This window comes from Pseudopedobacter beijingensis (genome assembly GCF_042678145.1).
In the GTDB taxonomy this organism is placed as follows: domain Bacteria; phylum Bacteroidota; class Bacteroidia; order Sphingobacteriales; family Sphingobacteriaceae; genus Pseudopedobacter; species Pseudopedobacter beijingensis.
This window is the reverse complement of record NZ_JBHUDG010000003.1, coordinates 634,387-692,057: the sequence shown is the minus strand read 5'-3', so window position 1 is coordinate 692,057 and position 57,671 is coordinate 634,387. Positions and strand designations below refer to the sequence as shown.

General features: G+C 36.7%; 54 protein-coding genes (2 of these 54 only partly in view). 15 read left to right on the top strand and 39 right to left on the bottom strand.

The genetic code is table 11. The annotated features are described in order from the left end of the window. Together ACFSAH_RS04730 and ACFSAH_RS04725 are read left to right on the top strand one after the other, a co-directional pair. Positions 1-2,955 carry the 3' portion of a hybrid sensor histidine kinase/response regulator transcription factor gene (locus ACFSAH_RS04730; protein ID WP_379661551.1) on the top strand. 1,305 nt of this gene lie to the left of the window's left edge, so the window shows 2,955 of its 4,260 coding nt (coding positions 1,306-4,260); its start codon lies beyond the left edge, outside the window; its stop codon occupies positions 2,953-2,955. A 94-nt stretch (positions 2,956-3,049) separates the two neighbouring features. Beyond that, positions 3,050-5,587 carry a family 20 glycosylhydrolase gene (locus ACFSAH_RS04725; RefSeq protein ID WP_379661550.1) on the top strand — a complete coding sequence of 846 codons (2,538 nt, stop codon included), beginning with the start codon at positions 3,050-3,052 and terminating at the stop codon, positions 5,585-5,587. Positions 5,588-6,696: 1,109 nt separating this feature from the next. On the opposite strand, the gene ACFSAH_RS04720 is transcribed toward ACFSAH_RS04725, so the two are convergent. The 25 genes from ACFSAH_RS04720 to ACFSAH_RS04600 form a co-directional block, all read right to left on the bottom strand. Then, a complete protein-coding gene (locus ACFSAH_RS04720) occupies positions 6,697-8,037 on the bottom strand; it encodes a hemolysin family protein (RefSeq protein WP_379661549.1) in 1,341 nt (446 codons plus the stop codon). An 11-nt stretch (positions 8,038-8,048) separates the two neighbouring features. Then, positions 8,049-8,585, bottom strand: a complete 537-nt coding sequence (locus ACFSAH_RS04715) for an inorganic diphosphatase (protein ID WP_379661548.1) — start codon at positions 8,583-8,585, stop codon at positions 8,049-8,051. A gap of 24 nt (positions 8,586-8,609) precedes the next feature. Next, positions 8,610-9,239: a DedA family protein gene (locus ACFSAH_RS04710; protein WP_379661547.1), complete on the bottom strand. Its 630-nt coding sequence runs from the start codon at positions 9,237-9,239 to the stop codon at positions 8,610-8,612. Positions 9,240-9,295: 56 nt separating this feature from the next. Next, complete coding sequence (locus ACFSAH_RS04705) at positions 9,296-10,678, bottom strand: NADH-quinone oxidoreductase subunit N (RefSeq protein WP_379661546.1); 1,383 nt, start codon at positions 10,676-10,678, stop codon at positions 9,296-9,298. Between the two features lie 6 nt (positions 10,679-10,684). Beyond that, positions 10,685-12,136, bottom strand: coding sequence for a complex I subunit 4 family protein (locus tag ACFSAH_RS04700; RefSeq protein ID WP_379661545.1), 1,452 nt, complete (start codon positions 12,134-12,136; stop codon positions 10,685-10,687). A gap of 20 nt (positions 12,137-12,156) precedes the next feature. Then, a complete protein-coding gene (nuoL, locus tag ACFSAH_RS04695) occupies positions 12,157-14,058 on the bottom strand; it encodes an NADH-quinone oxidoreductase subunit L (protein WP_379661544.1) in 1,902 nt (633 codons plus the stop codon). A gap of 15 nt (positions 14,059-14,073) precedes the next feature. Continuing rightward, positions 14,074-14,403 carry an NADH-quinone oxidoreductase subunit NuoK gene (nuoK, locus tag ACFSAH_RS04690; RefSeq protein ID WP_379661543.1) on the bottom strand — a complete coding sequence of 110 codons (330 nt, stop codon included), beginning with the start codon at positions 14,401-14,403 and terminating at the stop codon, positions 14,074-14,076. After that, complete coding sequence (locus ACFSAH_RS04685) at positions 14,403-14,900, bottom strand: NADH-quinone oxidoreductase subunit J family protein (RefSeq protein ID WP_379661542.1); 498 nt, start codon at positions 14,898-14,900, stop codon at positions 14,403-14,405. The genes nuoK and ACFSAH_RS04685 overlap by 1 nt, the downstream gene beginning before the upstream one ends. Before the next feature lie 60 nt (positions 14,901-14,960). Then, positions 14,961-15,485, bottom strand: coding sequence for a NuoI/complex I 23 kDa subunit family protein (locus ACFSAH_RS04680; RefSeq protein WP_379661541.1), 525 nt, complete (start codon positions 15,483-15,485; stop codon positions 14,961-14,963). A 42-nt stretch (positions 15,486-15,527) separates the two neighbouring features. Next, positions 15,528-16,565 carry an NADH-quinone oxidoreductase subunit NuoH gene (gene nuoH / locus ACFSAH_RS04675; protein WP_379661540.1) on the bottom strand — a complete coding sequence of 346 codons (1,038 nt, stop codon included), beginning with the start codon at positions 16,563-16,565 and terminating at the stop codon, positions 15,528-15,530. Next, positions 16,565-17,569: an NADH-quinone oxidoreductase subunit G gene (locus ACFSAH_RS04670; protein WP_379661539.1), complete on the bottom strand. Its 1,005-nt coding sequence runs from the start codon at positions 17,567-17,569 to the stop codon at positions 16,565-16,567. Before ACFSAH_RS04670 ends, nuoH begins: the two co-directional genes overlap by 1 nt. Positions 17,570-17,641: 72 nt before the next feature. Continuing rightward, complete coding sequence (nuoF, locus tag ACFSAH_RS04665; RefSeq protein WP_379661538.1) at positions 17,642-19,006, bottom strand: NADH-quinone oxidoreductase subunit NuoF; 1,365 nt, start codon at positions 19,004-19,006, stop codon at positions 17,642-17,644. Positions 19,007-19,010: 4 nt separating this feature from the next. After that, entirely contained in the window at positions 19,011-19,535 is a 525-nt protein-coding gene (locus ACFSAH_RS04660; RefSeq protein ID WP_379661537.1) for an NADH-quinone oxidoreductase subunit NuoE family protein, read from the bottom strand. Further along, positions 19,528-20,763: an NADH-quinone oxidoreductase subunit D gene (locus ACFSAH_RS04655; RefSeq protein ID WP_379661536.1), complete on the bottom strand. Its 1,236-nt coding sequence runs from the start codon at positions 20,761-20,763 to the stop codon at positions 19,528-19,530. Before ACFSAH_RS04655 ends, ACFSAH_RS04660 begins: the two co-directional genes overlap by 8 nt. 9 nt (positions 20,764-20,772) lie before the next feature. Beyond that, on the bottom strand, positions 20,773-21,273 hold the full coding sequence (locus tag ACFSAH_RS04650) for an NADH-quinone oxidoreductase subunit C (protein WP_379661535.1): 501 nt from the start codon (positions 21,271-21,273) through the stop codon (positions 20,773-20,775). Next, entirely contained in the window at positions 21,273-21,815 is a 543-nt protein-coding gene (locus ACFSAH_RS04645; protein ID WP_379661534.1) for an NADH-quinone oxidoreductase subunit B, read from the bottom strand. Before ACFSAH_RS04645 ends, ACFSAH_RS04650 begins: the two co-directional genes overlap by 1 nt. Before the next feature lie 111 nt (positions 21,816-21,926). Further along, positions 21,927-22,304 carry an NADH-quinone oxidoreductase subunit A gene (locus ACFSAH_RS04640; RefSeq protein ID WP_379661533.1) on the bottom strand — a complete coding sequence of 126 codons (378 nt, stop codon included), beginning with the start codon at positions 22,302-22,304 and terminating at the stop codon, positions 21,927-21,929. Positions 22,305-22,617: 313 nt separating this feature from the next. Beyond that, on the bottom strand, positions 22,618-24,288 hold the full coding sequence (locus ACFSAH_RS04635; protein WP_379661532.1) for a tetratricopeptide repeat protein: 1,671 nt from the start codon (positions 24,286-24,288) through the stop codon (positions 22,618-22,620). A gap of 33 nt (positions 24,289-24,321) precedes the next feature. Next, positions 24,322-25,206, bottom strand: a complete 885-nt coding sequence (locus tag ACFSAH_RS04630; protein WP_379661531.1) for a PstS family phosphate ABC transporter substrate-binding protein — start codon at positions 25,204-25,206, stop codon at positions 24,322-24,324. 225 nt (positions 25,207-25,431) lie between these two features. Continuing rightward, the gene (locus tag ACFSAH_RS04625) at positions 25,432-26,268 is read right to left on the bottom strand and encodes an energy transducer TonB (RefSeq protein WP_379661530.1); all 837 of its coding nucleotides are present in this window, start codon (positions 26,266-26,268) and stop codon (positions 25,432-25,434) included. A gap of 58 nt (positions 26,269-26,326) precedes the next feature. Continuing rightward, positions 26,327-26,878 carry an ExbD/TolR family protein gene (locus ACFSAH_RS04620; RefSeq protein ID WP_379661529.1) on the bottom strand — a complete coding sequence of 184 codons (552 nt, stop codon included), beginning with the start codon at positions 26,876-26,878 and terminating at the stop codon, positions 26,327-26,329. Positions 26,879-26,887: 9 nt separating this feature from the next. Further along, a complete protein-coding gene (locus ACFSAH_RS04615) occupies positions 26,888-27,499 on the bottom strand; it encodes an ExbD/TolR family protein (RefSeq protein ID WP_379661528.1) in 612 nt (203 codons plus the stop codon). 92 nt (positions 27,500-27,591) lie between these two features. Beyond that, entirely contained in the window at positions 27,592-28,419 is an 828-nt protein-coding gene (locus ACFSAH_RS04610) for a MotA/TolQ/ExbB proton channel family protein (protein WP_379661527.1), read from the bottom strand. Between the two features lie 376 nt (positions 28,420-28,795). Then, positions 28,796-29,155 carry a translation initiation factor gene (locus tag ACFSAH_RS04605; protein WP_379661526.1) on the bottom strand — a complete coding sequence of 120 codons (360 nt, stop codon included), beginning with the start codon at positions 29,153-29,155 and terminating at the stop codon, positions 28,796-28,798. 11 nt (positions 29,156-29,166) lie between these two features. Further along, positions 29,167-30,042 (bottom strand): diacylglycerol/lipid kinase family protein, encoded by an 876-nt coding sequence (locus tag ACFSAH_RS04600; RefSeq protein WP_379661525.1) that lies wholly within the window; start codon positions 30,040-30,042, stop codon positions 29,167-29,169. A 204-nt stretch (positions 30,043-30,246) separates the two neighbouring features. On the opposite strand from ACFSAH_RS04600, the gene metK reads away from it, so the two are divergent. Continuing rightward, the gene (gene metK / locus ACFSAH_RS04595) at positions 30,247-31,503 is read left to right on the top strand and encodes a methionine adenosyltransferase (RefSeq protein ID WP_379661524.1); all 1,257 of its coding nucleotides are present in this window, start codon (positions 30,247-30,249) and stop codon (positions 31,501-31,503) included. A 430-nt stretch (positions 31,504-31,933) separates the two neighbouring features. Here metK and ACFSAH_RS04590 read toward each other — a convergent pair whose 3' ends face one another. Beyond that, positions 31,934-33,064, bottom strand: a complete 1,131-nt coding sequence (locus ACFSAH_RS04590) for a CapA family protein (RefSeq protein ID WP_379661523.1) — start codon at positions 33,062-33,064, stop codon at positions 31,934-31,936. A gap of 123 nt (positions 33,065-33,187) precedes the next feature. Further along, positions 33,188-33,745, bottom strand: coding sequence for a C40 family peptidase (locus ACFSAH_RS04585; protein ID WP_379661522.1), 558 nt, complete (start codon positions 33,743-33,745; stop codon positions 33,188-33,190). Positions 33,746-33,974: 229 nt separating this feature from the next. On the opposite strand from ACFSAH_RS04585, the gene pdhA reads away from it, so the two are divergent. Both pdhA and ACFSAH_RS04575 read left to right on the top strand, forming a co-directional pair. Then, positions 33,975-34,970, top strand: a complete 996-nt coding sequence (gene pdhA / locus ACFSAH_RS04580; RefSeq protein ID WP_379661521.1) for a pyruvate dehydrogenase (acetyl-transferring) E1 component subunit alpha — start codon at positions 33,975-33,977, stop codon at positions 34,968-34,970. Positions 34,971-35,048: 78 nt separating this feature from the next. Continuing rightward, positions 35,049-36,656 carry a pyruvate dehydrogenase complex dihydrolipoamide acetyltransferase gene (locus ACFSAH_RS04575; RefSeq protein WP_379661520.1) on the top strand — a complete coding sequence of 536 codons (1,608 nt, stop codon included), beginning with the start codon at positions 35,049-35,051 and terminating at the stop codon, positions 36,654-36,656. Between the two features lie 184 nt (positions 36,657-36,840). On the opposite strand, the gene ACFSAH_RS04570 is transcribed toward ACFSAH_RS04575, so the two are convergent. From ACFSAH_RS04570 to ACFSAH_RS04555, 4 genes are all read right to left on the bottom strand, one after another. Beyond that, a complete protein-coding gene (locus ACFSAH_RS04570) occupies positions 36,841-37,206 on the bottom strand; it encodes a DUF2200 domain-containing protein (protein ID WP_379661519.1) in 366 nt (121 codons plus the stop codon). 118 nt (positions 37,207-37,324) lie between these two features. Next, positions 37,325-38,083 carry a succinate dehydrogenase/fumarate reductase iron-sulfur subunit gene (locus ACFSAH_RS04565; RefSeq protein WP_379661518.1) on the bottom strand — a complete coding sequence of 253 codons (759 nt, stop codon included), beginning with the start codon at positions 38,081-38,083 and terminating at the stop codon, positions 37,325-37,327. A gap of 72 nt (positions 38,084-38,155) precedes the next feature. Continuing rightward, positions 38,156-40,090 carry a fumarate reductase/succinate dehydrogenase flavoprotein subunit gene (locus ACFSAH_RS04560; protein WP_379661517.1) on the bottom strand — a complete coding sequence of 645 codons (1,935 nt, stop codon included), beginning with the start codon at positions 40,088-40,090 and terminating at the stop codon, positions 38,156-38,158. Positions 40,091-40,103: 13 nt separating this feature from the next. Further along, positions 40,104-40,877, bottom strand: a complete 774-nt coding sequence (locus ACFSAH_RS04555; RefSeq protein ID WP_379661516.1) for a succinate dehydrogenase cytochrome b subunit — start codon at positions 40,875-40,877, stop codon at positions 40,104-40,106. A 255-nt stretch (positions 40,878-41,132) separates the two neighbouring features. On the opposite strand from ACFSAH_RS04555, the gene ACFSAH_RS04550 reads away from it, so the two are divergent. The 5 genes from ACFSAH_RS04550 to ACFSAH_RS04530 all read left to right on the top strand — a co-directional run bounded on the left by ACFSAH_RS04550 (position 41,133) and on the right by ACFSAH_RS04530 (position 43,897). Then, positions 41,133-41,447 (top strand): rhodanese-like domain-containing protein, encoded by a 315-nt coding sequence (locus ACFSAH_RS04550; RefSeq protein WP_379661515.1) that lies wholly within the window; start codon positions 41,133-41,135, stop codon positions 41,445-41,447. Between the two features lies 1 nt (position 41,448). After that, a complete protein-coding gene (locus ACFSAH_RS04545; protein WP_379661514.1) occupies positions 41,449-41,673 on the top strand; it encodes a DUF6358 family protein in 225 nt (74 codons plus the stop codon). A gap of 74 nt (positions 41,674-41,747) precedes the next feature. After that, entirely contained in the window at positions 41,748-42,953 is a 1,206-nt protein-coding gene (locus tag ACFSAH_RS04540; protein ID WP_379661513.1) for a sensor histidine kinase, read from the top strand. After that, complete coding sequence (locus ACFSAH_RS04535) at positions 42,934-43,440, top strand: DinB family protein (RefSeq protein WP_379661512.1); 507 nt, start codon at positions 42,934-42,936, stop codon at positions 43,438-43,440. Before ACFSAH_RS04540 ends, ACFSAH_RS04535 begins: the two co-directional genes overlap by 20 nt. A gap of 28 nt (positions 43,441-43,468) precedes the next feature. After that, a complete protein-coding gene (locus tag ACFSAH_RS04530; protein WP_379661511.1) occupies positions 43,469-43,897 on the top strand; it encodes a hotdog fold thioesterase in 429 nt (142 codons plus the stop codon). A 125-nt stretch (positions 43,898-44,022) separates the two neighbouring features. Here ACFSAH_RS04530 and ACFSAH_RS04525 read toward each other — a convergent pair whose 3' ends face one another. The 3 genes from ACFSAH_RS04525 to pepT all read right to left on the bottom strand — a co-directional run bounded on the left by ACFSAH_RS04525 (position 44,023) and on the right by pepT (position 47,482). Then, the gene (locus ACFSAH_RS04525) at positions 44,023-44,451 is read right to left on the bottom strand and encodes a DUF3995 domain-containing protein (protein WP_379661510.1); all 429 of its coding nucleotides are present in this window, start codon (positions 44,449-44,451) and stop codon (positions 44,023-44,025) included. A 518-nt stretch (positions 44,452-44,969) separates the two neighbouring features. Beyond that, complete coding sequence (locus ACFSAH_RS04520; protein WP_379661509.1) at positions 44,970-45,842, bottom strand: aminoglycoside 6-adenylyltransferase; 873 nt, start codon at positions 45,840-45,842, stop codon at positions 44,970-44,972. A gap of 398 nt (positions 45,843-46,240) precedes the next feature. Beyond that, complete coding sequence (pepT, locus tag ACFSAH_RS04515; RefSeq protein ID WP_379661508.1) at positions 46,241-47,482, bottom strand: peptidase T; 1,242 nt, start codon at positions 47,480-47,482, stop codon at positions 46,241-46,243. Between the two features lie 119 nt (positions 47,483-47,601). Between pepT and ACFSAH_RS04510 the strand changes: the two genes are divergently transcribed. Then, the gene (locus ACFSAH_RS04510; protein WP_379661507.1) at positions 47,602-48,378 is read left to right on the top strand and encodes a hypothetical protein; all 777 of its coding nucleotides are present in this window, start codon (positions 47,602-47,604) and stop codon (positions 48,376-48,378) included. Beyond that, positions 48,378-48,725 carry an MmcQ/YjbR family DNA-binding protein gene (locus ACFSAH_RS04505; RefSeq protein ID WP_379661506.1) on the top strand — a complete coding sequence of 116 codons (348 nt, stop codon included), beginning with the start codon at positions 48,378-48,380 and terminating at the stop codon, positions 48,723-48,725. Before ACFSAH_RS04510 ends, ACFSAH_RS04505 begins: the two co-directional genes overlap by 1 nt. Here ACFSAH_RS04505 and ACFSAH_RS04500 read toward each other — a convergent pair. Further along, on the bottom strand, positions 48,720-48,935 hold the full coding sequence (locus tag ACFSAH_RS04500; protein ID WP_379661505.1) for a CsbD family protein: 216 nt from the start codon (positions 48,933-48,935) through the stop codon (positions 48,720-48,722). The two genes, ACFSAH_RS04505 and ACFSAH_RS04500, sit on opposite strands and share 6 nt — an antisense overlap. Before the next feature lie 123 nt (positions 48,936-49,058). Between ACFSAH_RS04500 and ACFSAH_RS04495 the strand changes: the two genes are divergently transcribed. After that, positions 49,059-49,640 carry a porin family protein gene (locus ACFSAH_RS04495; protein ID WP_379661504.1) on the top strand — a complete coding sequence of 194 codons (582 nt, stop codon included), beginning with the start codon at positions 49,059-49,061 and terminating at the stop codon, positions 49,638-49,640. A 141-nt stretch (positions 49,641-49,781) separates the two neighbouring features. On the opposite strand, the gene ACFSAH_RS04490 is transcribed toward ACFSAH_RS04495, so the two are convergent. From ACFSAH_RS04490 to ACFSAH_RS04475, 4 genes are all read right to left on the bottom strand, one after another. Beyond that, a complete protein-coding gene (locus ACFSAH_RS04490; RefSeq protein WP_379661503.1) occupies positions 49,782-50,963 on the bottom strand; it encodes an anhydro-N-acetylmuramic acid kinase in 1,182 nt (393 codons plus the stop codon). Between the two features lie 3 nt (positions 50,964-50,966). Continuing rightward, positions 50,967-52,127: an iron-containing alcohol dehydrogenase gene (locus tag ACFSAH_RS04485; protein ID WP_379661502.1), complete on the bottom strand. Its 1,161-nt coding sequence runs from the start codon at positions 52,125-52,127 to the stop codon at positions 50,967-50,969. Between the two features lie 369 nt (positions 52,128-52,496). Beyond that, positions 52,497-54,236, bottom strand: coding sequence for a tetratricopeptide repeat protein (locus ACFSAH_RS04480; RefSeq protein WP_379661501.1), 1,740 nt, complete (start codon positions 54,234-54,236; stop codon positions 52,497-52,499). A 712-nt stretch (positions 54,237-54,948) separates the two neighbouring features. Then, complete coding sequence (locus tag ACFSAH_RS04475) at positions 54,949-55,752, bottom strand: Rossmann-fold NAD(P)-binding domain-containing protein (RefSeq protein ID WP_379661500.1); 804 nt, start codon at positions 55,750-55,752, stop codon at positions 54,949-54,951. A 76-nt stretch (positions 55,753-55,828) separates the two neighbouring features. Between ACFSAH_RS04475 and ACFSAH_RS04470 the strand changes: the two genes are divergently transcribed. Next, positions 55,829-56,521, top strand: coding sequence for a YiaD family glycine zipper/OmpA-like lipoprotein (locus ACFSAH_RS04470; protein ID WP_379661499.1), 693 nt, complete (start codon positions 55,829-55,831; stop codon positions 56,519-56,521). A 149-nt stretch (positions 56,522-56,670) separates the two neighbouring features. Next, positions 56,671-57,671 carry the 5' portion of an FAD-dependent oxidoreductase gene (locus ACFSAH_RS04465; protein WP_379661498.1) on the top strand. The gene runs 265 nt beyond the window's last position, so 1,001 of the gene's 1,266 nt are visible here — the first part of the coding sequence; its start codon is at positions 56,671-56,673; its stop codon lies beyond the right edge, outside the window.

The following is a 57,671-nucleotide window of genomic DNA, read 5'->3' as shown; positions in this document are numbered from 1 at the left end:
GAGGGGATGACGGTATTTAACCCTCAAACAAATCAATATAAACAATATCGGTATAATCCTTCAGTCAGAGGAGGTTTAAGTCATGATTTTGTGTTTTACATTTTTAAAGATAGCCAAAACAGAATATGGGTAGGAACCTATGGCGGAGGGTTAAATCTTTACAATCCTAAAGATGAATCTTTTATATATTATCAGAATGAGATTAATAACCCAGAGAGTTTAAGCAGTAATTATATACTCACCATCAATGAAGATAAAAAGGGCAGATTGCTTATAGGAACAGATGGCGGAGGGTTAAGTATATTAGATCCGGTGACGGGCAGATTTGAAAACTATAGGCATAACGAAGGAAAAGGTTTTCTTAGTAACAATAGTGTTGGCTCTATTTGGGAAGATAAAAATGGATATTTATGGTTGGGAACCAACTATGGTTTAAATAAACTTAATCCGATAACGGGAGTAATAACCTCATATTTTGCACAAGATGGTCTTGCTAATGATATCGTAACTGCGATATTAGGTGATAAGTATGATAATTTATGGATTGGTACAGCAAGAGGTTTTTCAAAGTTTAATATCCGTACACAAACTTTTACCAATTTCACTATTGCTGACGGTCTTCAAGGAAATGAGTTTAAGGCGGCACGTTGCCTTAGCAAAAACGGCATGATGTATTTTGGAGGAACCAATGGCTTTAATGTATTTGATCCGTCAACTGTAAAGACATTTTCATACACCCCACCTCTTATATTTACAGGATTTGAGATTTTCAATAAAGAAGCTCCTATCAATGGAGAGATCTTAACCGAAAATATTAATACAGTCAAAGAAATTACAATCTCCTATAAAGAATCTGTAATCACATTTGAGTTTGCTGCCCTAAATTTTGTAGATAAGCAGAAAAAGCAATATGCCTATAAGCTTGTTGGATTTGATAAAGAATGGAACTATATAGGAGTTAAAAATAGTGTTTCATATACTAATCTTGATCCAGGCGAATACACCCTCAATATAAAAACCTTAAATAATGATGGTCACTGGTCAGATAAACTGGCTAAGATAAAGCTAATTATAACTCCCCCTGTTTGGAAAACATGGTGGTTCAGATTAATGCTTGTTATTGGAGGTTCAAGCTGCGTCCTTTTTGTGTTCTATCGGCGGCTTTCTGCGGTAAGACAAAGAAACAGACAACTGGAAAATGAGGTATTCAATAGAACGCAGGAATTGAAAAAAATTAATAGTGATTTATTACATAGTAGCCACAGGGTGAAACTTCAAAATGAAAAACTGGAGGAGTATAATAGAGAAATACTAGACAAATCCGAAGAGATATCCCGACAACAGGAACATATTGTCTATCAAAATCAAGAATTAGAAAAAACGGTTAAGGAATTGGAGAGTAGTAATCATACTAAAGATCGTTTTTTCTCTATTCTGGCACATGACCTTAAAAACCCCGTGGCTGCACTTTCCGGTATTTCCGATTTAGTCAGAAGCAAAATTACAAAGTTAAACCAGGAACAGCTGTCTAATTATATTAATGATATACATAAAAGTGCCCATTCCGTTTATAACTTATTAATTAATTTACTCGATTGGGCTCAAACCCAGAATCAAACTATTACATGTAACCCACAGAGGTTAAATGTTTATGAGCTTATAATTAAAGCAAATGACCTGCTGGAACAACAAATGAAAAGAAAACTCATTCGTTTTTCTGTACAAATAGATCCATCGCATACAATATATGCTGACGAACAAATGATAGATACCGTTATAAGAAATATTTTAGGTAATTGTATAAAGTTTACAGCGGCCCATGGCGAAATTTCCATTGAGTCAATTGATCGTCAGGACGAGATACTTATCCGTTTTAAGGATACAGGGATAGGGATGACAGAAGAACGAATGAAAAATCTGTTTGAGATAAAAAAACAGAATCTGATAGAAGGGACAGACGGAGAAAAAGGCACCGGTTTAGGACTTGTAGTAGCTAAAGAATTTATCGAAATAAATAATGGATCTATAAATGTTAAAAGTGTTTTGGGAGAAGGGTCTGTTTTTACGATTGGTCTCCCTAAAGCTTTTGTGAATATAAAGGCTTTAGTAAAAACAGGTTTAGGTAAAGTACCTGAAACTAATCTATTGTCCGACTTAGGAGAGTTAACGCATCTTGATGTTAAAGGGAGAACTATACTTGTTGTTGATGATAGTAGAGAGATTAGAAATTACCTCAAATTATTATTGTCCGATATGTTTTCTGTAGTGGAGGCTGAGAATGGCTCAGAGGGCTTTAAAGTGGCCACAGAAGTACAACCAGATGTCATTATATCAGATATGTTGATGCCGGTAATGAACGGGAGCGAGTTTTGTCAAAAAATTAAGAATAATGCCTCAACAAGTCATATTCCTATTGTCCTTTTAACCAGTCAAAACAATGAGGATAGTCAGCTTTCTGGTTATGAAGCCGGAGCAGATGCCTACCTTTCCAAACCTGTACACAAATATATCCTTATACAAGTAATTGTAAACTTCATACGGAGTCAGGAGAATATAAAAATGAAATTTTCCCAATCGGAAGATATTTACCCAAAAGATTTACCCTTTAGTACACTGGATAGAGAGTTTTTAGACAAGATAGTTAATTACGTAGAAGAGCACTTAGCCGAACCCGATTTAGACCATCGGAAGATATGTGAACTTACGGCAATGAGCAGGACAGTCCTCTATGCAAAATTTAAATCACTTACAGGGCAGGGAGTTCATGATTTTATTAAATCAATTCGTTTAAAAAAATCAATAAAGCTTTTGCAAGAAGGGCGACTCAATATAAATCAGGTTTCCTATGAAGTTGGATTTAATACCCCATCATATTTTTCAAAAAGTTTTGTTAAACAATATGGGATGACACCGACAGAATATGTAACAAGGTTAAAGCTTACAACAAAAATATAAACCAACTATAAACGTAGCGACGCAGACGGACGGGTTTACATACTTTCGGGATTATTGGAAGTGAAAAAACAGGGGTAGATACTAGTTTAGAGGTATGAACTACATTAAACCACTAAACAGAATTATATTGGTATTACTGCTATCAGCCATTGGTGGGTACAGTTTCTCCCAATCAGAGAGAACAGCAAGTTTCTCGTACAAGATGGAAATTAAATCTGTACAACCAGATAGCCCCATAAGTACATTCATATTAACTAATAACAGTAAAAATGTCTTGCCAAATCAGGGCTGGGATATCTACTTTAATTCTATAAAATATCCTGGTATTATGATTAATGATACAAACAAATACCAAATCAATCATGTCAATGGAGATTTATACCGCTTGTCACCAAGAAAAGAATTTGCTGAGCTAAAACCGGGGAAAACAATGAAAATTGATATTACATTAAGGTTTATGCGGAATATTTCTGATTTTCCATCAGGTTTTTATATCGTATGGAACAGTGATCCCGCAAAGGTCTATACTATTAAAAATATTGATCCGGACTACGCTTCACTTCTCATAGACGATTCTCAGGTTGCAGAAACCGTATATAATCAAAATCTGTCCCTTCTTAAAACACCGGTTCAACAATCGGTAAAAGTCTTTCCTACACCAAACACCTATCAAGAAAAAGGTTTTTCATTTAAATTAGATGCGAATGTTAAAATTATAGCTCCTGCTATTTTTAAAAATGAAGCCGAATTGCTTTCAAGTGATTTATACAAGCTATTGGGAGAAAAGCCTCAGGTAATAACATCTGGAAGCGGAAAAGCAATCGTACTTAAAAAAGTTAATCTGAAAGGAGAGGCCTATCAGATTGATATTAATAAAGATCAAATTGTTGTTTCAGCAGGTTCTGCTGCGGGTGTTTTTTACGGAATACAGTCTTTAAATACTTTATTTCCACCAAACGTATGGTCTCATAAACAATCAGTTATTAATATACCTGCGGTTAGTGTTCAGGATTCACCTCGGTTTGAGTATCGGGCATTTATGCTTGATATTGCTCGGAATTTTCAAACAAAAAAAGAACTATTCAAAGTATTGGATATCATGGCTCTTTATAAGCTGAATGTTCTTCATTTTCATTTTAATGATGATGAGGGGTGGAGAGTTGAAATTCCCGGATTACCCGAATTAACGGAAGTTGGTGGTCAAAGAGGACATTCATTAGATAACAATTCTCATTTACCCCCTTCTCATGGGTCAGGGCCAGATATAAATACATTACCAGGAAGTGGTTATTATAGTAGAAAAGAGTTTATAGAAATACTAAAATATGCTAAATCAAGGCATATCCGTATCATACCGGAAATAGAAACTCCCGGGCATGCAAGAGCCGCTATAAAAGCAATGGAAGTTCGTTATAACAGATTAATGAAAGAAGGTAAAAAAGAAGAAGCTAAAGAGTACTTGTTAAGTGATAAAGATGATCAATCCCAGTATAAGTCTGTACAAGGGTGGAATGATAATGTGATTAATGTAGCTATGCCTTCAGTATATCGTTTTGTGGAAAAAACTGTTGTTGAGTTAATAAAAATGTATAAAGAGGCCGAAGCACCATTGAGTACTGTACATATGGGAGGAGATGAGGTACCAATAGGTGTATGGGAAAAATCAGAAATAGTAAAACAATTTCTGGAACAGAATAATGAATTAAAAACTTCGGATGACCTGTGGAAGTATTTTTTTACAAAAGTAAATGAAATATTAAATAAACATCAACTGTACTTGTCTGGTTGGGAGGAAATAGGCATGAAGAAAGTGATTGTCGACGGAAAAAAACGTATGGTGGTGGATACCTCTATGGTAAAATATGGCTTTCAAACAGACGTATGGAATAACGTTTATGGAACAGGAGCGGAGGATTTAGCATATAAGCTTGCTAATGCCGGCTATAAAGTCGTTCTGTCCAATGTAACAAATATGTATTTGGATATGGCATATAATAAAAGTTTTACAGAACCCGGAATGTATTGGGGAGGATACATTGATATAGATAAACCTTTTTATTTTATACCGAACGATTATTTTAAAAATTTCAAGGAAGATGAGGATGGAAATCACATCCCTCCCTCAGCCCTTAAAGACAAGAACCGTTTAACCCCTTTTGGGCGGTCTAATATTATAGGACTTCAATCGGCATTATGGTCCGAAAATGTAGCCTCTTCACAACGATTGGAATATATGCTGCTTCCGAAACTTTTGAGTTTTGCAGAGAGAGCATGGTCTACAGATCCGAAATGGGTAATGGAGCAAGACTCTGTAAAAAGTGACCAATTGTATAATAAAGATTGGGCGGCATTTGTGTCTACACTTTGGAACAGAGAGTTACCTCGTTTAAATTATTATAAAGGAGGGTATAACTATCGGGTACCTGCTCCTGGTGTTATTATTAAAGAAGGTAAAGTTTTTGCCAACGCACAGTCTCAAAAGTTTATTATTCGATATACCACAGATAATATTGAACCAAATGTAAATAGCCTCGTTTATAAAGACGGATTGAGTACTAAAGGTAATCTCGCATTTAAAGTATTTACTCCAGATGGGCGGTTTAGTAAAACTGTAAGAATAGTTAATAAATAGGTATTCTATCATTTGACAACAAATACTTATTGTAAGAAGTAAGCATTGTCGGGTAATAAAAAATGTTTATAGAGATGTCTTCTATGTTTGTTCTGTAAAAGATAGAAGACATTTCCTTTATTCATCTCAATATTAACAAGGCCTAATATTATTTCTAACCTGAAAGGTTGATTGACATATCGATAATCAGTGATTGTTTGTCTTTTTTGTAGAGATTACCTTGTTTTAGTCGAAATGGAACCGGATTTTGTCGATAGCTCATCGTTTCTCGTACGTCGTTATTTGTCCTGTGGCAGTCGTGTCTGACTATTGACATATGGTAACTTGGTGATTGTTCAACGATCTTTTTCCTATCCATATATTTTATAGCTTCCCTAATCGCTATTGATTAATAATTATATCCTTTTTTTAAGAGATATATTAGTGATATAATAGAGGGTTTACAGAGGGTTCATAGAGATGAAACTCAATAAAACCACTACTTTAACACTCCTTTATTTAAAGAGAAATACTATTATTAATGTCTTTGTCGAAAACTTTTCAAGTTGTAAAATCCTACACTTTTAGAAATGTTGTTGACTCAGAGAAGACAATGTGTTCTATGTTCATCCTGCAATGGTATTTGTCCTGAAAAATGATTTGATTAAGCTTCCCCTCTTGGTAGTCATTCATGGAAAAAATAATATCCATATACAAAAGGAGACAGAATTCAGTAAAAGTGTAGGATAATATGTTATTGAAGTTGAGAAGGTTTGGTTTAATAAAGACGGAGCTAAAAATAAAACAATCTATCAAATAAATAACAGAGATTACCTCGTTTCCTGCAAGAAGACCGAGTATGGATAATGGCTAACAGAGGATATAATCCACCTATCACAGTTCCTCATTCATTATTAATTAGTTCATCTTTTATGTTTTGCCTGTTCCTGTTTATCAAAAAGGCTGTTATAAACTGATCTCATTCAACATAATGTGAATAATGAAATATTCAAGAATATGAAAGAAGATATATTTACTAACTATTTATAAAGTTATATTGGTAATAAAGGATTATTTCTCTTTGTCCAATATCGAACAACCTCTTTGTTTATTGATTGAAAAAAAACTACTTAATGCTCATTTACAGCTTCTTCCTGCGGTATGATAAGCTCTAGTTTTACAGATTCTATATTCTGTCCTATCTTTCTTAAGATGGTGAAGTTATAGCCGTTAAACACTTTTGTTTCGCCCACTTCCGGGATGTTTCCGAAAATCTCACTCACCAGGCCGGCTATAGTGTCGTAATCTTCATCTTCAGGCAAATCATGGGGTAAGAACTCATTAACATCATAAACTGTAGCAGAAGCTGTTACAATGTATTCAGAATCAGAAACTTTTTCAACAATTGGTTTTTCTTCATCATATTCGTCCTGTATCTCGCCAACCAATTCCTCCACAATATCTTCTAAAGTAACCATACCTGCGGTGCCACCAAATTCGTCCAACACGATGGCTATCTGCATCTTCTTCAGCTTCAACTCCGCCATCAGGTTGTTAATTTTTTTAGACTCGGGAACAAAGAAGGGTTTTCTGATAATATTTTCGAGTATAAACTCTCTTTTATTAGCCATTATACTCAGAATATCCTTGGCGTGTACAATACCTACGATTTTGTCGATGGTTTCTTCGTAAACCGGAATTCTTGAATATCCTTCTTCCACAATAAGTTCCAGTATTTCTTCAAGGGTGGTGGTGTCTTCAATAGCTACTATTTTAGTACGAGGGACCATGATGTTTTTTACCACACGTTCATTAAAATCGAATACATTTTTAATCAGCTGATGTTCTGCCGTATCCAATGCTCCGGTTTCTTTTCCCTGATCCAGAATATATTGTAACTCTTCCGAAGAGTGGATCGTTTCTCCGCTATTTACGGCATTTATACCAAAACCTCTTAAAATTACATTAGCAAAACCATTTAAAACATAAATAAATGGTCTGAAAAGAATGTAAAAGAACTGTAAAGGTAAAGCTACAGCCATAGTGGTATTTACAGGTCTTTGTATAGCTAATGATTTAGGAGCAAGTTCTCCAAATACGATATGTAGAAACGTAATAATCAAGAAAGCAAATACATGGCCAGCGCTGGTAGCTACAGATTCGCTTATAGGAAGGGAAATAAAAGAGAAAAAGTTAAATACGATGTTAGACATCACAGATTCCCCAACCCAACCCAAACCAAGAGAAGCTAAAGTAATACCTAACTGCGTGGCAGCCAGATATCCATCAAGATGGGAAATCATGTGTTTTGCTGTTTTGGCAACACGACTTCCCGTCTTTGCTTTTATTTCTATTTGAGACCCTCTGACTTTGACTATTGCAAATTCAGCTGCTACGAAGAATCCGTTAAGGATTACCAGGAATAGAGTTAAGAAAATCTGAAATCCACTAACTTCAAAGGAGGGGTCCATATATGTTTAAATTATTTAAAAGTTTTGTTATAAAGCTCTATACTTTCTTCAATAACTTTATAGGCATATCTTTTTCCTAAAAGGTGTTCAATAGTTACGTTTTTGCCTTCTAAAGCCTTGTAGTCCTGAAAAAATCGTACCACTTCTTTCATGGTGTGCGGAGGTAGATCTGCTAAATCTTCTATATAGTTTACAGACATATCATGAGCAGCAACAGCGATGATTTTATCGTCTTGCTCACCGTTGTCAACCATGTGCATAACACCAACCACTTTTGCTTCTATCATAGACATAGGGTATACATCTACAGAACATAATACCAATATATCTAAAGGATCTTTATCATCACAATAAGTTTGAGGGATGAAACCATAGTTAGCAGGGTACATTACTGAAGAGAACAAAACCCTGTCTAATTTTATCAATCCTGTTTCTTTGTCTATTTCGTATTTGGCTTTAGAGCCTTTTGGAATTTCAATAATTGCATTTACTACATTTGGTGCATCTTCTCCCGGTGAGATAGAGTGCCATGGATGATTATCGGCCATTAATTTAGATTATTCGTGTTTATATTATTTTTTAAATTTTTTCTTTAAAACCGTTACCACTAGAGGAATGGTTGTTACAACAATAAAACCAATGATAATATATAAAAGATATTCATTGATTTCATGTTCAAACTTTTTCCCTAAAAAATATCCTAATAACGTAAGGGATGTAATCCAGAAAAAAGCACCTAAGATATTATAAAGAGCAAATTTTCTGACATCCAATTTTACTACTCCTGCAAATATAGGAGCAAACGTTCTAACTATGGGAACAAATCTTCCAATAATTAAAGTAAAAGCACCTTGTTTTTTGTAGTATTCCTCGGCAGCAAGAAGATACTTCTTCTTAAAAAAGAAAGATTCCTTTCGATTGTACAGCACAGGGCCCGTTCGGTAACCAAACCAATACCCTATAAAATTACCTGCAATAGCTGCTAAAATGAGACTGGCTACCATAGTAGTAATACCTACGTCTAGTTTTCCGGTAGCTACAAACATCCCTGCGAGAAACAAAAGGTAATCTCCGGGAAGGAAAAAGCCAAAAAACAACCCGGTTTCTGCAAAAATCACAAATAAAATAAGGTAAAATCCTCCTTTATGTATGATGTGTTGGGCGTCAGCCAGGTTAATTATATTTTGCCAGATTTCTTCCATAGCATAGTTTCGCCATAAAACTACAAATATTATTGTTATGAATTATGGCTAAATTGCTAAAATAATGTGGTCAAGCAAGCAGGGTATATTCCCAATAAGATTGTAAGTATTGCGCTCACTGCCAAAACTACTTTATAGGTAGCCGGTGTTTGAATCACAATCTGACTTTCCGAAGTTTGGAAATACATAGCCACAATTACTTTAAAGTAGTAAAATATAGCTATAATAGCATTTAATACCGCAATAAGTACTAACCAAATATGGTTTTGTGAAAGTGCCGCATTAAACATATAAAACTTACCTATAAAACCTGCTGTTAGTGGTATACCTGCAAATGACAACATAGCCACAGTTACTGCAAATGCTAAAAACGGATTGCTTTTTCCCAAGCCGTTAAAGCTTTCTATAGAATCACTTCCTGTTTTAGCCTTAACCAATATTAATGTTCCAAAAGCAACAGTAGAGGCCAGTACATACGCAACCGCATATAAAAATATAGCGTTTGTTGATGCTGCTCCCAAAGCAACAATAGCAAATAACATATAGCCGGCATGCGAAATGCTGGAGTAAGCAAGTAACCTTTTGAAGCTGTTTTGATACACTGCTGTGATATTCCCTATAAATAGCGTCAGAATGGTAATGGCTGTTAACGTAGGTGTCCAGAATTGACTTAAACTGGAGAATGATACCTGAAATATTCTTAGGAAGGCAGCAAACCCGGCTATTTTTACTACTGTAGACATAAACAGCGTAATCAATGTTGGTGCACCCTCGTATACGTCTGGTGTCCAGAAATGGAAAGGAGCAGCCCCAACTTTAAAAGCCAGTCCTACAATCATTAATACAATACCCACATAAAAAATAGGATCTATAATGTTCTGTGGATTCTTTACATAGTTGCCAATCTCTATCAGATTGAATGATCCGGATGCGCCATAAATAAGCGCAACACCAAATAATAAGAAACCCGTAGAGAAAGCTCCCATTAAAAAGTATTTTAATGAAGCCTCATTAGAAGCAAAATCTTTCTTCTTGATACCTGCTAATATGTACAAGCTCACAGACATTATCTCTAAGCCCACAAATAGCATAGCAAGGTTGTTATAAGAAACCATCATGATGGTACCTGCTAAGGCAAACAAAATAATGGTATAGTATTCTGCTACATTTTCGCTTATTTTCTCGAAATAACCTTTGGATAACAAGAAAATAAGGATGGTAGTTCCAATACAAAGAGAGGAGAAACCTACAGCAAAATTATCAAATAGCATCATGCCACTGAAAATTGGAGATGCATCGGAATTCCATTCAGCTATAGATAATCCCAATGCTGCTAATAATCCCAAAATACTTACAGGCAATAAACCTGCTTTAACTTTAAATAAGCCTAAATAAAGAATTATTATTGCTAATACTGATATAACTATTAATGAATTCATTCCTTTTTAAAATGACAATTTATTATTAACCTTAGAAATCAGGCCCTCTACTGTAGCTTCCGAAATATGCAATAAAGCATTCGGGTAAACACCTACAATAATAATTATGGCACAAATTATTCCTAATACCAACACCTCTGTTCCTGATATATCTTTAAAAGTTTTTGTCAACTCGTTAAGTTCACCCTGCATCACCGCTTTATATGTTCTCAGCATATAAACCGCACCTAATATAATGGTTGATCCGCCGGCAACGGCATACCAGAAGTTGAATTTGAAAACTCCATTGATTAATAAGAACTCTCCAATAAAACCATTGGTTAACGGTAAGCCAACAGAGCCTAACAATATAGTCAGGAAAGCGATGGCAAATTTGGGAGCAACTTTAGCAATACCGCCCATTTCTGCTAGTTCTCTGGTGTTTAGCCTGTTTATTAAAATATCTACGATAAAGAACAAGCCTATTACGTTTACCCCGTGATTAAGCATCTGAATCATAGCTCCCTGTAATCCCTGAGTATTCCATGCAAATACGCCTGCTGCTATTAAGCCTACGTGGGCTATAGAAGAATAGGCAATCAATCTTTTGATGTCTTTTTGGGTAAAAGCTATAATAGAAGCATAAACTACCCCGATAACAGAAAGTGTTAATGCCAGTTTGCCCCAGGCCATAAAACCAAATGGAAGTACCGGTATTAACCACACGACAACACCATATATACCCATTTTTAACATAATACCACCTAAAAGCATTGTTCCTGCGGTAGGGGCAGTAGTATAGGTGTCTGGCTGCCATGAATGGAAAGGGAAAATAGGGATCTTAATTGCAAAAGCAAGAAAGAAGCACCAAAATAACCAAGTTTGGGTATCCTTTGCCAGATTCAGAGCATAAAAAGCATCTATAGAAAATGTTCCGCTGGGTGTTTGCAGATATAAATAGATAATTGCAAATAGCATGAACAAAGAACCGGCAATAGTGTAAATGAAAAACTTCATGTTAACCCTGATTCTATCTTCGCCGCCCCATAAAGCACAAATAAAATAGATAGGAATTAAGGCGGCTTCCCATCCTACGTAGAAAAGGAAAGCATCCATTGCTGTGAAAACCAATACCAGACCAAATTGCATAAAAAGCATTAAGGAATAGAATACAGGTTTTTCTATTTGTCTCTTGAAAGTTGAAAGTATAATTAACGGAAATAAAGCATTGGTTAATATTAGCATTAACATGCTGATACCATCTATCCCTGCAGTAAAATAAATACCAAATTTGGTAATCCATGGATAGTTAACTGTAAACTGTCTGCCGGCTTCAGGATTAAAGTCGCATAAAACAACAGCAGTAACAGCCAAAGATATAAGCGAGCTCAATAAAGCAATCTGCTTCGCATATTTTCCCGATAGGAGGGTAATAATACCAGCTATAACGGGAAAGAATATCAATATTAATAAATTCATCTGTTTTGTATTCCGCTAACTTAAATATTAATAAAACTGTAAATCAGGACTGCAACTATTCCTATTACCATAGCGAAAATATAGAAACCTACATTTCCTGTTTGTAATAGCCTTAATGTTTTAGATACTTCTACAGCACCTTTTCCTAATCCATTAACAATACCGTCTACTATTTTTAGATCAAATACCTTATATAAGAATCTGGATAAAGAATCTAGTGGTTTCTGCACCAGAGCAGTATAAATCTCATCTAAATAGAACTTATTGTAAGAGATTTTTGCCAATGCTAGCCTTTCTGTCTCGTCAGATACCGGAACATGTCCTTTGCTGATATATTTAACATAAGCAAATATGATAGCAACAATTACCCCTAATACAGAAACACCCATAAGCATAAACTCAGTAGAATGATCCAGGCTTAAAGCAGGAATAAGATCCTTAGATAAACCGTATATTGGTGTCAGGTATTCGTTTAACCAATGATGACCTCCCAAGGCATGAGGTATACCTATAAAACCGCCCACCATTGACAAAATAGCCAATACAATAAGAGGCATTGTCATAGAAGCAGGTGACTCATGAAGATGGCTTTTTTGTTCTTCTGTACCTCTGAAAGAACCCCAGAAAGTTAGGAACATCATTCTGAACATGTAAAAAGCAGTAAATAAAGCACCTATTACACCTATAACCCACATCAGTTTGTTATGTTGGAATACATGGGCCAGTATTTCGTCTTTGGAGAAGAAACCGGCAAACGGAGGTAGCCCCGCAATAGCAATAGTTCCAATTAACATGGTCAGGAAAGTAACCGGAAGTTTTTTCTTCAAACCTCCCATATTACGCATATCCTGTTCATTACTCATGGCATGGATTACAGAACCGGCACCCAAGAATAATAACGCTTTAAAAAATGCATGGGTAATAACGTGAAAAAATGCTCCGGTAAAAGCTCCCACACCAAGTCCCAGGAACATATATCCTAGCTGAGAAACGGTTGAGTAAGCCAATACTTTCTTAATATCTGTTTGGGTTAATGCTATAATTGCCGCAATAATTGCTGTTAATAAACCAACTATAGCAATAATATCCATAGTTAGAGGTGCAAGGGCAAACAGGATATTAGATCTTACAATCATATAAATACCCGCAGTTACCATCGTCGCTGCGTGTATTAATGCCGAAACTGGAGTTGGACCAGCCATGGCATCAGGCAACCAGGTAAATAAAGGTAGCTGAGCCGATTTTCCGGTAGCGGCAAAAAATAACAATAAGGTAATTAAAGTGATAACCGTACCGTTAGATTCTATACCTAATGTTTTAGGGAATATATCAATGAAAGTTACCGAACCAAAGTTGCTGATGATAAGGAAAACGGCTAATAAAAAAGCCAAATCCCCAATACGGTTCATAATAAATGCTTTCTTAGCAGCGTCAGCATAAGCCCCATTGGTATACCAGAAGCCGATAAGCAGGTACGAGCATAAACCCACGCCTTCCCAACCGATAAACATGATAACATAGTTAGAGCCTAATACTAAAAGCAACATGAAAAACACAAAGAGGTTGAGGTAAGCAAAGAACTTTCCAAAACCGGCATCATGGCTCATGTAACCTGCCGAATAAATATGTATCAAAGAACCTATTCCGGTAATAATCAATAGCATTAATATGCTTAGCTGATCTACCTGAAAAGAAAATGGTATTTTCAGAGAACCAACATTTATCCAATCAAAAAGATTAACAATTACAGGCTGATCTGAGTTGAAGTTGAAAAAAATGGACAAGCTTATTGCAAACGATGCAATAACTGCAAGGCTGGCGATACCAGCTATTAAAGATTTTGGTAAAATATTTCTACCAAGGCCGTTTATTAAAAAACCAATAAACGGTAATAAAGGAATTAACCAAACTAAATCTATCATCCTCTTATATAAAAGTTACCACTTTAACCTGTTAAGTATATTGATGTCTATAGAGCTTGTATTTCTATAAACCATCACAATAATTGCCAGACCCACCGCAACCTCTGCTGCTGCCAGGGCCATAATGAAAAACACAAATACCTGTCCTGATGCATCGCCACGGTAAGCGGAGAATGCTGTAAGCAGCAGGTTTACTGAGTTTAACATCAACTCTACGCACATAAAGATGATGATGGCGTTTCTTCTTACTAATACCCCAATTACACCTATAGTGAAAATGATTGCACTAAACAGGATATAGTGGTTTAGCGGTACTGATTGAATGGTTGCTGTTATATTATCCATTATGCGCTCTTTTTATCTTGTTTTGCCAATAATACTGCACCTACCATTGCTGATAAAAGCAGTAAAGAACTTAACTCAAACGGAAGAAGGAACTCACTGAAAAGAACTTTTCCCAGATTTTGAACCAGACCTATGCCAGAGTTATCAATTGTTGAAGGGCTTTCTGTGTGCAGTGTTTTCATGGCACCTATTAAAGTTACCAGAAAACTTCCTCCTGCAATTACACCAGCTATTTTCAACAGATTGGATTTCATAGGTTCGGTTTCTTTGTTCAGGTTCATTAACATCAACACGAACAGGAACAAAACCATGATGGCACCCATGTACACTATAAAGTTAACAACAGCCAAAAACTGTGCGTTCAAAATAATGTAATGTACGGTGAAAGTGAAAAATGTTGCAATTAGGTATAGAACGCTATGTACTGGATTTTTTGTAAAAACCACCAGTAGCGAAAAACATATCGATAAAAATGCAACAAAGTAAAATAAACTCATTTGTTTAAATCTATAATGGGAAATTCCCTTTTGTTATCTGTCTGCTATTATTCGAATTTATTATTTGGTTGAGTTTTTTAAAGCCTCTAATTCAGCCAGAGGTTTCTCTACCAGTTTATCTTTTCCATAAATGAAATCTTTTCTCAGATATTCTGAAGGAACAATAGGACCGTCCAGGTAAATTGCTTCTTTAGGACAGGCTTCTTCACATAAACCGCAGAATATACAACGTAACATGTTGATTTCGTATACAGCAGCATATTTTTCTTCGCGGTATAAATTTGCTTCCTCCTTCTTTCTTTCAGCAGAAATCATGGTGATAGCTTCTGCCGGACAAGATAAAGCACAAAGACCACAAGCTGTACAGCGCTCTCTTCCCTGTTCGTCCCTTTTTAAAGAGTGCATCCCTCTATAGTTTTTAGAGAACTCTCTTTCTTCAAAAGGATACTGTATAGTCGCTTTTTTCTTGAAAAGGTGTTTAAGCGTAATGCCCAAACCCTGAGCAATTGCTGGAAGATACATCCTCTCCCAAAAATTCATTGGCTTTTGCTCTAAAACCTTTTTTCTTCCGCTTAATGATTCCATTTAAATTTCTTATATAAATCTCTTTTAAAGATTTGTTATCTATTATAACTTATCAAATACGGTGATTACTATAGCCGTAATAACAATATTAGCAATTGCCAAAGGAATTAAAATTTTCCATCCTAAGTGCATTAGCTGATCGTAACGGAAACGAGGTACTGTCCACCTCACCCACATGAAGAAGAATATAAAAGCAATAATCTTCAGGAACATGACCGCAACGCCTACCAGAGGTCCCCATGTAGGTCCTAATAATTCGTTCACCGTATCCATGCCCGGGTAATTGTAACCGCCAAAATAGAGCGCGGCCATAACTACAGAAGAAACAAACATGTTAATATACTCTGCAAACATGTAAGCACCCATTTTAAAGGCAGAATATTCGGTTTGGTACCCACCAATCAGCTCTGTTTCACATTCAGGTAAATCGAATGGAACACGATTGGTCTCCGCAAAAGCACAAACCAAAAAGATTAAAAAGCCTAAAGGCTGATAGATAACGTTCCAATGCCATCCATGTTGGTCGGCTACTATTTCTTTAAAGCTTAAAGAGTTGGTTACCAGTAAAAGCCCTATGATAGATAATCCCATTGCAATCTCATAACTGATGTTCTGAGATGCACCACGAATGGCCCCCATCAAAGAGTATTTATTATTTGATGCCCATCCACCAATCATAATACCATAAACACCCAATGCAACAACGCCAAAGATGTAAAGAATACCTATATTAACATCAGTAACCTGTAAAGGAACCAATCGATCTCCGATAAGGATCTGATCTCCAAAAGGTATAACGGCTGTTCCTAAGAAAGATACCAATAATGCCAAAGATGGGCCTGCAACAAATAAGTACTTATTTGCACCGCTAGGAATGATTTCTTCTTTGAAAAACATTTTTCCACCATCAGCAAGGGGTTGGAACAAACCAAAAGGTCCTGCTCTGTTAGGTCCTATCCTGTCCTGAATCCAAGCAGCAACTTTTCTTTCGGCCCAGGTAGAATAAGCTGCTATAGTTAGGGTAATTACGAAAAGGATCGTAATTAATATCAATTTCTCTATAAAAAAACTTACTTCCATTATAGTTTAGTTGCTCTTTCGAATTGCTTTTTATTTGCTTCCATCAGCTCCGGACTTTTCGTAATAACCGGAAGCGGATGCATAGTCTCGTAATGATTTGCGTTAATTACAGATTGTCTGCTTATTTGACGAGGACCTTCTATAATCCAGTCTTCTGTGTTTTTCTTATCAAAACGGCAGGTATTACAGATAAACTCTTCTACTTCTCCGTATTGATCTTTGCGGGCTGTAACTCTTAAAACATCCTGTCCTTTGTACCATAGGGTAACTTTTCCGGAACAGGTAGGGCAGTCTCTGTGTGCTTCTACAGGTTTAGTAAACCAAACCCTGTTTTTAAAACGGAAAGTTTTATCAGTAAGTGCTCCTACGGGACATACATCTATCACATTTCCTGAAAAATCGTTATCTATTACATTAGAGATGTAAGTAGATATTTCTGCATGATCTCCTCTTCCCAATATACCATGTACACGTTGGTTTGTGATTTGATCTGCAGTGAAAACGCAACGATAACACAAAATACAACGATTCATGTGTAACTGTATTTTATCGCCAATGTCTTCCCTTTCAAACGTACGACGGTCAAACTCGTAACGGGTACCAGCAGCACCATGTTCAAAACTTAAGTCCTGAAGATGACATTCTCCTGCCTGATCACATACAGGACAGTCTAAAGGATGGTTTATCAAAAGCATTTCTACCACACCTTTTCTGGCTTCTATAACTTCCGGAGAGGTAATATTCTGAACCTCCATACCGTCCATTACCGTTGTTCTGCAAGAAGCAACCAGTTTAGGCATAGGTCTGGGATCTTTTTCAGAACCTTTAGTCACTTTTACAATACAAGTACGACATTTTCCTCCGCTACCTTCTAGTTTAGAGTAATAACACATTGCAGGAGGAACAATATCTCCACCTATTTGCCTCGCAGCATTTAGGATGGTGGTTCCTGGAGCCACTTCTACAGGAATTCCGTCTATCGTTACTTTAATTTTATCTGACACTTGTTGTTAATTAAAAAATCAAAATTAAAAGTTTTTCATGATTAGCCTTTAAAAGGCTTCATGAGACTTTATTTATGCCTCAACTTTTTCTACAGGAGGAAGTGGGTCTGCGTAATGTGCCAAACCGTAATTTCTTTCCTGAGATAGTTTTGGTTCTTTTATATGCCATTCAAACTCATCCCTGAAGTGACGTACTGCACTGGCTACCGGCCATGCTGCTGCATCTCCTAATGGACAAATTGTATTTCCTTCGATCTGTTTAGATACATCAACCAATAAATCTATATCAGCAGATGTTCCGTGGCCAGACTCAATCTTACGTAAGATTTTTTCCATCCAACCTGTTCCCTCTCTACAAGGTGAACATTGGCCACAGGATTCATGATTATAAAAACGGCTAAAGTTCCAAGTGTTTCTAACCACACATTGGTCTTCGTCCATTACAATAAAACCTCCCGAGCCTAACATTGTTCCTGTAGCGAAACCTCCCTCAGATAAAGACTCGTAGCTCATTAACCTTTTGTCTCCGTTAACCAGGTTAATAATTAAGTTTGCAGGTAAAATAGGAACAGATGAACCACCCGCAACTACTGCTTTTAATTTTTTACCATTAGCAATTCCGCCACAGTATTCATCCGAATAAATGAAATCTTCTACAGAAAGACCTAATTCTATTTCGTAAACACCCGGTTTATTAATATTTCCTGATGCTGAGATTAACTTCGTTCCTGTTGAGCGGCCAATACCTATCTTCGCATATTCTTCCCCTCCATCATTAATAATAGGAACGGTAGCTGCTATCGACTCAACATTGTTTACCACAGTAGGGCAACCATATAGTCCTGCAATAGCAGGGAAAGGAGGTTTTATTCTTGGGTTTCCTCTTTTTCCTTCTAATGATTCCAGTAAAGCAGTCTCTTCTCCACAGATATAAGCCCCACCTCCTGGTTGAACATATAGTTCAAGATCGTAGCCTGACCCCAGAATGTTTTTTCCAAGATAACCGGCAGCTTTTGCTTCTTCAATAGCTTTTTCCAGAATCCTGATCTGTGGCATCATTTCGCCACGAACGTATATGTAACTTGTTTTTGCCCCTAAGGCATAACTGGACACAATCATTCCTTCAATTAAAGCATGAGGAATATGTGTCATTAAAAATCTGTCTTTGAAAGTGCCTGGCTCAGACTCGTCACCGTTACAAACCAAATAACGAGGAACACCTTCTGGCTTGGCAAGAAAACTCCATTTCATCCCTGTAGGGAAACCAGCCCCACCACGACCACGTAATCCGGATTTTTTAACCTCCTCAACTACATCATCAGGAGACATGGTTTTTAAAGCCTTCTCTACAGCTCTGTACCCACCTTTTTCTTTGTAAACAGCTAAGGTGTTTATACCAGGTACATTGATATGTTCTAATAATAATTTACGTCCCATAGCCCTAAGATTTACCTGCCTTTTCTGTTAGTTCAGCTATTAGTTTGTCTACCGATTGCGGAGTAAGGTTTTCGTAGTAAGTATACTCTGGACCTACTTGTAATACCGGCCCATAGCCACAAGCAGCAGAGCACTCAACCCCTCTGTAGCTGAAAAGACCATCCGCAGTTACCTCATTTTCTTTAACCCCTAATTTCTCTCCTATATAATCCATTATTTTTTCTGCACCTACAAGGCAACAAGGTCCTGTACGGCAAATCTCTAAGACATATTTGCCCTGTGGTTTTAGAAAATACATCGTATAAAAAGTAGCCACTTCGTATACCTCAATTGGTTTTATATGCAGATACTCAGCAACTTTATCCATAGCCGAAGGACTTACCCAACCTAATTCTGCCTGTACTTCATGCAAAATGGGTAATAAGGCTGACTTTTGTTTTCCTTCAGGATAACGTCCTACTATCTCTCCAAATTTGGCAACCAATTCATTAGAGAATTCTGTTGGTTGTACTTCTTCAACTTTAAGCATCTAATTCTCCTGCTATAATGTTTAAGCTAGACATATTTATAATAGCGTCTGCAAGCTGCATTCCGCGGCTCATTGGCGCATACATCTGATAATTTATAAAGCTTGGTCTTCTGAAGTGTAAACGGTAAGGCGTTCTTCCACCGTCATTAATCAGATAAAAACCCAGCTCGCCGTTACCGCCTTCAACGGAGTGGTAAACTTCTGTTTTGGGTGTTTCGATTTCTCCCATCACAATTTTGAAATGGTAAATCAAAGCTTCCATATTGTTATAAACCTGCTCTTTTGGAGGTAAATAGAAATCAGGAACATTAGCATGGAACACATCTTTTGGTTCTTTAGCAATTTTGTCCAAAGCTTGTTCAATGATGCGTATACTTTGCTTCATCTCCTCATTTCTTACCAAAAAGCGATCATAAACATCTCCGGTAGTACCTACCGGGATTTCGAAATCAAAATCTTCGTAAGAAGAATAAGGTTCGTTTACCCTAACATCGTAATCTACACCTGTTGCCCTTAAAATAGGGCCGCTCCAACTGTAGCTTAATGCTGTTTCCGGGTCTACTGCTGCTACCCCTGATGTTCTTTCTATAAAAATTCTGTTTCTGTTAAACAGGTTCTCAAATTCAGCTAAAACCAAAGGAAAAGATTTTACAAATTTCCTGATCTTGTCAAAAGTAATCTGATTGAAATTTCTTTCGAAACCACCTATTCTACCAATATTAGTAGTTAACCTTGCGCCACAGATCTCTTCAAATATTTCGTAAATGTCCTCTCTCTTTTCCATCACATACAGGAAACCTGAGAAAGCTCCGGTATCAACCCCCAAAATACCGTTACAGATGATGTGGTCAGCAATACGGCTTAACTCCATCACTATAACCCGCATATAATCTACGCGTTTTGGTGTTTTGATATCTAAAAGTTTTTCCACTGTCATGTGCCACCCCATATTATTGATAGGCGAAGAACAGTAGTTTAACCTGTCTGTTAGTGGAGTAATTTGATAGAATGGACGATGTTCTGCTATTTTTTCAAAAGCGCGATGAATATATCCAATAGTAGATACACCGCTAACAATCCTTTCCCCATCCATTTGCAACACATTCTGGAAAACACCGTGTGTAGCAGGGTGGGTAGGACCTAAGTTTAAGGTCTGTAGCTCCCCTTGCGGATCGTTATCTGTAAATACAGGACTGTTTGGTGTGATTTCTGTAATAAACTTTCCCATGAATATAACTTATCGTCCGAAAAAATAATCTTTTTTGTCTACCCTGTTTGGATCTTCTAATGGGTATTCTTTCCGCATAGGAAATACACTCATATCATCCACATTAAGAATCCTCCTTAAGTCAGGATGTCCTATAAATTGAATACCAAAAAAATCAAACGTTTCTCTTTCCATCCAGTTCGCTCCATTCCATAGCATAGTTGCCGTTGGAATAGATGGGTCTGAAGTTGGCAGAGATACTTTTATTCTGATTCTGGCATTTGTTTTAAAACTATGCAAATGGTACACTACGGATAATGCTCTCTCTCTTTCTGGATAGTGTACAGCGGTAATATCAGTAAGATAGTTGAAACTTAAAGTAGCATCGTTCTTTAGGAATGCTAATAAGTCCGATATTATTTCTCTTGTTGTTTCGAAAGTTAATAAACCAAAAGGTTGTTCTACGTTCGATATAGTCGATTCAAAGCCTTTAAGCTCTTCTAATATCTGTTCGTTTGTTATTCTGGCCATTATTGTATTCCGTAACTTTCTAATAATGCTTGATATTCAGGAGAGTTTCTTCTTCTTGCAGGCTCATTCTTTACCAACTCCTGTATTTTATTGAAACCATCTATAATTCCTTCTGGTCTTGGCGGACATCCAGGAACGTAAACGTCTACCGGAATAATTTCATCAATACCTTGTAACACAGAGTAAGTATCAAAAATACCACCACTAGATGCACATGCACCAACAGCAATAACCCATCTGGGTTCGGCCATTTGAGTATATACCTGTTTCAGAACCGGAGCCATCTTTTTCGCAATAGTTCCCATTACCATGAGTAGGTCTGCCTGACGGGGAGAAAACGAAGGTCTTTCTGAACCGAACCTGGAAAAATCATAATGTGCCCCCATGGTTGCCATAAATTCGATACCACAGCATGAAGTTGCAAAAGGGAGTGGCCACAAAGAATGTGAACGGGCCATTCCTATAACTTGATCAAGCGTAGTAGCGAAAAAGCCAGAGCCTTCGACCCCTGCTGGTGCACTACTCATTTTAATATCGCTCATAAATTTAAATCTCTTTTAAAAAGCTAAAAGGCCTACCAATTAAAGTAAGCCACAAATTTATTAAGTTTTATGCGTAAATAAGCGTATTACACTTATTTAGAACAATTCTAACTAGTTGTTCCAGTCCAATACTTTCTTTTTCAGGATATAAATAAAACCTAATAACAACGTTCCCATGAAAATGAACATTTCAATAAGGCCATTTATACCAAACTCTCTGAAATTTACTGCCCAGGGATACATGAATATAACTTCGATATCGAAAATAACAAACAAGATCGCTACAATAAAATACTTGACAGAGAAGGGTTGACGGGCATTTCCCACAACTTCTATACCTGACTCAAAAGCAGTTAGCTTTATGTCTGTTGTTTTTCTTTTAGGACCAATAAGGTGAGTAATGGTCATGGTTAATACAACAAACCCTAATGCTATGGCCAGTTGAATTACAATTGGAAGATAATCTACAGGAGTACTTAAATTTTCCATGAAACAATAAATTTAGTGCAAAGATATAAAAACAGCTCTAATAAGAAAGAAACTGGGGCAATTACAGTTTTAAGTATAGCCCCACTCTATAATAAATGTTGGGAATAAAAATGAATACAGCAAAATAGAATTAAAAAAGACACAGTGTAATTCCATTTTTAGCGCTAATGTGCTGCATATATAGTTGTCAGGTTACGGTGCTGCTATGCTTAATGAAGAGAAAACAGGAGAATTCAATCACTGAAGAATATAAAAATCAAAAAAGGGACAAATCATTTTCTGACTGTCCCTTTTTTGATTTTTTATCCTGTACTTATCCTTTTATGGCTCTTAATGCATCTTTAATTTGAGCATTGTTTGGGTCCAGTTCTAAGGCTTTGTCAAAATATTCTTTTGCTTTTGCTTTGTCTCTGGTAATAAAATATCCACCATTGTAAGAATATGCTTCCACCAGATTGGTTTTATCACGAGCGTTTATCTCCGGTTTAGCTGTGGTAATTTCGATGAATTTATCATAAGCTTTAACGCCTTTTTCCTCGGTGTCTTTTTCATCCAAATAATATTCTACACGGGCTAAATAAAGGTAAGCATCCGCATTATTAGCTTTTTCGCCAACATACGTAAATGCTGTATCTGCTTTGATAAGCGTTTCTTTAATTAAGGTGTCATTTTTAGGCTCCTGGTTAGCTAGTTCCATTGCAAAATAGAAATAGTTTGAATAGCCCCAGTAAAACCAGTCCGTAAATGAAGCTTTAGGCAGTTTAGTCAGCTTTTCATAATATTCAGCCGCTTTGCCATATTTTTTAGAACTGAAGTAGGCTTTTGCTATGTTTCCTAACAGTTCAACATTACTTGTGTCTAACTCATAGCCTTTGATGTAGCTTTCTATAGCTAGAGAATCTTGTTTTTGATCTTGGTATGCTTTTGCAAGATTAATATAATCTTTAGCTATCAAACGCTTTTTGTCTACAGAAGATATAAACTTTTGCAAAGCCTGTGCGCCCACTTCGGTGTTACCATTTTCTATAGCACCATAAGCCAGAAAACGTTCTGCTAATTTGTACTCGGGATTAGACCCATGTTTAGATACAAAGTTTTTCGCCTCTGTTTCTAAAGTAGCATAGTCTTCAGCGTTTAATAAGAAAATAAGGTATCTGTATCTTGAATTTGCAGAACGATCTGTTAAATCAAGATATTTAGAGTATTGCTCTTTTGCTTTTGGCAATAACTCAGGTCTTTTTGCAGGTATTTGCGAAGCCCAACGGTAGTAGTTTTCTGCCATGGCGCGGTAAGCAGGGCCAAAGCTAGGGTGTTTAGAAATTACTTCCTTAAGCGTTGTTTCTGCCAGTTCAAAGTTATACGCACCAGTCCAGATTTCACCAATGGCAACATCTACATTTGGAAGGTCTGCTTTGTAGTTACTAGCCCTTTGGTATTCTGCAACGGCCTCACTATTTTTCTTCTGCATTTTATAGGCATTCCCCAAAGCAATATACAATTCCGGGTCTTTAGAGCCGTAAGCTTTTGCTTTTTCGTACCATTCAAATGCTTTGTCTAAATCTCTCGATTTTTCGTATACATAAGCATTCCCTATGTGAATATATTCCTGGTAATCTTTCTTTTTCATACCAGACAAAGCTTTATCAAAATTTGCTTGTGCAGCAGTTTCATTTTTGCTGAACAAGTCAACGGTACCTAAGCCAATATAGTTTAATCTATAGCCTGGATCTGCTCCAATACCTTTTTGAAATAACACTTTTGCTGAGTCTGCATTTTCCAATCTCAAATATAGATCTCCAAAATAGAAATAATTTGAAGCTACATTAGGTTGGGTAGTGATCAAATTATTAAACATGGATTTTGCTTTCTGATACTGCTCGGCAGTCACAGCGTTTCTGGCATCTTCTAAGCTCTGTGCCCAGGATGCTGTTCCCATGGAAACAATACCTATTGCTGTTATCGCTATTTTCTTTGTTATATTCATAATTTCAATTTTAAACAAAAAAATACAAAATATCTATTTCTTAATGATTATTTGTCGGGAAGGAAGGGAATCTGGTGCTAAACCAGACTTTAAAATGACCCTTTGACCAATGTCGCTAGCTAAAAAAGCAGCAAAGCCAGTTCCAAGCCCGGCCTTTCCCTGACAGTCTATTAAATATAAATCTCGTGTTAAGGGATACTCCTTGGTTTTTAAGGACGATTGCGTAGGTAATACGTAATTACCCACATTGTTTTTTACGGCAACAAATTTAATCCCTTTCACATCTTCTTCAATTTCTTTTGTTGGGCGTTTTATCCAGCTTACACTGATAATACCCACTGCATTTTTGTTGTTTTTTATATACCTGATAACTTCTTCGCTGGTGTTTAAGGCATAAATATTTTTTGCAGTTAATTCCTTAACGTCAAAGTGGTCCATTAAGTATTCTACCGTACTGGATTTTACATTATCAAATACAATAACAGGGGAATGATCTGCTTTGCCCGATAAAAAGTCTTTTAACTCTTGCAGAGTTATGTTTTGCAGCGGATTATCGTTGGATGTGATAATTCCTATTCCATCCGTTGCAAACTTAATAGGTCTAACCCGTACTTTCTTTTTTTCAAAAGTACTAGCCTCTTCTTCAGTCAGCATTCTGGGCAGGACTGCTATACTCGCACTATCATTTAAAAGCATATTCAATACTTCTTGCTGCGGCTTGTACACCATGTCAATATGAGCTCTTTTGTATCGACTGTTGAAAACAACGGCTTCATCATCTACCACAGGAAATAAAGACTCATCTGCCAAAACTTTGGCATCCCCGTAGGTATAGCTTTCTCCTCTCTCCCCAGAGGTGTTACAAGAGTGTAAGAAGAAAGGCAGTAAGCATATTAAAATGGATAGTGTTTTATTCATCGCGTTTATCCTGTAAAACCCTAACTAATCTAAATAGAGAGTATACTATTAAAAAAGCAGCAAATACATTCCTCCACATAGGCTCTACACCAACCAGAAGAGGGAATTTTTTCCAAAAAATAATAACCATTCCCAGTGTGAAGTAGATAATGAAAACGGCTAGCCCTAAAATGAGCAGAAATCGCTTTTGGGGCGATTTCTGTCTCCTTCTTGTTTTATATTCCATTAATTTTGTAAAGCAAACATTACTGGAACCGAGTAAGAAACCCTAACAGGTCTACCATTTTGTAATCCTGGTTTCCATTTAGGTGATCTCTTTAATACTCTGATCGCTTCTTGTCCAAGGTCATCTCCACCCGGAACACCCCTAAGTACTTTAATATCTGTTAAAGAACCATCTTTTTCAACAACGAAGTTTACGGTTACCCTTCCCTGGATGTTGTTTTCTTTTGACATTGGCGGATAAACCAAGGTCTTGTTTAGAAACTTATAAAAAGCCTCTATACCTCCCGGGAATTCTGGGAAATTTTCAACGTTGGTGAAAATCTCATTGGAATCCGCAGTTACTTCCTGATTAACAGGGCCATCCCCAAATACAGGATTCTCTATTTGGATGTGTGAATTTGGATCTCCTTTAATGGTTTTTGCTCCAGGATCTGCTTTTTCCAAATCTTTAATTGTAGGAGGTTCTTCTTCTACAACTTTATCATCCGGTTTTACTACCGGAGGTGGAAACTTTACCTGATCCACTCTTGGTGGCGGTGGTTCTACCGCTGGCGGAGGTGGAGGTAACTCCTTATCTACTGGAGGTGGAGTTGCCAAAACAACTTCTGTCTCCTTAGTTCTAGGGTTTAAAATTGCATCATCCTCGTCTGTACTCTTCAATAATTGGGAGATCATAGGAGCAGAAAACGCAAATATAAACAGTAACCCTCCAATCAGAACTGCTTTGTTGGTGTTCTTAGCACTGTTCTTACGTAAATCGTAAGCACCGTAATCTTTGTTCCTACCTTCAAAGACAATATCTATCCAATTGCGAGTTAAAATATCCAGCTTTGGCATATTTCTTTAAATTTTCTTGTTTATTAACTAAATAACGCTAGTAAAATACTAGTTAGTATTAATTGTAAACTCCTTGATCTTTTAATAGAGAAATCTCAACAGGTTCTATTTTATTAACTATACCGTATGATGGTACGCCTGCAATTTTAATTTCATCTAAAATATCAACAAAGTTTTTGTAGTTAGATTTATCTGTGGGTTTTACAATTACCATTAATCCTTTTTCAGGATTTCCAGTCGTTGCTACAATTCTTTCATTATTTTCAAGGAAAGCCTTGCGTATACCACTTTTATTATAACTATCTACAGTAGGCGGGTTATCTCCAGCCACACCCATATACCAAACCAGTTTATTGTCTGAGCCTAAAAGAACTGTCATGGTTCTGGAGGCTTTAACATCTATTTCAGCATCTGGGTTTTTATCATCTTTATCGGGCATGAACATGTCCATCGCTTGCGGTTTTGCAAGTGTGGTAGTTAACATGAAGAAAGTAATTAACAAGAACATCAAGTCAACCATTGCCGTTAAGTCAACATTGGTTGATTGTTTCTTGGACCTTACTTTACCTCCCTTTTTTTTGCCACCACCCGAGGTATCTAATTGTGCCATTGTCTAATATTATTTATCTAAGCCTTCTAACGAAGTGATTAAACTAAATTTGTTGATTTTTTGCCCTTGCAATATGTCAATGACATCTCTGATAACCGGATATTGCTCTTTAGAGTCACCTTTTATGGAGAATCTTAAATCCTGGTTATGGAGCTCTTTAGTGGCGTATCTTGCTTGAAGAATCCACTGGTTAAGCTCGTTGTTAGATGAATCTCTTGGTATGCCCGGTTGTTGAAGTTTGTTTCTATCAGCCCCTGACATAGCTATAAACTCTTTCATATTAGCAATAGGAACTCCGAAAGACTCTATCAGAGAAAAACGAAGCTTTTCTTCTTGAGAAAACTCAATACCATATCTCTCGCCAATCCTGTTTAACATATTAATCCTTACATCCTGACCTACCACTCCAAAGAAAACCTTTCCCTCACCAATGGTCAGCGTAGAAATGTCTGTATCTGGTAATTTAATAGTAACAGTTGAAGAAGGTATGTCCACAGGCAGCGGTTCTGGCTGTCTGGCTGTCGCCGTTAAGATAAAGAAAGTAAGCAACAATGAAGCCACGTCGCACATGGCGGTCATGTCTATCAGGGTGCTTTTTCTTTTTATTTTTACTTTTGGCATCTTCTTATTTTTTTAATTATTAGTGTCCTGTTAATTTACTTTTAAAAAGTATCCTGGTATAAACCAGAATACCCAAAAACTATTCACTAATATTATCTATGCGTAGCCGCGTACGTTTGTACAATTGAGAAACCCGCCTCATCAATAGAGTAGGTTAAAGAGTCAATTTTAGACGTAAAAAAGTTATAAGAAATAATGGCAAGTGTTGAAGTACCAATACCTGTAGCTGTGTTGATTAGGGCCTCAGAAATACCGTTTGCTAATGCTGCCTGGTCTGGTGCACCTGCTGTTGCTAATGCCGCAAACGCTTTAATCATACCCACAACCGTACCTAATAGACCTACAAGAGTACCAATAGATACTAAAGTTGAAATTACTGTTAGGTTTTGCTCTAACATAGGCATTTCTAAAGCTGTAGCTTCTTCGATATCTTTTTGGATAGCCAAACATTTTTGTTCGGTATTCATTACAGTATCAGACTCTACGTCTTTATATTTTAATAAACCTGATTTTATAACTGCAGCAACAGATCCTTTTTGTTTGTCACAAGCAGAGATAGCGCTGTCAATACTTCCAGAGCTTAAAAATTGTTGTACTTTTTTTACGAATGCATCAACGTTTCCTGTACCTGCAGCTTTGCTGATAACAAAAAAACGCTCAATTGAGAATACGATTACCATTAAGAACATACCCATCAAGAAAGGTACTACGATACCCCCTTTGTAGATCATACCGAAATAGTTGCCTTCTAATGGGTGGTTGGCGTTATCGCCACCTTCAAAGTTAGCTGGATTACCCATTACGAATAAGAAAACAGCCCATGCAATTGCTATACAGATTACAATCGCTAATCCTGCAAAAATACTAGAACCCCCAGAGGTTTCTTTCTTAGCTGTAGTTGGTTTTGGTGCGTTTGACATTGCTTTTTTTTAATTTAATTTTTAGTTTTTGATTAATTTATGTTTTTGTTTGTAGTTTCTTAATTATAAAACCTTGTTAAAACTATACCTATTAACAAATTTATGATTTAATGTTTAAAATCAAATTTTTTATCCTTTTTATACAAAATTTAGCTGAAACCTGTTTTAATCTTCGACAGCAGTTCCTTTCTGTTCTTTGCTTAATTCTGTAGGATGTGCTCCCTGTGAAAATAAGCTTTTACAATAAAAACCAATTTTATTGTAAAAAACAAATACCAGGGGTGTTTTTTCTGCTTTTTTTTGAAAAAAACATAATCATAATACCAGATCCTGTTTTTATAAATGTGAAAAACACATTAATTAAAGAGGTTTTTTCCTATCCCCCAATCTGTTTTACTTTGTATCCTTCTTTTTGCAACAATTCAATTACTTTTTTTCTGAAGTCGCCTTGTATCAGTATTTCCCCATCCTTAACGCTTCCGCCGACTCCACATTTTGTTTTTAACATTTTACCAAGAGCAATAAGGTCTTCCTCTGTACCCATAAAATTGGTGATTAAGGTAACGGCTTTGCCCGCTCTCTGTTTCTTGTCCAATTGTACTCTTAAGTTTTGCTGGTTGTTAGCAGGCGTAGTTTCTGCTGTGACCTCTTCTGTTTGAAAAACAAAGTTGTTATCTGTAGAGAATACTATCCCGTCAAAGCTGTTGAATTTTTTAGATTTTTTATCCTTGCTCATTTGTTAGTAATTTAAACCATTATTTTTAATGAAAGGTGCTGTACGTTTATATTTATTTCACGTGAAACAAATATAGGTTCGCCATCTACATGTGCAGGTTCTTCATTATTTCTGGTTATCTTAATATGTTTTCCCTGGATGATTTCTACATATTTTGATCGGTCTACCGTTTTTGAAATCATTTTTAAAAACAATCCTGGGAATAAATATAAGGGGAACGATTTAATGATACACACATCCAGTAAGCCATCGTCAACTTTTGCTTTGGGAGAGATATGTGCATTGTTTCCGTATTGCGATGAATTAGCTATGCTTAACATAAAAGCTTTTCGTTGGTAAGCAATGCCATCAATTACAATATTATAGGATTGCTCTTTATAATCTCTAATCTCTTGAAGTACGCTTTTGGCATAACCCTTAAATCCACGTTTATGGTTCTCGGCAAATAATGTGCTTATTCTTGCATCAAATCCCAGTCCGGCCATGTTGAAGAAAAACTTATGACCAAAGGAACCCGAATCAATATCCCGGGTTCTGTTTCTGTTTAATAACTTAATGGCTTTGGCATTATTTAAAGGTATACGAAGTGTACGGGCTAAACCATTTCCCGAACCGCAAGGGATAATACCCATTTTTTTACCAGTGTTCATCATTTTACTGGCTACCTCATTAATCGTTCCATCTCCACCCACAGCAACCACACAGTCATAGCCATTGCTAATAGCATCTTCGGCAAGTTCACAAGCATGACCGCCATATTCACTAAATGTAATAAAGGCTTCAAAAAGGGAATGATCCAGGTATTTGTCTATTAACGAGGGGAAATATAATTTAGATTTTCCTCCCGATATGGGGTTAACTATAAAAAGTATTTTTTCTCTGTTCAAACTTGTGACGTTAAAATGAGCAACAAAGTAATTCTATTTTTAGTCAAAAATAAAATTTGTTATACCTTTGTGTATATAATTCAGTGGAATGATTTGAGTGCTTTCATAAAAGCCAGGATTGCAACCACATAAAAAAGTGCTAAAGCCAGATTTGCTTTTCCTGCATTCAAAGGGTTCCATCTAAAAATATTTAAAAGAATTACTATGTCTTATTTATTTACATCGGAATCTGTGTCTGAAGGACACCCAGATAAAGTAGCAGATCAAATCTCGGATGCGTTAATTGATAATTTCTTAGCATTTGATAAAGAGTCTAAGGTAGCCTGTGAAACTTTAGTGACTACCGGTCAGGTGGTATTGGCAGGAGAGGTAAAATCAAAAACCTATCTTGACGTTCAGAAAATAGCCAGAGATGTTATCCGTAAAATCGGATATACAAAATCAGAATATATGTTTGAGGCCAACTCTTGTGGTATTCTTTCTGCTATACATGAGCAGTCTCAGGATATTAATCAGGGGGTTGACAGAACGAACCCGGAAGAGCAGGGGGCAGGAGACCAGGGTATGATGTTTGGTTATGCAACCAATGAAACAGAAAACTATATGCCCCTGGCTTTAGATTTATCGCACAAGTTGTTGATAGAGCTGGCTGCTATCAGGAGAGAAAATAAAGAAATAACTTATTTAAGACCAGACGCTAAATCTCAGGTTACTATTGAGTATAGCGATGATCATCAACCCATCAGAATAGACAGTATTGTTATTTCTACACAGCATGATGATTTTGATGCCAATGATGATGTAATGCTGGCTAAGATTAAGAGCGATATTATTGAAACCCTTATTCCCAGAGTTAAAGCTTTATTGAAACCAGAGTTGCAGCAATTGTTTAATAACGATATCAAATATCATATTAACCCTACCGGTAAATTTGTGATTGGTGGTCCGCATGGAGATACTGGTTTAACAGGAAGAAAAATTATTGTAGATACTTACGGAGGTAAAGGAGCTCACGGAGGAGGAGCTTTTTCTGGTAAAGATCCTTCTAAAGTAGACAGATCTGCAGCCTATGCAACAAGACATATAGCCAAAAACCTTGTAGCGGCAGGTGTGGCAGATGAGGTTTTAGTACAGGTTTCCTATGCAATTGGTGTTGCAGAGCCATGTGGCTTGTTTATAGATACTAAAGGTACCGCTAAAGTAAACTTAACAGATGGCGAAATAGCGAAGAAAGTTCAACAAATATTTGACCTGCGACCTTATTTTATAGAACAACGGTTGAAACTGAGAAACCCTATTTACTCAGAAACCGCTGCCTATGGACACATGGGACGTAAGAACGAAATAGTAAAGAAAACTTTTAACGGAGCTAACGGCGAAGAAAAAGTAGTAGAAGTAGAGCTGTTTACATGGGAAAAGTTGGATTATGTAGAGCAGATTAAAGTGGCATTCGGCATTTAAGCTTCTGCTGAAAATACAAAAAAAGGGCATTAGAAACTTCTAATGCCCTTTTTTTGTAGACACTTAGCTGCTTTTTTCAACGATCTATTTTAACTGTTTTGTGAAAGTGGAGCACCATGCTGTTCTCCCACCTTGCTGGGAGACAGACGGGAGCCAAAGTCGGGACGGCTTCCATGGTTCTTCGAGATTTGTTGCAGTGAGCTTCGCTTTTTGTCGAAGAAATCTGTCTTTTGCCGAAGACTTGTCGAAGAGCAGTCGAAGAAAACCCCTGTTTTGTCGAAGAACTATCGAAGCAGTGTCGAAGGAATCTCTACTCTGTCTCCTGTCTGTCTCGAAGAAAACCCGAAGAATTAGAAAAATACATTAATCTGTAGATGAAGGACAAATTTTGAAACTTTTACAGCCTTTCTTGCTAGTTTGGTCGTAAAAGCTATCTTGACTCCTTCAAGGTTATGCTGTTGTCTTTAAACAGAAGATTATGATCAGGAAAGTCCAGGTCTGTCAGATACTGCATTCTGTTAAAAGCAGCGTAGGTCTCGTCTAATTGCAAGCCATTGACTTTATCTTGCTTTATGGATATGATGTCTGCTTTAATGAAATCTCCTTCTTTGTTGATTTTTAGCTGAACCAAAGGAGCAAAACCATTAGGCCCTTTTAAGTTAAACATTCCATAAGTACAGAAATTTCCCAGACTGTAGGCAATGAACTTATTTTTATATACTTCTACGGCTCTGGTAACATGAGGTCCATGACCTAAAACAACATCAGCACCAGCGTCTATTACGCCGTGGGCAAAGGCATACACATTCCCCCGGTTTTCATTAAAAAATATTTCATTTCTCTTAGGTACACGCTCGTGGGTGGTACCTTCGGCTCCGCCATGAAAGGAGACGATAACAATATCGGCCTTGCTTTTCAGTTCTTTAACTAAAATTTTCGCACTATCTATTTTGTTGATAGAAAGCGTATTCTCATTAGGGGCAAAAGCACAGAACGCATATTTGATTCCGTTTTCTTCAAAGAGAGCGTATGGGCAATTGGTTTGGCCTGCATAATTGATCTGAAGGGCATCCAGAACTTCCATGGTTTTTTTGCGGCCTTTATTGTCAAAATCACCCACATGGTTGTTGGCAATACTCAGCACATTAAAACCAGCATCTTTAATGATATTTCCATAAGATTCGGGCATTCTAAATGCGTAGCAGCTTCCGGGTTTGGAGTATTTGCATTTGGACGATTCTCCTGAGTTTAGAAAACATCCTTCCAGATTCCCGAATACAATATCTCCATTCAAATAATTAGCAACGGCATCAAAACTGTTTTTACCATCATTAGGGGGGAGGTTGGTTACAGATGGATATCCTGAGCCAAGCATAATATCGCCCACAGCAGTGATGGATATTTCCCGGAGAGTTGATTCCGCAAGCTGTTCTGTTGAATCTAAAGCAATAGCGAGATTGTTGATTGTTTCGTTTTCCTGGCCTAAGTCTTTTGCATTATTGTTACCGCAAGCTGTTAATATGGGGAATAAGGCGACAAGAAAGGTATAAACAGTTTTCATGATTAAAAGTAAACTGCAAAATTAAGAAAAGGATTTATATTGCAATATAGGATCGGTTTCTTACTAAAAAAGCCTTGATGGCTTTAACTATCAGGGCTTTTTTAATTTGAAATATATGAAAACTTATTCTTCTTTTAGGGATTCTGTAATACGGCCGCCCTTATAAAAATATCTGCTATAATAGGGCTCATTCAAATCGCTAATTACTACACCTCTACTGCTGGAAGCATGAGCAAATCTGTTATCTCCCAAATAAACCCCTACGTGAGTAATGCTTTTACTTTTTATCTTAAAAAAGACCAAATCACCCACTTTAAGCTCGTCTTTAGAAAGAGGATTGGTCATGCTAAAGATGTCTCTGGAGTTTCTTAATAGTGTGGTGTTAAAAACCTTGTCGTACATTGCTTTGGTGAAACCAGAACAATCAATTCCCTTTTTAGTATTTCCTCCAAAACGGTACGGAGTCCCTAACCAGTCATAAATAAACTGGTACATTTTGGTGTTAGATGTAGCAGATATCGCTACTCCCATTACTTGAGAGAAAAACTGGCTTGCTAAATTATCAGGGTCTGAGGTTTCGGTTTTAGAGGAAGTGCTGGGTGAAGATGTCGTCTTTGAGCTTTGGGCTTTGCCCGCCAATGTCAGGCTGACCAAAAGAGTAAAAATTATAACTTTCTTCATTAATAATAGTTTTAGGGTTTTACGTTTGTCTCTAACGGACCTTTATAAGTATTATTTTACAACGGCACAAAACTAGGCCTTAAATGTTTGCTAAACAACAATGATAAGATTTTTTTAACAAAATTTAACAACAAAAGAGTAAAATAGTTAAAATAACCGGGTTAGGGTTTTAAAATTGTCGATATATTAATAGATTTGCTGTCCCATTTAATTAGAATTAGAAAAAGAAATGAGTTCAGTTGCAATAACAAAAGAGACATATCTGTACTGGTATGAATTAATGCTTCATTTAAGAAGGTTTGAGGAAAAAACTGGCCAACTATACGGACAGCAAAAAATTAGAGGTTTCTGTCACTTATATATAGGACAGGAAGCTATTATTGCAGGAACAATGTCTGCTACCGAAAAAGGTGATAGCTTAATAACTACCTATAGAGATCATGCTCATGCGATTGCAAAGGGAATGCCAAGTAAAGTAGCTATGGCTGAGTTATATGGTAAAATAACAGGATGCTCTAAAGGAAAAGGAGGCTCTATGCACTTTTTTGATAAGGAGAACGATTTTTATGGAGGACATGGTATTGTTGGAGGTCAGATACCTTTAGGTGCCGGGGTAGCTTTTGCAGAGAAATATCTTGGAACTAACAGGGTAAACCTTTGCTATATGGGCGATGGTGCTGTTAGACAAGGTGCATTGAACGAAACTTTCAATATGGCTATGAACTGGCAGTTGCCCGTAATATTTATTGTTGAAAATAACGGTTATGCAATGGGAACGTCAGTTGCCAGAACTGCAAACACTTTAGATATATACAAATTAGGTTTAGGATACGAGATGCCTTCAATGCCTGTTGACGGAATGGATCCTGTGGCTGTACATAATGCCATAGACGAAGCTGTACAAAGAGCAAGGAGAGGAGAGGGGCCTACTTTCTTAGAAATAAGAACTTATAGATACAAAGGGCACTCCATGTCGGACCCTCAAAAATACCGTACTAAAGAAGAGGTAGAGGAATACAAAGCAAAAGACCCTATTGAAGTAGTTAAAGCTAAAATTGTTGCAGAAGGATGGGCAGACGAGGCCTGGTTTGATGAAGTTGCTGCGAAAATAAAAGCGGATATAGAAGAAGCGGTTAAATTTGCTGAAGAATCTCCATTCCCGGATCCATCTGAGTTATACAAAGATGTTTACGCACAGGAAGATTACGATTTTATAAAAGAATAAAAATTATGAACCGGAATTTATACAAACATAAATTCCGGTTTTCATGTTATTTTAAACACAGTTAAAAAGAAATATATAATGGCTGAAGCAATAAAAATGCCTAAGATGAGCGACACCATGACAGAAGGTGTTTTAGCTAAATGGCATAAAAAAGTTGGAGATCAAATTAAAGCTGGAGACGTAGTTGCCGAAGTAGAGACAGATAAAGCAACAATGGACTTCGAATCTTTTCAGGAAGGAACATTATTATATATAGGTGTTGAAGAAGGTCAGGCAGTGCCGGTAGATGCAGTGATTGCTGTTATTGGTGAAAAAGGTGAAGACTATAAATCCGTTTTGGATTCATCATCAGCAAGTGCGGAGGAACCTGTTACAGAAGAAGCTCTGGCACAGGAAGCTGCAACGGAAGAAGATGTAGATGTTTCTAATATCCCGGCTGCAGTTATACGTATGCCTCTGTTAAGTGATACCATGACAGAAGGTGTTATCAATAAGTGGAACTTTAAAGTTGGTGATAAGATAAAGTCTGATGACTCTTTAGCTGATGTTGAAACTGATAAAGCAACAATGGAAGTTGTTGGTTACGAAGAGGGAACGTTACTGTATATAGGCGTTGAAGAAGGTAAAGCGGCTCAAGTAAATGATATTATTGCTATTGTAGGTAAAGAAGGTACTGATATTACTCCTTTGTTAAAAGCAGGTAATTCTTCTCCAAAGAAAGAAAACAAAGCGGAAGAAAAGGCTGTATCATCAGAAAATAAACCTGCAGAAACGGCATCATCTGTAAGTGCAGATAGTGACAGCAGAATAAAAGCATCTCCGTTAGCTAAAAAATTAGCAGCAGAAAAAGGAATTGACCTTAACGAGGTTAAAGGTAGTGCAGAAGGTGGAAGAATAGTGAAGAAAGATGTGGAAGGATTTGTACCTGCTGCCAAAGAAACTGCTTCTGTAGCAGCATCTTCTAAAGAAGAAAAAGCTTTTGCTATTCCTCAATATATCGGAGAAGAGAAATTTACAGAGCAGCCGGTTTCGCAAATGCGTAAAACTATTGCCCGTCGTTTATCCGAAAGTTTGTTTACAGCACCACATTTCTATCTAACTATTTCTATAGATATGGATAATGCAATGGCTGCCCGTACTCAAATTAATGCAGTAGCTCCGGTTAAAGTATCTTTTAACGATATTGTTATAAAAGCGGTAGCCGTAGCATTAAAACAACACCCTGCTGTAAACTCTTCATGGGGAGGCGATAAAATTCGTTTTAATGAGCATACTAACGTTGGTGTAGCAATGGCGGTAGAAGATGGCTTGTTAGTGCCTGTAGTGCGTTTTGCTGACGGGAAATCTTTGTCACATATCTCTGCGGAAGTAAAAGATTTTGCACAAAAAGCGAAAGCTAAAAAACTACAACCAAAAGATTGGGAAGGTTCGACCTTTACGGTTTCTAATTTAGGTATGTTTGGTATAGATGAATTTACCTCTATTATTAACTCTCCGGATGGAGCAATTTTGTCTGTAGGAGCTATAAATCAGGTTCCGGTAGTTAAAAACGGAGCGGTAGTACCTGGAAATATCATGAAGCTTACTTTAGGTTGTGACCATAGAGTAGTTGATGGTGCTACAGGAGCGGCATTCTTACAAACACTAAAAGGTTTGTTAGAAGCACCAATCAGATTACTAGCGTAAGATTTTAATATTTATAGAGAGTTGTATCAAGAGTTTTGAGATTCGTCATTCTGAAATAAGTTCAGGTGACGACTAACTGTTGATATAGCTCTTTTTTTATACCCTTTATTACACGAAATAGTGAGGTGATAAGAAACCCTGAATACAGGGCTGGTTAGAGCAGCGAAAAAAAGTAATTCTTCCTTTATCCTTTTCTTAAAATTTTATCCATTTTTCTTCCTTTAGCTAATTCATCTACCAGTTTGTCAAGATACCTGGCTTGTTTGGTAGTGGGATTATCGATTTCTTCAATCCGATAGCCGCAAATAACACCCGTAATTAGGTGAGCGTTGGGGTTTAATTTTGCTTTTTGAAAGAAAGTTTCATAGGTAGCTTTCTCTTCTATAAGTTGTTGCAGGTGCTTATTATTAAATCCAGTTAACCACTGTATAACTTGGTGAAGTTCATCTTTTGTTCTGCCCTTTTTTTCTACTTTGGCCAGAAGGTGAGGATATACCGATGCAAACGTCATTTTTGCTATCCGGTCATGATGTTCTTGTGTCGTTTTCATTTGATCTGAGTTTATATAGCTAACAGAATTTGTTTCTTTAAATTAAACAGAAATATGAAAATCTACTACACAAAAAAAGCGGTTATAAACCGCTTTTTTTGTTCTTTATAATAACACACTAGCCTTTAATAAACGAAGAATTGAAGAACTCTCTGTTCATACGGGCAATATTAGTAACCTTGATTCCTTTCGGACATTCGGCTTCACAAGCGTAAGTATTAGTACATCCGCCGAAACCTTCTTCGTCCATTTGGTTTACCATAGCTGTAGCTCTTTCATAACGCTCTGTTTGACCTTGCGGTAACAAAGCATATTGAGAAACCTTTGCAGAAACAAATAACATGGCAGATGCATTTTTACAAGCAGCCACACAAGCTCCGCAACCAATACATTCTGCTGAATTAAATGCCTCGTCTGCTATTTTCTTAGGAATAGGGATCTCGTTAGCATCAGGTACTCCTCCGGTACCCACAGAAACATAACCTCCTGCTTGCTGTATTCTTTCAAAAGAAGATCTGTCTACGGTTAAATCCTTAATTACAGGGAAAGCTCCGGCTCTCCATGGCTCAATAACAATAGTATCGCCATTTTTGAAGCTACGCATGTGCAGCTGACAAGTGGTGATTCCTTGTTTTGGTCCATGCGGAGAACCATTTATCATCAATGAACACATTCCGCAAATACCTTCACGGCAATCGTGATCAAATTGAATAGGGTCTTCTTTTTTCTTTACCAGATCTTCGTTTACAACATCCAGCATTTCTAAGAATGACATGTCATCAGAAATGTCTTTGGCATCATAAGACACGAATTTTCCGGGTGTTTGAGCATTTTTTTGACGCCAAACTTTTAACGTCAGATTCATATGTCCACTCATATCTTTTTAGTATTGGGTACTGAGTATTGGGTATTGAGGTATTTTACTTATCTCGATACGCTCTACACAATACTATTTATAACTACGTTGTGTTAATTTAACATTTTCAAAAACTAACTCTTCTTTATGAAGAACTTCTGGCTGATTTGTTCCTGTGTATTCCCAGGCCGAAACATAAGTGAATTCATCATCGTTTCTTAAAGCTTCTCCTTCTGGAGTTTGATACTCTTCTCTGAAGTGACCACCGCATGATTCATTACGTTGGAAAGCATCGTCAACCATCAACTCTCCCAGTTCCAAGAAATCAGCTACTCTTCCAGCTTTTTCTAAAGATTGGTTTACTTCCTCATTTTCTCCAAGTACGATTACGTTTTTCCAGAAATCTTCCCTAAGTTCCGCAATCATTTTCTTGGCTTTCTGTAAACCTTCGGCAGTACGGGCCATACCACAGTATTCCCACATAATATGACCTAAATCTCTATGGTATTCGTCTACAGTTCTGGTTCCTTTTAATGAAAGCAGTTTATTTGTTAAATCAATAATATCTTGTTTTGCCTTAGCAAATGCAGGATGTTTCTCGTCAACAGGAGCAGGCCCTATGTTCGCTAAATAATCACCAATAGTGTATGGGATTACGAAATATCCATCAGCCAATCCCTGCATCAATGCTGATGCACCCAGACGGTTTGCGCCATGGTCAGAGAAGTTAGCTTCTCCTAAAGAATATAAACCCGGTACAGTAGTCATCAGGTTATAATCTACCCAAAGTCCACCCATAGTATAGTGAACCGCTGGATATATCCTCATAGGTACTTCGTACGGGTTCTCATCCGTTATCTGATAGTACATATCAAATAGGTTCCCATATTTTGCTTCAACCGCTTTTTGTCCTAATCTTTTGATCGCATCAGAGAAATCAAGGTAAACCGCTAAACCAGACTTACCCACTCCACGTTTGTCGTCGCAAACTTGTTTTGCATTTCTTGAGGCCACATCACGAGGTACAAGGTTACCAAAAGAAGGATATTTTCTTTCTAAATAGTAATCTCTGTCTTCTTCTTTGATGTCTTTAACTTTGATTTCACCTTTACGCAGTTTTTCTGCTGTTTCTCTTGTTTTAGGAACCCAAACTCTACCGTCATTTCTTAACGATTCTGACATTAATGTCAGTTTAGATTGGTGATCTCCGGTAACAGGAATACAGGTAGGGTGAATTTGCGTGTAACAAGGGTTAGCAAAGAAGGCACCTTTTTTATGGGCTCTCCATGCTGCTGTTACGTTAGAACCCATGGCATTGGTAGAAAGATAGAATACGTTTCCGTATCCGCCGGTACAAAGAAGTACTGCATGTCCGGCATGAGTTTCCACTTCTCCTGTAACCAAATTACGGGTAACAATACCTTTTGCAGCACCGTCTATAGTAACCAGGTCCAGCATCTCTGTACGGGTGTACATTTTTACTGATCCGGCTTTTATTTGACGATTCAGGGCTGAATAAGCGCCTAATAATAACTGCTGTCCGGTTTGTCCTTTAGCATAGAAAGTTCTGGATACCTGTGCACCACCAAAAGAGCGGTTATCTAAAAGGCCCCCGTATTCGCGGGCAAAAGGAACACCCTGAGCGACACACTGATCTATAATATTTACAGAAACCTCGGCTAAACGATATACGTTAGCTTCACGGGCTCTATAATCGCCACCTTTGATGGTGTCGTAGAATAAACGGAACACAGAGTCTCCGTCATTTTTATAGTTTTTTGCTGCGTTTATACCTCCCTGAGCGGCAATAGAGTGAGCTCTTCTAGCGCTGTCCTGAAAGCAGAAGGCTTTTACATTATAACCCAGCTCGCCTAAAGAAGCAGCTGCTGAAGCACCTGCTAATCCTGTACCTACTACAATAACAGTATATTTTCTTTTATTGGCAGGGTTTACAAGTTTAAGGTCGAATTTATGTTTGTTCCATTTTTCTCCTAGTGGACCCGATGGAATTTTTGCATCTAACTTCATGTCGTAATCTTAGTTATTTGAATAAAAAGAAATATATAGGCATGGCAGCAAAGCCTATCGGAATAATGATAGAAAATACCCATACACCTAAGAAATTAACCAATGGTTTGTATTTGCTGTTATTCCATCCCAATGTTTGAAAAGCACTTTGGAAACCATGTAATAAGTGGAAAGCCAAAGCAGCCATGGCTAATATGTAGAATGCTACATAAATAGGGCTTGAAAAAGCAAAAGCAACTTCTTTATACAAATCTTTAGATTTAATGATTTCGATGCCGTTATTGTCTACATACTGTACATATTGTGTGTAGTCAGCAGCTGTTAGCTCTTTAATTTCAGTAACACCTGTATTCAGGTCTGTATGGTACTCGATATAAGGTGTTTCTCCCCAGTGGTACTTGTACCAGAAGTTACTCATGTGAATCACCACAAACAGGAAAATGATGGTGCCTAATATTCCCATGTTTCTGGATGACCAGATACTCCCATTAGCTCCTTTTACAGCATAAGAAACAGGACGAGCTGCCTTGTTTTTTTGTGTAATGATAATTGCCCATACCGTATGTACGATAATAGAAGTATAAAGCAAGTAAGAAACTACCTTGATGGGTGTAAAATGGGTCATGAAATAGGCATATTTGTTAAATGAGTACCCACCGTCGTTGGCAAATAACTGGAGGTTACCAATTAAATGGACAACTAAGAAAGTACACAAGAACAAGCCTGTTAAACACATGATCAGCTTTCTCCCCAGCGTGGAAGAAAAAGTTTTTGAAAAATTGCTCATTTGTTAGTATTTAAGGTCTTTTCTAATGCGTAAATGTTTAATTAATAAACAAACTTAGGGAAATGCTTTGGGCTAAGTAAAAGATAATTTTTAATTTAGAAACGTTCTAAAATTGCTTTTCTGTTTCCGGCAAGAAAACAATGTAAAAATTTGGCCATAATTACACTAAGTGTAAGGTTCTTAAAATAAAACAGAAGCTTTATCAACTCTATTATTTTATTTCTATTTTTGGTTGGAAGAAAAACAATTGTTGTTATGAAAGAAATATCAGTAAGCGAACTTAAGCAGTGGAAAGATGAAGGGAAGGAATTTCAGTTAATTGACGTCCGCGAACCTTTTGAATACGAAATGTCTAATCTTGAAGGTGAGAATATCCCTCTGGCAAACGTTCTGTTAGAAAAAGATAAAATATCTAAAGATATTCCTGTAGTTATGCAATGCAGAAGCGGGGCAAGAAGTGCTGCGGCATTAAATCAGCTGGAGCAGGCAGGTTACACTAATGTATATAATTTAACAGGTGGTATTCTTGCCTGGGCGGCAGAGATAGAGCCAGAGTTAAGGGTATACTAAGATGGGGAAGAAAATAGCATTTAACGTCATTCTGAATTTACTGATTATCCTTTCGGTAATTATAGGAACAATGGCCTATCAAAAAGGTAATTATTTTGTGCCTATACTTTGTGCCGCTTCTTTTAGTTTAAGTCTTTACTATAAACTAAGGTTAATGAAAGAGGTTAGAAAAGAAATGAAAGAAAAGGCGGAAGCGCAGGCAAAGAATAAATCAAAAAAGAGATAAGAATATCTCTTTTTTGATTTTATTATAACAGACTATTCTACGAATAAAAAAGAAGTTTGTATTTTAAACTTCCAATGAATCCTTACGAAAACAGACGGCTCTGGAAATATATATTACTCTCTTTTGCAGTAATTATTGCTGTGTCGTCTTTGGCCTATACTGATTTTTTGGTAAAAAGCATTGCCAAATCCGAGAGAACCCGAGCAGAATTATGGGCTAAAAGCTTAAAAACCATGTTTGAAACGGATAACGACGAAATGATGAACTTCTTGTTTGTTATTCGCGATAGCTTACCCGTTCCGGCAATTGTGACTAACGAAAAAGATTCTATTATAACTTATCAGGGGCTGGATACTACCAAAACCTATTTTAAATTAGATGCGGATCGCAAAGTTCATGATCCGGACTACTTTCACAGGCAGCTGGATAAAATGAAATCTCAGCATGAACCTATACCTTTAGAGTTTTTCGGGCAAAAGAACATGGTCTATTATAAAGATAGTAATCTGCTGACTCGCCTCAGGTTTTTCCCTTATATACAACTTTCGCTTATTGCCGTGTTTTTATTGGTGGCGTATGCTGTATTTAACTCCTCTAAAAAATCAGAACAAGATCAGGTTTGGGTAGGGTTGGCAAAAGAAACCGCCCATCAGCTGGGAACCCCCGTATCGTCATTAATGGCCTGGGTAGAGCTGTTAAAAGATAAACTACCGGAAGAGGATGGCTCTTTGGTTATGCAAATGGAGAATGATGTTAAGCGGCTGGAGGTAGTAGCAGACAGATTTTCTAAGATTGGGTCGAAACCCATATTAAGCAATCATAAGGTTTTTGATGTAGTTAAAGAATTTGTAGACTATTTTAAAGTGAGGATTTCGGATAAGATTAGCTTTAATATTACCGGAGATGAAGATATAGAAGCCTTGTTGAATGTGCCTTTATTTGATTGGGTTATAGAAAATATTCTTAAAAATGCTGTGAATGCTATAGGCGGACAAGGGAGTATTCATGTCCATATCAAAGAGAATTCTTCCAGAACACAGGTAATTATAGATATTTCAGATACAGGAAAGGGAATTCCCCGTTCTAAGTTTGACACTGTTTTTCAACCGGGTTATACCACTAGAAAAAGGGGATGGGGCTTAGGGCTTTCGCTGACCAGACGAATGGTTGAAAACTACCACAAGGGGTCTGTTTTTGTGAAAGATTCCGAAATAGGAAAAGGAACTACGTTTAGGATTATACTAAGAAACAATAAAAAAGATGTATCAACCTCAGCCTAAAGATTATGCTCCCTATTATACAGGTTATATACAGCTTGTGCAGGGAGATATTATGGAAATGTTGGATAAGCAGCAGCAACAGATAAGTAACTTGTTAGAGCTGGTTCCGGCAGCGAAGCAGGACTATGCCTATGCCCCGGGGAAATGGACGGTTAAAGAAGTGATCGCTCATTTGATAGATACGGAACGGGTAATGGTATACAGAACAATGTGTTTTGCCAGAAACGATAAAGCCGAGCTTCCGGGATTTGATGAAAACGATTATATCGCAAACTCAAGGATAGCCGAAAGAAAGTTGGAAGATCTGGTTAACGAGTTTTTATTGATGCGTAAATCAAATATGTACTTTTTTAAGAGTTTAAATGAGGCCGATTATGCTAAAAATGGAAATGCCAATGGAAACAATATCTCTGTAGGAGCGTTATTGTTTATAGTTGCAGGACATGTAGCGCACCATTTGAATGTACTCAAAGAAAGGTACCTATAGGTTCTTCTGAATTAAAATATATTGATTTATGATTTGGTTTAAAAAATATACAACATCAGATTTAAATACACGACCACAGAATAATCTGGGTGGACTACTGAATATTGTTTTTACAGAAATTGGTGATGATTTTATAGAAGCTACTATGCCTGTAAATGATAAGACCAAACAACCCGCAGGGATATTACATGGAGGAGCATCAGTAGTTTTGGCCGAAACTATCGGAAGCATAGCCAGTAATATGGTGATAGATGCCGAAAAGCTGATGGGCGTAGGTTTGGAAATAAACGCCAACCATCTTAGGCCGGTAGTAAATGGACAGGTTACAGCAAAATGTACTCCTATACACTTAGGTAATAAAACGCATGTTTGGGATATTAAGCTTTATAATGACGAAGGTAAGATGACTTGCATTAGCCGGTTAACTGTAGCTATTATTCCAAGAATGAAAGTATAGCGTTGGGAAGGGAAATCGAAACACAGGTAGATGTTTTGTTTATTATTAATGTTGAATTGAAAAACTGCAGTCTAAATTTTTTACTTTAGCCCGTCTGAGCGTAAAACTCTTGTTAGCAGAAGTTTTTATTTTATTAGTTCTAAAATTATTGTCAATATTCCAATAGTTAAGCATAATGGTGAAAAATATTTTGTGTCATTTTTCCCAAACGTTGTATGTTTAATTTTCTTGAAAAAACCAACATAATTAAAATCTCCGATTGCTCTCAGAGTGAAAATACCCGCAATTATCCAAAGACCATATTTAGACAGCCATAGAGGTATGTTAAAAGTTATCAGCCCTGACATTACTAAAATAAAAACTCCAAAACATAGTAGGCCAAACGCTACAGTTAATGTTGATAAAATAGTAGGGTTTAAAACTTGGGTATTATTGTCGTCTTTGGTAGGAAGGACAGCTTTACTTCCCCATTTTCCGCCAAAAGCCCAATAGAAATGAATTGAAGAAATGAACAAGAAAATTAAAAATAAAACTAAGGCTATTATTGTTGTCATTTAGTTGAAAATTAAAAATCATATCTCTTTTCTTGTTCAAGAGATCTTATGAGAACTCTTAAACGAGGAGGAGCGCAATACCTTGTTAGCGGTTCGTTCTTTTTTTTTGTCATTTTTATGGTAGATACGCTTTGCTAGATTTTCCCGCTTTTCCAGGGTTTTTCTGCAAATAATGTTGATAGCGAGTTGTCTTCCTCGTTTTAAGTCTTCCAACGGATGACTTAAATGTTTTTATAAAACTGAGGACTCCGTCCGGTAATAATTTGCTACTATACCCTCTGTATGGGTAATGATTCATTCTCTTCTTTATAAGTATCTATTGCACTGCTATATTTATAGTTTGCTGCTTCTCAAGCTATCCTTGAAAATAATATCGATAACGAGTTGCCATTTTAAAGTTAATATTTTATGGTTAACAATTAGTGTTTTTACTGAACGGAGTTCTCGGTACTCATAACGTATTCAAGTGATCCTATCGGAACACTTAAACTAGTAGGGGTGTGCAACAGTTACCGATGTTAGTGGCTGTTTATTTTTTGTTCGTTGTACATTGTTTCTAAATAGTTCTTTCCATTTTTCTCTTCTTTCAAGTCGTAGTTAAATTTCAATTTGTCGGCTACGATTATTGCAAACGCCCCAAATAATTCTGTCATTAAAAATAGAGAAGTCCAGTTCTTTTCTAATTGATAGTCTGAATAAGTTGCAAGCACTTTGTCATATTGTGTTTTTGATAAGTTATTTTTCATAAACTTTCCTCCTTTTCCAAAGGAAATTGAAAAGTCAGTTTGAATTCCAATATACCATTCTATGATTTTCATAAACATAGGTCTTACAACAGTTTCAAGCATTTCTTTTGCGTAAGATATTTCATTTCTCACAAGCCCTTTCGCTACATAAGTGCTTACCCACCAAAATTCATTACAGACGTCTAAAAAATATTTTTCACTTGGCTTTTGAATATGATAATCTTTGTCGGTTGGTTTCGGAATGTTTAAAAATAATTGATCTTTGTCAAGCCATACCACGGTCAAACTGTCCAATTTAAAATCTGTTTCAAATTTTTCTAATGGAAAAAGCGTTAAGTCTATTCGGTTATTGTCAGTAAATAGCATTAAATAGGTAAATGCACCTTTTTCCATCGGGTTTTCGCTATCAAAAGACATTTCGTTTGGAAGCTGAGAAATTAGTTTTTCACCAAAACAGTTTGTCCAATTATGATTATTGGTGAATGTTTTCAAATCATTAACTACGAATACGATGTCAAAGTCTTGATACTTGTCCGGTTGAATGGTAGGGTTTGCTCGTGAACCATTTAATAAAACAGCCCTAATTCTGTCGTCTGAACTTGCCGTTGAAATTATCAATTCTTTTATTTCATCTGTACTTCTCATCTGTTCTTGCGGAGTGTCTGTCTAAATAGCCGCTAACTCATTTATATGTCTCACATACTTGCCCATACATAACCATATTCGGTTGTGTATGTCTCATAAACCGAGACATATTTATTAAATATAAAACTCTTTTCTAAATCATCAAAAGAGACTTTTCTGTTTTGTACTTATGAGTGTCCTGTTTTAAGGTTTAGCGGGCAAGGCAAAAAAGCGGTTCAATTAGTTATATACCAATAAAAGACAGCAAAGATAAATCTCTACCCTAAATACTTCTGAAACAGATTCCTCGACTGCGCTAGGAATGACAAAGTGTCTTTTTATGCTTGCCCTTTCCAACTGCCGCAAAGGTGATCAATGCTTTATTAATCTGTCTTAGGTGTAGCTTAATATTTGAGAAGTTAGGCTCTTTCTTCCCAAATCATAGCTAAATTAATAATTGTTCGTACGGCAGCTTCCATGTCCTGTATGCTTACCCATTCCTGTTTGCTATGGAAAGCATGTTCGCCTGCAAAGATATTTGGACAAGGTAGCCCCATAAAAGAAAGCCGTGAACCATCAGTACCGCCACGTATATGTTGGGGTTTTGGGGTAATACCAGCTCTTTTTATTGCCTCAAGAGCAAATGAACTAACCTGGGGATGTAAATCAATTATTTTTTTCATGTTGCGGTATTGTTCCTTAATTTCAAAACTCACTTTAGCGTTTGGGTATTTAGAAACAATATTTAAAGCCATAGACTTTACCTCGTTTTCATGAGCTTCCAGTAAATGATCTTCAAAATCTCTTATAATCAGTTGAATTTTGGCTTGCTCAACTTCTCCTGAAATATTGGTAGGGTGTACAAAACCTTGTTTTCCGCTGGTAGACTCAGGAGAAAGTCTATCCGAAGGAAGGTTGGCTACAATTTCAGCAGCAATCTTAAGGGCACTTTCCATTTTCCCTTTAGCAAAGCCGGGGTGGGTGCTTACTCCCTCAATAATAATCTCCATGCCGTCGGCGGAGAATGTCTCGTCCTCAAAAGAACCCAAGGTTTCTCCGTCTATAGTATAACCAAATTGAGCATTTAGTTTATGGAGATTTACTTTATCTACACCACGACCAATTTCCTCGTCAGGAGTAAAAAGTATTTTTATTTCACCATGTTTCACCTCAGGGTGAGTTTTTAAGAAAAGTACCGCATCCATTATTTCTGCAATACCAGCCTTATTGTCGGCGCCCAAAAGTGTTTTTCCGCTGGCGGTTATAATATCATTACCCAGCTGATGTTTCAAATCGGGGTGCTCATCTTGTCTGATTACAATAGAATTGTCATCTGGTAATATAATATCTTTCCCCTGATAGTTTCGATGGATAATAGGCTTTACATCTTTTCCGCTACAATCGGGAGAAGTATCCATGTGCGAACAGAAAAATATAACGGGTACATTTTTAGCTGTATTGGCAGGAAGACTGGCATAAACATAGCCGTTTTCATCCATCTCCGCATTTAAAATCCCCATTTCCTGTAGTTCCTGAACAAGTAACCGACCTAAATTTTTTTGTTTTTCTGTGGAAGGTGTGGTAGAAGATAAAGGGTCAGATTGCGTGTCTATTTGTACGTATTTTAAAAAACGCTGACTAACAGTGTATTCTATATTCATTTTAAGGAGATTTCCGTTTTGATAAAAGAAAATTTTGAGATATTTTTAACCAAATTAAAAATGGATGCTTGTATTGCATTTAATACAAATATGGTTAAATTACTTTTTAAAAATATAATTTGAAAAGGACTCTTACTTTAATTTTTACATTGTTTGTAAGTATTGCAGCAATGGCTCAGGCAGAATTCTATAATTTTGCTGTTGGGATTCAGGGAGGAATGACAACTGCATTCACAGGATTCAATTATAAAAATGGGGTTTATCCAGAAGCGAGTAAAAGCCTGACAATTAATAAATCTAAGGCATACGGAGCCACAGTTGATTATTATTTTACACCTTTTATAAACGCTGGTTTAGAGTACAATATTGTACAGCTCAAAGATGGGCCTGATAAACATAAAAGACAATTTGTTTCGGACTTTAGTACGATTGAAATAAGAGGCTCTGTAGCTCTGGGACAATTGGTTGATTATAAGTATAACGACCTTTTATACGTAATGAGGGGATTAAATTTTGGTTTAGGGTATGGGGTACTCTCTGGAAGTAATGATGTTGAGGATTTTAAACCCGAGCTGGTAGTAGTAGAGAATGGAGAAACCGTGAATAAGAATCCTTTCAAAAGCAGACAGCATAAAGGTGATATCGGAAAAAAAGACTTTAAAAATGTGTCTATGTTTCCTATAACTATAGGTTATAATTATATTATATATAACCAGTACGATGAACAGCAGATTTTATTGGGCCTGAACTGGAAAACCGTTTTTACCAACTCTGATGATATTGACGGATTTAATGACGACCCTACAATTTTTGCCAACAAAGCCAAAGATATGTATTCTGTTTTTGGTATATCTGTTAAATATATGTTTGGCACCAGATCATTGTTCTATAAATAATGAATATAGAAGAACTGAGAGACTATTGTATTGCTAAAAAGGGAGTAACAGAATCATTTCCCTTTGATAATGATACTTTGGTATTTAAGGTAGAAGGAAAGATTTTTTTGCTGGTAAACGTAGAAAAAGCAGACAGCTTTAACGTGAAATGTGATCCTGAAGAAGCAATTAAACAAAGAGAGGCCTATTCGGCCATTGTTCCAGGGTATCATATGAACAAGAAACACTGGAACACCGTTCTTTTAAATCATGGTCTAAACAGGCAGTTGCTGTGTAAACTGATAGACGACTCTTACAGATTAATTATTAAGGGCTTGCCAAAGAAAGTTCAGGAAGGTTACTTATAACCTGTTGCTATCGATATTTATAAGCCCTTTTTTTAAGGTAAAGACAACATACTCTCTGGTTCTGTGTAAACGTGAGGCGAGGTGATCAATTAACTGATCCTCTTTTCCTGATTCGTAAGCCAGGTCTTCATCTGTTAAATGATTGTATTTGCGTTTAAGCTTTATGCTTAATTTTTCCCAGTCTTTAGTATCAATAGTAATATCAGCCATAGCTATACATTGTTTGGATGCAAAATTAACATAATACGGCAAAAAATAAAGCGTTTAAGATTCTGAAAACTATAAATAAAACATAACCAGGTAAAAACACCCATAAACATTAAAAATATAACCATGAAAAAAGTATTGTTTTTGTTTGCGGCACTCATTGTGTCGACAAGTGCATCAGCTCAATTCGAAGGAGGAATAAAGGCTGGTATAAATTATTCTACTATAAAAGCGGAGAAAATGGAAGTGGACGGGTCTGGAATATTAGGCTATAATGTAGGACTTTGGGGAAGAATAGGGAAAGCGTTTTATATCCAACCCGAAATTTATTTAGGATCCAAAGGAGCGGATTTTAAAATCAAAGAAAACGGAACATCTATAGAGCAGTCTGGAAAAGTTAAATTTACAACATTGGATATTCCCGCTTTAATAGGAACCAAGGCCGGATTTAAAAACTTTAATCTTCGCTTTATGGCAGGGCCCGCTTTCCAGTTTAACCTGAATACCGATGAAAGTGCGCTGGAACAAGTAATAGATCCGGATTTTTATAAGTATAAAAGTTTTGTCACCAATATACAGGGAGGTTTAGGTATCGATTTTAGTTCTCTATCTCTTGATGCGCGTTACGAAACAGGTTTGCAGGATATCAATAAAGAAGATGGACAAAGACAGAGTCTGGTACATCTAAGTTTGGGCTTTAAGTTCTAGGCTATTAATGATGAAAGAAGCTGTGTTGTAAATAAAAAACCTTTTCATCCTGAGAGAAATCCTTCGATTTTATTCAGGACGAAAAGGTTTTCCTCTTAAGTTTCTATAGGTAACTTGTTTAGAAGATGTTTTTCTCAAGAATTATTGAGGAAAGCTTACTTTTCCCATACAGATATTCTTTACCGTTTCTGTCTTAAAATTTATGGTTTCGCCACTTAGCGTCTCGTTGGCCAACAGGGCAAATAAAACAGCCTCTTTAGAATCAGCTGTAATTCCATAGTCCTCAATATTTCTGAGTGTTGTTTCAGGTAAATAGAATTTAATTCTTTCCATTAACAGAGGATTGTGTACTCCGCCTCCACTGGGTATTAAAATAACCTTCTCTTTTAAATCTTTTATTGCCCGGCTTATGGCTATGGCCGATAATTCGCAAAGTGTAGCCAGAATATCTTCATTGGACAAATTGCCGTTTTGTAGTTTTGCTAATCTTGAATCAAGGTATTTTAAATTAAATAGCTCGGGACCTGTGCTTTTGGGTAAGGGTAAGCTAAAGAACAAATCGTCTAACAAAAGGTTGAGCAGATCCTGGTTAACCTTACCCTTTTTTGCATATAAGGCATCCTTATCAAAATAAAGTTGGTATTTGCGTTGCATAAACTGGTCCAACATGGTGTTTCCAGGGCCTAAATCAGTAGAAAACATAGTCCCTTTAGATGTAGCAGAAGGCAAAAAGGTAATATTGGCTATACCGCCTATATTTAATAAAACCGTAGAGTGAGAGGGGGTGTTAAACAAGATATAATCACCATAAACTGCAAGAGGTGCTCCTTCGCCGCCTGCAGCGATGTTTTTTTGCCTGAAATCACTTATCGTAACAATTCCCGTATTTACTGCGATATGGTCTCCATCACCGATTTGCAAAGTGGCATTCGTATAATTTGGGTCTTGATGTTTGCTAAAAGGGGCATGAAATATAGTTTGCCCATGGCTGGCAATAGCATCAACAGCCTCCGCTTTGATATTCCATTCACTTAATGCTCTATTGATATAGTTTGCATGAACAATACCTATCTTCTCGTTTAGCAGACACAGTTTTTCGAGACTAATTGTTTCTTTAGAAAAAATGCCCTTAATGTCCTCTTTAAAATCCTGGGGATAAGGAATGGTGATAAAATTCAGAAGTTTGACCTCGGTGCTTAATCCGCTACCGTTAAACTGGCACAAGGCAATATCCAGCCCGTCAAGAGAAGTACCAGACATTAACCCAATAATTCTCCTATCTGTTTTTTTTGATATTTCGAAAAGCCGCCGAATATTATTCATTTCCTAAAAACTCATTTCAACTATTTGTCTAACATCAGCAGGTGTTAAATTACGGTGTTCTCCTATGCCTTTTAAGCCCCTTTGGTTAAAATTCTCCTCAATAATTTTTCCGGTAGATGAGAAGTCCGTCGTATATTCAGAAAGTTTAGTTTTAATATCCAGAGAATTAAAGAACTCTTCTGTTTTTAATATGGCTTCGTGAGCCTTTTCCAGGGTACTGCCATTTTTTACATTCCATACCCTTTCTGCATATTGCGCCAGTTTTTCTTTTTTAGATTCGATATTATAGCGGTAATGGCTTGGGGCAATAATAGCTAGTGTACGGGCATGATCTATTCCGTATAGAGCAGTCAGTTCATGTCCCATAGAGTGTATAGCCCAATCGCCCGGTACCCCTTTTTGGATAAGACCATTAAGAGCCATCGTACAGCACCACATAAATTCCGAAGCGATGGTATAATCAGAAGGATCAGTCATTATTTTAGGAGCCACTTCAATAAGCGTTTGCATAATACTTTCGGCAAACCTATCCTGCAGCCACGCGCCAATAGGGTAAGTCATGTATTGCTCAAGAACATGTGTAAAAGCATCCGTAAGTCCATTCGCAATTTGCTTTTGCGGTATAGATTTGATTACCTGAGGGTCAAGTATAGAGAAAACAGGGAATAACCCCGGTCCACCCATTGCCAGTTTCTGTTTAGTTTCTTTTCTGCTGATTACTGAGCTGGAGTTCATTTCAGATCCCGTAGCAGGTAAAGTGAGTACAGTACCAAAAGGCAAACCTTCGTATGTCCGTATGGAGTTAGCGAGAATATCCCATGGCTCAGCTCCCTTGTATAATGCCGCAGAAGATAAAAACTTAACGCCGTCAATAACAGAGCCGCCACCTACAGCCAATAGAAACGTAATTTTCTCCTTTTTGATAATATCTAAAGCTTTCAGCAATACACTGTACTCAGGGTTGGCAGGCACACCGCCAAACTCTATCATTTCAAAATCTTTGAGTGCGGTTTTAACCTGTTCGTAAATGCCATTGGTTTTAATACTGCCTCCGCCATACACCATTAATATTTTGGCATTTTTGGGCACCTCCTGAGAAAGCTTCGCTATTTCTCCCTTCCCGAAAAGGATTTTGGTAGGGTTTTTAAATTCGAAATTTAACATAGTGTGAAATGTCTGTGTAAATCAAAGTTATCACAAAAGTGAGACCAATACAATATATCTTCTATCTTAATCTGGTAAAATTACCTAGAATAATGAATAACTATGAAACACATTCTAAAGGTTAATCTACTGGATCCCCTTGAGAAATACCAGAGAGTTTTATGTAACCATAGATGGGTATTTATATCCCCGCAATTTGAGATAAATTGATGAGTTGCTTTTGTATAATAAACAAGGAGATTACAGGGATTAAACCCATAAGATTATTATATCTCTCTTAATAATTAATATAGATAAGAGTAAAACATCCGTCTTGTTTTTGTTGTAGTTTATCAGATTATGAAATGAGTGATGCTACCAACTTTTGGATTATATATCGGCTTTTTCATTGAAAAGGATGGTGTAATCTTCACCATATTTTTTCCTTAGTCGTTGTTTCGCTTTTTTTACTGCGTCAAGGGTGAGGCCAAGTATGCGGGAAATTTCCATATTGTTCATTTCCAGTTTCGACAGAAATATAATTCTTAAGTTGGAATCGCTGAGTTTTCCGAAATTTTTAAGTAGGTGTTCGTAGTATTTTGGGTAATTGTTTATAAAGATTTTTTTAAAAGTTATCCAGGTTTGGTCGTTCATTAAGTGCGACTTTAATAACTGTTCTATTTTGTAGTTATATTTTTCCGGATAAATGGTCGAATTATGTTTTATTTTCTCCATTTCGGTCTGGAGTTCCTTTATCTGTTCGTTTTTTTCAAACAGATATATTTTGTAATGCTGTAGTGCCTGAACGTTTGTTTTTAATTTTTGTTCAGACTTTTCTTTGTCCATACTAAGGCGAAGTATGTTTTTATCGTATTCATCGGTTTTATTTCTAATGCTTTTCTGATAACCTTTTATGAGCAGAGTAATGATCAATAACAGTAATATACATCCGGATACGGCTATTACTTTTTTTAGTGTTTCTGTTTCACGTTTTGCTTTTTCTACCTGTAAATTTAGCTCCAGGTTCTTCTTTTCCATTTCCCAGTTTACTTTGAGAATAACCTCCTTGCCATCCAGGTAGGCAAGTGTTTTTTTTAGCTCGTCCAGATTTCTTCTGGCTGTTAGCTCCTGTTGGTCGTTTTTTGTTTTTTTTGCAATTTCTAAAAGAAGGGTATTAATCTCGTACTCAGAATTTTTTAGGTATATTTTTGATTTTGTATAAGTTTGTGCTTCGGCAAGTTGCTTTTCAGCCTGGGCAGTTTGCCCCATTTGCAGATAAACTTTACCTGATAAGACCAATGCATACACTGTGTTTTGCACATTGTCCAGTTTTTTGGAAATAGCTATATCTTGGTTTAAAAGCGTTATGGCTTCTTCAAATTCTTGTTGTTTAAATTTAATAAGGGCCATGTTGCCTAAAACTTTTCCATACCGTAGTTCGTCATTTGCAGCAGAAGCGATAATTAGGGCTTCCTGTAAATATTGCTCTGCTTTTATAAACTCGTTACGATTAATACTGTTTAATCCCAGATTGTCTGTAATACTGGCAAGTTCGCTGCTGTTGGGCTCTGCGTGTTTTTTTGCTTGCAGTAAATATTTTTCTGCCTTTTCATAATCACCGGCCGTCATTAAAAAATAGGCTATCTTTTTATATGTTTCTGCAGGTTGTATAACCTGTTCATTTATCTCGCTGTCCAATAACTGGATACTCTGCATGAATAAGGGAAAGGAGTCTTCATACTTTCTGTAAGTATATAAGTAAACCCCGTATTGTATGGCTGCCCATAGTTCTAAATCTTTACGGTTAAGTTGTTGTGCCTGTTGTAAAGCTTGTTTAAACAGAGTTGTACTGGTGTTATTAAGTGCATCCAGTTCTGCGGCAGTTTTACCCGCTATAAAAATATTGGAGATAATACTTTTAGTTTCTTTCGGTAAAGTAACTATTTCTTTATGCAGTAATGCTTTAAGGCTTTTTACATCTTTAATTAATGGGGATTGCTTTGATAGTAGATCTATTATATTCTTCTCGGGAGCAGGGGCATTTTTTAAAATGCCTGTGAAAGCTGTTTTAGAAGATAACAGGGTTAAAAAAATGAGAAAAAAGGTCCATCTGACAAGCATAGAATCCATTTCTCGAAAATAATAAAAAAGCCTGTTATATTATGCGAAACAAAAGTAATTTGCCTACTTCTTATAAATATCATTTTTTTATGATGCTGCTAAGAATAGTAGGTAAGATCTTTTTGAATGTTTACAGGTGTGTTGTACGTCTGAAAAGTATTGGAATTATTAAAGGAAAGAACCTGAGTTTGGCTATTATTCGTCATGTTTTCCTGCTAATTTAGGTTATTCTGAATTTATTTCAGGACCTGTTAGCTTGAGCACAAAGGGTTTGTTAGTTTATATTTGAAATTGAGTGTTAATAGAACGCTGGTTATTACCTGAAATTACAAATTCGTTCATCTGCATAAGGTGCCTGATTTATTGATGCTTAGTGTATTTTTCTGATGAAAATGCGTTATTGCTACCCCCGTTTAAACGTTGGAAACGCAGTTTTTAAATAAAACTTTCTGGTGCATCGCTATAGTCTAGCTCCATCATAGCTCCAATCAAACTATAACAAAGGGGGCTTAGTGTATTTTTTAGTTAGCAGGCATATGTATTTCAGCTCCTCATGGGGGCTCAACTTAAAGGGCTGTAGCAAAAATAAAAACGTTGCTATTTCGATGAGTAGAACGAAGAGAAATGCTTCCGTAAGAGATCCCTTGACTTCGCTGCATGACAAGGTTTGTGGGTTATGTTTAAACTATGATTATTAATCGAATTCAGGTTAAGATTGTTTTTAGACAAGGGTATTTAACGACTTTATCAAGTCGGGATGTATAAACTGATAATCGAGATCTTTAATTAGCTTTTGTGGACTGATGATCTTTTTCTGTCCATTTTCTTCCACAAAATCAGGAATTGTTCCTCCATAGAGTTTGATGGCTTCGGTATAAAACTTTTTTCTGGTAGGATGATGCGGGGAACAGGCATTGATTGTTTGGTTCCAGTAATGCTGTGCTATTACTTTTTGTATAATGGTAATGCAGTCGTCAAGATGAATCATATTAACGGGAACCAGTCCGTTGGCCACAGAGGGTTTTCCGGAGAAAAACCTTCCCGGGTGCCGTAAAGGGCCAAATAATCCGCCCATGCGGATAATTGTGGTATTGATTTTTTTATTCTCTCTGAATATTTGTTCTGCGAAAAACAGCTTGTTTTCTGCATCAATATCCCCTTCTTCGGTTATTTCTGCTGAAGCATTTTTGTACACAGAAGTGGAGGATATAAAAATTACATTTTTAAGATTACTGTTTAGGATATATTTATTGAGTGTGGTTAAATTTTCGAGATACTTATCGTTGGCAGATAAGTATCTGCCTGGTGGAATATTTATAATGAGCGTTTCATTTTTTAAAAACTCGTATATAATACTACTATGTTGATTATCTGATAGTTCTATAAGGTAAGGCTCTATTTTGTTTTCTGATAAGACCTGTGTTTTCTGTTGTTGGGTGGTAGAGCCTTTTACAGAAATCCCATTGGTAATAAAACTTTTCGCCAGTGGAAACCCTAGCCATCCGCAACCCAAAATACTTATCATTTTAAAGTAATATAATTAAAGAATATCTTTGGCATTTAGTTTGTGTAAAACTAAATAATTATTCAAAATTAAAATTATGAAAACAACAAAGTTAAGAATATCTGTATTCACAGTGGCATTGGCAATTGGTGCCTCATCAATTTTTTCTTCATGCGAGACTGTTAAAAACATGAACAATACAACTAAAGGAGCAGGTATTGGTACTGCTGCCGGAGCGGGTATTGGCGCACTAATAGGTGGCAAAGCAGGTAATACTGCCGTAGGTGCTATTATAGGTGGTGCATTAGGTGGAACTGCAGGCGCTTTGATTGGTAAAAAAATGGATAAACAGGCAAAAGAAATTGAAGCAGCTATCCCGGGTGCAGAGGTTATTCCTGCAGGTGAGGGGATTATTGTTAAATTTGATTCAGGTTTGTTATTCGAATTCAATAAATCCACATTGTCTTCAACAGCAAAACAAAACATTGACAATTTAGCAGCTTCATTGAATAAATATCCTGATACTGATATCTTAGTTGTTGGGCATACAGATAACGTAGGAACAGATGCTGTAAATGACAGAATTTCATTAGAGCGAGCTAATGCTGTTGCTTCTTATGCTACATCAAAAGGTGTTTCGGGTAGTCGTTTGAAAACTAGCGGTAAAGGTAAAACAGAACCTATTGCTAGTAATGACACCGATGCTGGAAGAACGCAAAATAGACGTGTAGAAATTGTTATCGTAGCTAACGATGCAATGAAAGCAAAAGCAAAAGCTGAAGTAAAATAATATTAAGAATATTTATTCTTGTTTTGAAAGAGCAGCCTGGCATTACCTGGCTGCTCTTTCTGTGAAAAATATATTTGAATTTTAAATAGCTTCTTAACAGCATTTAACAGATTATTTCTCTAATTTACAACGCAAAAGCTAAGAAGACTATGAAGAAGATATTTCTACTCTTATTTACGTTTTTGACAACGCAGGTGATGGCTCAACACAAAACAGATGTTCTGGTGTTGGGGACAACTCCAGCAGGAGTTTCGGCCGCAATACAGTCTGCAAGAAGTGGTGTGAAAGCTTTATTGTTGAGTAGAGAGGCTGATTTTAAAGCATTGGACCATGTGGATTTTAACGAACCAGCATTTGCAGTGGGGCTGTGGAAAGAGTGGCAGGATAGCTGCAAAAACGATACTTTAAAAATTGGTAAAGCTAAAATTCTCCAGGATCAGATTGTGGCTAAAACTAAAAGTTTAACCCCTCTTTATTCTGCTAAGTTGCTTGCTGTAAAAGCCAGTGGTAAAAATTGGGTGGCAACTATTGAACGCAATGGTAAAAAAGAAAGTATAAGAGCGAAAGTTATTGTAGATGCTGAGCAGGAAAAGGAGTTTCAGGCGATACAACGTTTTAATCTGTTGCCTTTACAGGATGGAAAAATTAATGGATTAACTACCTTAAGTAAAGATAGCCTTGAGCAGGTTCCGAATCATAAAATATATAGAACCAGCGCTGCTGCCGGATTCGGCAAAGAAAAAGACCAACTGATTTATGTTCCACTGGGTGTATTTATTTCAAGAGATAAACCTAATATTATTGCCTTGAATAATCTGGCTGCTTTAACCGGATTTAGCGAGACAGCTCTATCTAATACGGCTTTATGGATAAATATAGGACAAATGGTGGGCGCAGTAGCTGCTTTTGGTCCTTTTTTCAATACAACCATAGATAAAGCGGATGTAAGGACTACCCAAAATGAGGTACTTGGCTTTAAAGGAATTATATATCCGGTAACGGATGTTAAAGAAGATGATTATGCTTTTACTTCTATTCAACAGATTATAGGAGCACAGTTTCTCTCGCACAGTTTCAAAGATGGAAAATTTGAGCCGGATAGAGTGATAAATAAGGAGGAGGTGAGATTAATCTTATCTGAATTGTATCC

Coding starts and splice junctions, on each gene's coding strand:
- ACFSAH_RS04590 (WP_379661523.1), bottom strand. CDS start 33,064: ATGAAAACTGTTTATACCTTTCTTGTCGCCTTATTCCCCATATTAACA.
- ACFSAH_RS04655 (WP_379661536.1), bottom strand. CDS start 20,763: ATGGGAAAGTTTATTACAGAAATCACACCAAACAGTCCTGTATTTACA.
- ACFSAH_RS04645 (WP_379661534.1), bottom strand. CDS start 21,815: ATGAGCGATATTAAAATGAGTAGTGCACCAGCAGGGGTCGAAGGCTCT.
- ACFSAH_RS04505 (WP_379661506.1), top strand. CDS start 48,378: ATGAATATAGAAGAACTGAGAGACTATTGTATTGCTAAAAAGGGAGTA.
- ACFSAH_RS04565 (WP_379661518.1), bottom strand. CDS start 38,083: ATGAGTGGACATATGAATCTGACGTTAAAAGTTTGGCGTCAAAAAAAT.
- ACFSAH_RS04555 (WP_379661516.1), bottom strand. CDS start 40,877: ATGAGCAATTTTTCAAAAACTTTTTCTTCCACGCTGGGGAGAAAGCTG.
- metK (WP_379661524.1), top strand. CDS start 30,247: ATGTCTTATTTATTTACATCGGAATCTGTGTCTGAAGGACACCCAGAT.
- ACFSAH_RS04540 (WP_379661513.1), top strand. CDS start 41,748: ATGAATCCTTACGAAAACAGACGGCTCTGGAAATATATATTACTCTCT.
- ACFSAH_RS04530 (WP_379661511.1), top strand. CDS start 43,469: ATGATTTGGTTTAAAAAATATACAACATCAGATTTAAATACACGACCA.
- ACFSAH_RS04720 (WP_379661549.1), bottom strand. CDS start 8,037: ATGGACCCCTCCTTTGAAGTTAGTGGATTTCAGATTTTCTTAACTCTA.
- ACFSAH_RS04520 (WP_379661509.1), bottom strand. CDS start 45,842: ATGAGAAGTACAGATGAAATAAAAGAATTGATAATTTCAACGGCAAGT.
- ACFSAH_RS04560 (WP_379661517.1), bottom strand. CDS start 40,090: ATGAAGTTAGATGCAAAAATTCCATCGGGTCCACTAGGAGAAAAATGG.
- ACFSAH_RS04630 (WP_379661531.1), bottom strand. CDS start 25,206: ATGAATAAAACACTATCCATTTTAATATGCTTACTGCCTTTCTTCTTA.
- ACFSAH_RS04685 (WP_379661542.1), bottom strand. CDS start 14,900: ATGAGTTTATTTTACTTTGTTGCATTTTTATCGATATGTTTTTCGCTA.
- ACFSAH_RS04475 (WP_379661500.1), bottom strand. CDS start 55,752: ATGATAAGTATTTTGGGTTGCGGATGGCTAGGGTTTCCACTGGCGAAA.
- ACFSAH_RS04660 (WP_379661537.1), bottom strand. CDS start 19,535: ATGCTTAAAGTTGAAGAAGTACAACCAACAGAATTCTCTAATGAATTG.
- ACFSAH_RS04610 (WP_379661527.1), bottom strand. CDS start 28,419: ATGTCAAACGCACCAAAACCAACTACAGCTAAGAAAGAAACCTCTGGG.
- ACFSAH_RS04715 (WP_379661548.1), bottom strand. CDS start 8,585: ATGGCCGATAATCATCCATGGCACTCTATCTCACCGGGAGAAGATGCA.
- ACFSAH_RS04570 (WP_379661519.1), bottom strand. CDS start 37,206: ATGAAAACGACACAAGAACATCATGACCGGATAGCAAAAATGACGTTT.
- ACFSAH_RS04615 (WP_379661528.1), bottom strand. CDS start 27,499: ATGCCAAAAGTAAAAATAAAAAGAAAAAGCACCCTGATAGACATGACC.
- ACFSAH_RS04620 (WP_379661529.1), bottom strand. CDS start 26,878: ATGGCACAATTAGATACCTCGGGTGGTGGCAAAAAAAAGGGAGGTAAA.
- pepT (WP_379661508.1), bottom strand. CDS start 47,482: ATGAATATAGAATACACTGTTAGTCAGCGTTTTTTAAAATACGTACAA.
- nuoH (WP_379661540.1), bottom strand. CDS start 16,565: ATGGAAGTAAGTTTTTTTATAGAGAAATTGATATTAATTACGATCCTT.
- ACFSAH_RS04535 (WP_379661512.1), top strand. CDS start 42,934: ATGTATCAACCTCAGCCTAAAGATTATGCTCCCTATTATACAGGTTAT.
- ACFSAH_RS04500 (WP_379661505.1), bottom strand. CDS start 48,935: ATGGCTGATATTACTATTGATACTAAAGACTGGGAAAAATTAAGCATA.
- ACFSAH_RS04635 (WP_379661532.1), bottom strand. CDS start 24,288: ATGAATATAACAAAGAAAATAGCGATAACAGCAATAGGTATTGTTTCC.
- ACFSAH_RS04680 (WP_379661541.1), bottom strand. CDS start 15,485: ATGGAATCATTAAGCGGAAGAAAAAAGGTTTTAGAGCAAAAGCCAATG.
- ACFSAH_RS04525 (WP_379661510.1), bottom strand. CDS start 44,451: ATGACAACAATAATAGCCTTAGTTTTATTTTTAATTTTCTTGTTCATT.
- nuoL (WP_379661544.1), bottom strand. CDS start 14,058: ATGATAGATTTAGTTTGGTTAATTCCTTTATTACCGTTTATTGGTTTT.
- ACFSAH_RS04545 (WP_379661514.1), top strand. CDS start 41,449: ATGGGGAAGAAAATAGCATTTAACGTCATTCTGAATTTACTGATTATC.
- ACFSAH_RS04625 (WP_379661530.1), bottom strand. CDS start 26,268: ATGCCAAAGCTGGATATTTTAACTCGCAATTGGATAGATATTGTCTTT.
- ACFSAH_RS04490 (WP_379661503.1), bottom strand. CDS start 50,963: ATGAATAATATTCGGCGGCTTTTCGAAATATCAAAAAAAACAGATAGG.
- ACFSAH_RS04640 (WP_379661533.1), bottom strand. CDS start 22,304: ATGGAAAATTTAAGTACTCCTGTAGATTATCTTCCAATTGTAATTCAA.
- ACFSAH_RS04705 (WP_379661546.1), bottom strand. CDS start 10,678: ATGAATTCATTAATAGTTATATCAGTATTAGCAATAATAATTCTTTAT.
- ACFSAH_RS04725 (WP_379661550.1), top strand. CDS start 3,050: ATGAACTACATTAAACCACTAAACAGAATTATATTGGTATTACTGCTA.
- ACFSAH_RS04550 (WP_379661515.1), top strand. CDS start 41,133: ATGAAAGAAATATCAGTAAGCGAACTTAAGCAGTGGAAAGATGAAGGG.
- ACFSAH_RS04605 (WP_379661526.1), bottom strand. CDS start 29,155: ATGAGCAAGGATAAAAAATCTAAAAAATTCAACAGCTTTGACGGGATA.
- ACFSAH_RS04495 (WP_379661504.1), top strand. CDS start 49,059: ATGAAAAAAGTATTGTTTTTGTTTGCGGCACTCATTGTGTCGACAAGT.
- ACFSAH_RS04470 (WP_379661499.1), top strand. CDS start 55,829: ATGAAAACAACAAAGTTAAGAATATCTGTATTCACAGTGGCATTGGCA.
- ACFSAH_RS04485 (WP_379661502.1), bottom strand. CDS start 52,127: ATGTTAAATTTCGAATTTAAAAACCCTACCAAAATCCTTTTCGGGAAG.
- ACFSAH_RS04650 (WP_379661535.1), bottom strand. CDS start 21,273: ATGGCCAGAATAACAAACGAACAGATATTAGAAGAGCTTAAAGGCTTT.
- ACFSAH_RS04480 (WP_379661501.1), bottom strand. CDS start 54,236: ATGGATTCTATGCTTGTCAGATGGACCTTTTTTCTCATTTTTTTAACC.
- ACFSAH_RS04710 (WP_379661547.1), bottom strand. CDS start 9,239: ATGGAAGAAATCTGGCAAAATATAATTAACCTGGCTGACGCCCAACAC.
- nuoF (WP_379661538.1), bottom strand. CDS start 19,006: ATGGGACGTAAATTATTATTAGAACATATCAATGTACCTGGTATAAAC.
- pdhA (WP_379661521.1), top strand. CDS start 33,975: ATGAGTTCAGTTGCAATAACAAAAGAGACATATCTGTACTGGTATGAA.
- nuoK (WP_379661543.1), bottom strand. CDS start 14,403: ATGGATAATATAACAGCAACCATTCAATCAGTACCGCTAAACCACTAT.
- ACFSAH_RS04700 (WP_379661545.1), bottom strand. CDS start 12,136: ATGAATTTATTAATATTGATATTCTTTCCCGTTATAGCTGGTATTATT.
- ACFSAH_RS04585 (WP_379661522.1), bottom strand. CDS start 33,745: ATGAAGAAAGTTATAATTTTTACTCTTTTGGTCAGCCTGACATTGGCG.
- ACFSAH_RS04575 (WP_379661520.1), top strand. CDS start 35,049: ATGGCTGAAGCAATAAAAATGCCTAAGATGAGCGACACCATGACAGAA.